This is a genomic window from Ralstonia psammae, assembly GCF_958405935.1.
Taxonomy (GTDB): domain Bacteria; phylum Pseudomonadota; class Gammaproteobacteria; order Burkholderiales; family Burkholderiaceae; genus Ralstonia; species Ralstonia psammae.
On the sequence record NZ_CATZBU010000010.1, the window covers coordinates 56,346 to 114,016 of the forward strand.

General features: G+C 65.2%; 46 protein-coding genes (1 of these 46 only partly in view). 27 read left to right on the top strand and 19 right to left on the bottom strand.

Annotated elements, in window-relative coordinates:
• From sctN to sctC, 5 genes are all read left to right on the top strand, one after another.
• Positions 1–1,249 carry the 3' portion of a type III secretion system ATPase SctN gene (sctN, locus tag R2N16_RS18440; RefSeq protein ID WP_102065738.1) on the top strand. 71 nt of this gene lie to the left of the window's left edge, so only the last 1,249 of its 1,320 coding nucleotides appear in the window; its start codon lies beyond the left edge, outside the window; the stop codon is at positions 1,247–1,249.
• The gene (locus tag R2N16_RS18445) at positions 1,246–1,743 is read left to right on the top strand and encodes a flagellar FliJ family protein (protein WP_316667288.1); all 498 of its coding nucleotides are present in this window, start codon (positions 1,246–1,248) and stop codon (positions 1,741–1,743) included. Before sctN ends, R2N16_RS18445 begins: the two co-directional genes overlap by 4 nt.
• A gap of 19 nt (positions 1,744–1,762) precedes the next feature.
• A complete protein-coding gene (gene sctT, locus R2N16_RS18450) occupies positions 1,763–2,635 on the top strand; it encodes a type III secretion system export apparatus subunit SctT (protein ID WP_316667290.1) in 873 nt (290 codons plus the stop codon).
• A gap of 131 nt (positions 2,636–2,766) precedes the next feature.
• Complete coding sequence (gene hrpB / locus R2N16_RS18455; RefSeq protein ID WP_316667292.1) at positions 2,767–4,203, top strand: transcriptional regulator HrpB; 1,437 nt, start codon at positions 2,767–2,769, stop codon at positions 4,201–4,203.
• Positions 4,204–4,268: 65 nt separating this feature from the next.
• The gene (gene sctC / locus R2N16_RS18460; protein WP_180815221.1) at positions 4,269–6,038 is read left to right on the top strand and encodes a type III secretion system outer membrane ring subunit SctC; all 1,770 of its coding nucleotides are present in this window, start codon (positions 4,269–4,271) and stop codon (positions 6,036–6,038) included.
• 89 nt (positions 6,039–6,127) lie between these two features.
• Here sctC and R2N16_RS18465 read toward each other — a convergent pair whose 3' ends face one another.
• The 3 genes from R2N16_RS18465 to R2N16_RS18475 all read right to left on the bottom strand — a co-directional run bounded on the left by R2N16_RS18465 (position 6,128) and on the right by R2N16_RS18475 (position 10,871).
• Positions 6,128–8,212 carry a leucine-rich repeat domain-containing protein gene (locus tag R2N16_RS18465; RefSeq protein WP_316667295.1) on the bottom strand — a complete coding sequence of 695 codons (2,085 nt, stop codon included), beginning with the start codon at positions 8,210–8,212 and terminating at the stop codon, positions 6,128–6,130.
• 127 nt (positions 8,213–8,339) lie between these two features.
• Complete coding sequence (locus tag R2N16_RS18470; protein ID WP_316667297.1) at positions 8,340–9,518, bottom strand: hypothetical protein; 1,179 nt, start codon at positions 9,516–9,518, stop codon at positions 8,340–8,342.
• Between the two features lie 75 nt (positions 9,519–9,593).
• On the bottom strand, positions 9,594–10,871 hold the full coding sequence (locus R2N16_RS18475) for a hypothetical protein (RefSeq protein ID WP_316667299.1): 1,278 nt from the start codon (positions 10,869–10,871) through the stop codon (positions 9,594–9,596).
• 477 nt (positions 10,872–11,348) lie between these two features.
• On the opposite strand from R2N16_RS18475, the gene R2N16_RS18480 reads away from it, so the two are divergent.
• Positions 11,349–11,750: a hypothetical protein gene (locus R2N16_RS18480; RefSeq protein ID WP_102065745.1), complete on the top strand. Its 402-nt coding sequence runs from the start codon at positions 11,349–11,351 to the stop codon at positions 11,748–11,750.
• A 16-nt stretch (positions 11,751–11,766) separates the two neighbouring features.
• Here R2N16_RS18480 and R2N16_RS18485 read toward each other — a convergent pair whose 3' ends face one another.
• From R2N16_RS18485 to R2N16_RS18495, 3 genes are all read right to left on the bottom strand, one after another.
• Entirely contained in the window at positions 11,767–14,103 is a 2,337-nt protein-coding gene (locus tag R2N16_RS18485) for a TonB-dependent siderophore receptor (protein ID WP_316667301.1), read from the bottom strand.
• 150 nt (positions 14,104–14,253) lie between these two features.
• Complete coding sequence (locus R2N16_RS18490; RefSeq protein WP_316667303.1) at positions 14,254–15,840, bottom strand: glycoside hydrolase family 28 protein; 1,587 nt, start codon at positions 15,838–15,840, stop codon at positions 14,254–14,256.
• A 16-nt stretch (positions 15,841–15,856) separates the two neighbouring features.
• Positions 15,857–18,025, bottom strand: coding sequence for a LamG-like jellyroll fold domain-containing protein (locus R2N16_RS18495; protein ID WP_316667472.1), 2,169 nt, complete (start codon positions 18,023–18,025; stop codon positions 15,857–15,859).
• A 401-nt stretch (positions 18,026–18,426) separates the two neighbouring features.
• Between R2N16_RS18495 and R2N16_RS18500 the strand changes: the two genes are divergently transcribed.
• Positions 18,427–19,329: a type III effector protein gene (locus R2N16_RS18500; protein ID WP_316667305.1), complete on the top strand. Its 903-nt coding sequence runs from the start codon at positions 18,427–18,429 to the stop codon at positions 19,327–19,329.
• A gap of 19 nt (positions 19,330–19,348) precedes the next feature.
• Here R2N16_RS18500 and R2N16_RS18505 read toward each other — a convergent pair whose 3' ends face one another.
• The gene (locus tag R2N16_RS18505) at positions 19,349–19,642 is read right to left on the bottom strand and encodes a hypothetical protein (RefSeq protein WP_257878135.1); all 294 of its coding nucleotides are present in this window, start codon (positions 19,640–19,642) and stop codon (positions 19,349–19,351) included.
• A gap of 257 nt (positions 19,643–19,899) precedes the next feature.
• Positions 19,900–20,025 (bottom strand): hypothetical protein, encoded by a 126-nt coding sequence (locus tag R2N16_RS18510; protein WP_316667308.1) that lies wholly within the window; start codon positions 20,023–20,025, stop codon positions 19,900–19,902.
• A 410-nt stretch (positions 20,026–20,435) separates the two neighbouring features.
• On the opposite strand from R2N16_RS18510, the gene R2N16_RS18515 reads away from it, so the two are divergent.
• Both R2N16_RS18515 and R2N16_RS18520 read left to right on the top strand, forming a co-directional pair.
• Complete coding sequence (locus R2N16_RS18515) at positions 20,436–22,067, top strand: methyl-accepting chemotaxis protein (RefSeq protein ID WP_316667310.1); 1,632 nt, start codon at positions 20,436–20,438, stop codon at positions 22,065–22,067.
• Between the two features lie 249 nt (positions 22,068–22,316).
• Positions 22,317–24,911, top strand: coding sequence for a 2-oxoglutarate dehydrogenase E1 component (locus R2N16_RS18520; protein ID WP_428984146.1), 2,595 nt, complete (start codon positions 22,317–22,319; stop codon positions 24,909–24,911).
• Positions 24,912–25,003: 92 nt separating this feature from the next.
• Here the strand turns inward: R2N16_RS18520 and R2N16_RS18525 are convergent, their stop codons facing one another.
• The 6 genes from R2N16_RS18525 to R2N16_RS18550 form a co-directional block, all read right to left on the bottom strand.
• Positions 25,004–26,308 (bottom strand): MFS family transporter, encoded by a 1,305-nt coding sequence (locus tag R2N16_RS18525; protein WP_316667311.1) that lies wholly within the window; start codon positions 26,306–26,308, stop codon positions 25,004–25,006.
• A 161-nt stretch (positions 26,309–26,469) separates the two neighbouring features.
• On the bottom strand, positions 26,470–26,772 hold the full coding sequence (locus R2N16_RS18530; protein ID WP_232038729.1) for an addiction module antidote protein: 303 nt from the start codon (positions 26,770–26,772) through the stop codon (positions 26,470–26,472).
• A 2-nt stretch (positions 26,773–26,774) separates the two neighbouring features.
• Complete coding sequence (locus R2N16_RS18535) at positions 26,775–27,074, bottom strand: type II toxin-antitoxin system RelE/ParE family toxin (RefSeq protein WP_316667314.1); 300 nt, start codon at positions 27,072–27,074, stop codon at positions 26,775–26,777.
• A gap of 79 nt (positions 27,075–27,153) precedes the next feature.
• Positions 27,154–28,380: an MFS transporter gene (locus R2N16_RS18540; protein ID WP_316667317.1), complete on the bottom strand. Its 1,227-nt coding sequence runs from the start codon at positions 28,378–28,380 to the stop codon at positions 27,154–27,156.
• Between the two features lie 100 nt (positions 28,381–28,480).
• On the bottom strand, positions 28,481–29,317 hold the full coding sequence (locus R2N16_RS18545) for a GntR family transcriptional regulator (RefSeq protein ID WP_316667318.1): 837 nt from the start codon (positions 29,315–29,317) through the stop codon (positions 28,481–28,483).
• Positions 29,318–29,488: 171 nt separating this feature from the next.
• Positions 29,489–30,031 (bottom strand): winged helix-turn-helix transcriptional regulator, encoded by a 543-nt coding sequence (locus R2N16_RS18550; protein WP_316667320.1) that lies wholly within the window; start codon positions 30,029–30,031, stop codon positions 29,489–29,491.
• Between the two features lie 134 nt (positions 30,032–30,165).
• Between R2N16_RS18550 and R2N16_RS18555 the strand changes: the two genes are divergently transcribed.
• From R2N16_RS18555 to modA, 4 genes are all read left to right on the top strand, one after another.
• A complete protein-coding gene (locus R2N16_RS18555; protein ID WP_316667322.1) occupies positions 30,166–30,744 on the top strand; it encodes a GNAT family N-acetyltransferase in 579 nt (192 codons plus the stop codon).
• Positions 30,745–30,999: 255 nt separating this feature from the next.
• Entirely contained in the window at positions 31,000–31,434 is a 435-nt protein-coding gene (locus R2N16_RS18560; protein WP_316667477.1) for a VOC family protein, read from the top strand.
• Positions 31,435–31,486: 52 nt separating this feature from the next.
• Positions 31,487–32,365 carry a LysR family transcriptional regulator gene (locus tag R2N16_RS18565; protein WP_316667324.1) on the top strand — a complete coding sequence of 293 codons (879 nt, stop codon included), beginning with the start codon at positions 31,487–31,489 and terminating at the stop codon, positions 32,363–32,365.
• A 113-nt stretch (positions 32,366–32,478) separates the two neighbouring features.
• Positions 32,479–33,252, top strand: a complete 774-nt coding sequence (gene modA, locus R2N16_RS18570; protein ID WP_316667325.1) for a molybdate ABC transporter substrate-binding protein — start codon at positions 32,479–32,481, stop codon at positions 33,250–33,252.
• Here the strand turns inward: modA and R2N16_RS18575 are convergent, their stop codons facing one another.
• A complete protein-coding gene (locus R2N16_RS18575) occupies positions 33,253–34,551 on the bottom strand; it encodes an MFS transporter (RefSeq protein ID WP_316667327.1) in 1,299 nt (432 codons plus the stop codon). It lies immediately after the preceding gene.
• A 172-nt stretch (positions 34,552–34,723) separates the two neighbouring features.
• Between R2N16_RS18575 and R2N16_RS18580 the strand changes: the two genes are divergently transcribed.
• The 14 genes from R2N16_RS18580 to R2N16_RS18645 all read left to right on the top strand — a co-directional run bounded on the left by R2N16_RS18580 (position 34,724) and on the right by R2N16_RS18645 (position 51,193).
• Entirely contained in the window at positions 34,724–35,383 is a 660-nt protein-coding gene (locus tag R2N16_RS18580) for a TetR/AcrR family transcriptional regulator (protein WP_316667329.1), read from the top strand.
• Positions 35,384–35,476: 93 nt separating this feature from the next.
• A complete protein-coding gene (locus R2N16_RS18585; protein ID WP_316667331.1) occupies positions 35,477–36,439 on the top strand; it encodes an AAA family ATPase in 963 nt (320 codons plus the stop codon).
• A gap of 12 nt (positions 36,440–36,451) precedes the next feature.
• The gene (locus R2N16_RS18590; protein WP_316667333.1) at positions 36,452–37,528 is read left to right on the top strand and encodes a DUF58 domain-containing protein; all 1,077 of its coding nucleotides are present in this window, start codon (positions 36,452–36,454) and stop codon (positions 37,526–37,528) included.
• On the top strand, positions 37,525–39,561 hold the full coding sequence (locus R2N16_RS18595; protein ID WP_316667335.1) for a transglutaminase TgpA family protein: 2,037 nt from the start codon (positions 37,525–37,527) through the stop codon (positions 39,559–39,561). The genes R2N16_RS18590 and R2N16_RS18595 overlap by 4 nt, the downstream gene beginning before the upstream one ends.
• 211 nt (positions 39,562–39,772) lie before the next feature.
• Positions 39,773–41,188: an ATP-binding protein gene (locus R2N16_RS18600; protein WP_316667337.1), complete on the top strand. Its 1,416-nt coding sequence runs from the start codon at positions 39,773–39,775 to the stop codon at positions 41,186–41,188.
• Positions 41,189–41,223: 35 nt separating this feature from the next.
• On the top strand, positions 41,224–41,592 hold the full coding sequence (locus tag R2N16_RS18605; RefSeq protein ID WP_316667339.1) for a response regulator: 369 nt from the start codon (positions 41,224–41,226) through the stop codon (positions 41,590–41,592).
• A complete protein-coding gene (locus R2N16_RS18610; protein ID WP_316667342.1) occupies positions 41,585–42,196 on the top strand; it encodes a chemotaxis protein CheC in 612 nt (203 codons plus the stop codon). Before R2N16_RS18605 ends, R2N16_RS18610 begins: the two co-directional genes overlap by 8 nt.
• A gap of 44 nt (positions 42,197–42,240) precedes the next feature.
• Positions 42,241–43,689 (top strand): response regulator c-di-GMP phosphodiesterase, NosR family, encoded by a 1,449-nt coding sequence (gene nosR, locus R2N16_RS18615; protein WP_316667344.1) that lies wholly within the window; start codon positions 42,241–42,243, stop codon positions 43,687–43,689.
• A 53-nt stretch (positions 43,690–43,742) separates the two neighbouring features.
• A complete protein-coding gene (locus R2N16_RS18620; RefSeq protein WP_316667346.1) occupies positions 43,743–44,870 on the top strand; it encodes a substrate-binding domain-containing protein in 1,128 nt (375 codons plus the stop codon).
• A gap of 30 nt (positions 44,871–44,900) precedes the next feature.
• On the top strand, positions 44,901–46,637 hold the full coding sequence (locus R2N16_RS18625; RefSeq protein WP_316667348.1) for an ATP-binding protein: 1,737 nt from the start codon (positions 44,901–44,903) through the stop codon (positions 46,635–46,637).
• Positions 46,638–47,024: 387 nt separating this feature from the next.
• Positions 47,025–47,669, top strand: coding sequence for a carbonic anhydrase (locus tag R2N16_RS18630; protein ID WP_316667350.1), 645 nt, complete (start codon positions 47,025–47,027; stop codon positions 47,667–47,669).
• A gap of 126 nt (positions 47,670–47,795) precedes the next feature.
• Positions 47,796–49,358 carry a SulP family inorganic anion transporter gene (locus R2N16_RS18635; RefSeq protein WP_316667352.1) on the top strand — a complete coding sequence of 521 codons (1,563 nt, stop codon included), beginning with the start codon at positions 47,796–47,798 and terminating at the stop codon, positions 49,356–49,358.
• A 304-nt stretch (positions 49,359–49,662) separates the two neighbouring features.
• Positions 49,663–50,748 carry a collagen-like triple helix repeat-containing protein gene (locus R2N16_RS18640; RefSeq protein ID WP_316667354.1) on the top strand — a complete coding sequence of 362 codons (1,086 nt, stop codon included), beginning with the start codon at positions 49,663–49,665 and terminating at the stop codon, positions 50,746–50,748.
• Positions 50,749–50,884: 136 nt separating this feature from the next.
• Entirely contained in the window at positions 50,885–51,193 is a 309-nt protein-coding gene (locus R2N16_RS18645) for a putative quinol monooxygenase (RefSeq protein ID WP_316667355.1), read from the top strand.
• 81 nt (positions 51,194–51,274) lie between these two features.
• Here the strand turns inward: R2N16_RS18645 and prpF are convergent, their stop codons facing one another.
• The 4 genes from prpF to prpB form a co-directional block, all read right to left on the bottom strand.
• Entirely contained in the window at positions 51,275–52,459 is a 1,185-nt protein-coding gene (gene prpF / locus R2N16_RS18650; protein WP_316667357.1) for a 2-methylaconitate cis-trans isomerase PrpF, read from the bottom strand.
• 106 nt (positions 52,460–52,565) lie between these two features.
• Complete coding sequence (gene acnD, locus R2N16_RS18655; RefSeq protein WP_316667359.1) at positions 52,566–55,163, bottom strand: Fe/S-dependent 2-methylisocitrate dehydratase AcnD; 2,598 nt, start codon at positions 55,161–55,163, stop codon at positions 52,566–52,568.
• Between the two features lie 317 nt (positions 55,164–55,480).
• Positions 55,481–56,650 (bottom strand): bifunctional 2-methylcitrate synthase/citrate synthase, encoded by a 1,170-nt coding sequence (gene prpC / locus R2N16_RS18660; protein WP_316667361.1) that lies wholly within the window; start codon positions 56,648–56,650, stop codon positions 55,481–55,483.
• A 41-nt stretch (positions 56,651–56,691) separates the two neighbouring features.
• Entirely contained in the window at positions 56,692–57,588 is an 897-nt protein-coding gene (gene prpB / locus R2N16_RS18665) for a methylisocitrate lyase (protein WP_316667363.1), read from the bottom strand.
• Positions 57,589–57,671 lie beyond the last annotated feature (83 nt).

Here is a 57,671-nt window from a genome sequence, read left to right on the forward strand (position 1 = left end):
CAAGGTGGTGGAAGTCACCGGCACCTTGCTGCGCGTGGGCGGCGTGGACGTCAAGCTGGGGGAACTCTGCACGTTGACCACGCCCGATGGCACCGAACTGCAGCAGGGCGAGGTCGTCGGCTTTAGCGAACACTTTGCGCTGCTGGCACCGTTTGGCGGCGTGGTGGGCTTGTCGCGCTCAACCCGCGTGGTGCCGAGCGGGCGGACGCTTTCCGTGGGCATCGGCCCCGGTTTGCTCGGGCGCGTGCTGGACGGGCTGGGCCGGCCGGCTGATGGTGGGCCGCCGCTGGATGTGTATGGCTACGTGCCGGTGTTTGCACAGGCGCCCGATCCGATGTCGCGTCGTCTGGTGGAACAGCCGCTGGCCACCGGCGTGCGCGTGATCGACGGCTTGGCAACGCTGGCCGAAGGGCAACGCATGGGCATCTTCGCACCGGCTGGCGTGGGCAAGAGCACCCTGCTCGGCATGCTGGCACGCGGCACCGAATGCGACGTCAACGTGATCGTACTGATCGGCGAGCGGGGGCGCGAGGTGCGCGAGTTCATTGAGCAGATCCTGGGCGAGGAGGGCATGCGCCGCTCGGTGCTGGTGTGCGCCACGTCGGACCGTTCCTCGGTGGAGCGCGCCAAGGCGGCACACGTTGGCACTGCCATTGCAGAATATTTCCGAGACCAGGGCCTGCGTGTGTTGTTGATGATGGATTCGCTCACACGCTTCGCGCGCGCACAGCGTGAGATCGGCTTGGCTGCGGGCGAGCCGCCCACGCGACGCGGCTTCCCGCCATCGGTGTTTGCCGAGCTGCCGCGCCTGCTGGAGCGTGCGGGCATGAGCGCCGACGGCTCCATCACGGCGCTCTACACCGTGCTGGCCGAAGATGAATCCGGCAACGACCCCGTGGCCGAAGAAGTGCGCGGCATTCTGGACGGCCACCTGATCCTGTCGCGCGACATTGCTGCGCGCAACCGCTATCCGGCCATCGACATCCTCAACAGCCTGAGCCGCGTGATGACGCAGGTTGCCCCCCAGGACCATTGCGCCGCCGCCGGACGCATGCGCCAGTTGCTCGCCAAGTACAACGAGGTGGAGACGCTGCTGCAAATGGGCGAGTACAAGGAAGGCAGCGACGCCGTGGCCGACACGGCCGTGCAATGGAACGGCTGGATGGAGGACTTCCTGCGCCAGCGCACCGATGAGTGGTGCAGCCCTGACGAGACAGCACGACTGCTGGGCGAGGTGGCCCAGGCATGACGCGCAAGCGCTCGCACGTGTGGCACACGTTGATCGAAGCCAAGACGCGCCAGCGCCGTCGCGTGGAAGCGGAGATCACCCTCGCGCAGCAAGCCGTTGCCGATGCGCAGAACGCCGCCGAAGAAAGCCAGGATGCCTGCGAGCGCGCGCACGACCGGTTGCGCGGCCATATCCGGCGCATGGACGCGTTGATCTCCGCCCCCGTGTTGTTGGCTGATGCCTACCTGCGCTACGACGCATTTCGTGGCGAGCTGGACGATGCGGTTGTGCAGACCGAACAGGCCGTGGCCGCCGCACACGCCGCCGTAGCCGAACGCGAGGCGGAGCTGCAGGCGCGCCGGCAAGCCCTTGCGCGCCTGGATGCCATGCTGGACCAATGCCGCAAGACTGCACAGCGCATTGACCAGCAAGACGCCACCGAGCGCGAACTCGCCACCGAGGAAGAGGCTGTGGAGGCCATCCTCGCGCGGCCACGCCCGCAAGCGGCGCCCTGAAGATCATCGAGACACCTGCATGGAATCCATCGATACCGTCTTGCACGCGTGGTTCGCCGTTGATGAAAGCGCGGAAGTTATCCTGGCGCTGCTCGCGCTGTCGTGCGTGCGCATCATGACGGTCTTCGCCATCCTGCCGGCCACGAGCGACCAGATGCTGCCCGGCATGGTGCGCAACGGCGTGGTGTACACGCTCGCCATCATCGTTGCGGTGGCGCAGCCGCCCAGCGTGGCAGATCAGTTGAGCGCGGCCAGGTGGTTTCTGCTGGCGGGCAAGGAGATCTTCCTCGGTGCTTGCCTAGGCTATGCCGCATCCACGGTGTTCTGGGTGGCGCAGACGGCGGGCACCATCATCGACAACATGGCGGGGTTCAACAACGTGCAGATGAGCAACCCACTGCGCGGTGACCAAAATACCCCCATCAGCAATACGCTCCTTAATCTTGCTGTCACATTGTTCTATGCAGCGGGCGGCATGCTGTTTCTGCTGGGCGTGCTGTTTGAGTCGTTCCACTGGTGGCCGTTGGGCGCGACGTTGCCCGACATGAGCGCCGTGGCGCAGAGTTTTCTGCTGCAGCAGACCGATTCCATCTTCTCTACGGCGGTCAAGCTGGCCGCGCCGGTGATGATGACGTTGTTCCTCATCGATGCCGGCATCGGGCTGCTTTCGCGCGCGGCCGACAAGCTGGAGCCGGCGTCGCTCGGCCAGCCGATCAAGGGCGTGGTGGCGATTCTCATGGTGACGGCGCTGGTAGTGGCCATGTCCAGCCAGGTGCGTGACACGCTCACCTATAGCCAGTTGCTGCAGAGGGTCAAGAGCGGTCTGGTGGACAAGCCGGCGGACGACACGGTGGGCGACGGCAGGTCGTCAAAAACGAAACCAGTGCGGTGAGGATTGTTCAGCGCGTGACGAAACTTTGTTGAGATTGTTGGTGCCGTGATTTCTTACGATGTCCTTAGAAGATTCACCACCGAGTTGCCGGCACCACGCCGGGCGCAATGACCTCACACGGGAGCATCGTCATGCTGGGAAACATCTACTTTGCCTTGGCCTCTGGGCTTGCCGCGCGCGAACGTCTGCCCGACTACGCGAAGGCTGTCTTCGCGGAGGATTTCGACCGCGCGTATCAACTGGTGGATGACCACGGTGGCTTGCAGGGTAAGGATGCAAGCGACTACGCCGGCGTGCTGGCCATGGCCGATGCCTCCATGCTGCTGGAGTGCGATGAGGATGCCGAAGAAGCCTTCCGCACCGCCCAAAGGTTGATCCGCCATTCGGATGATCAACTGCGCGTGGTGTCGTGCCGCAACACGGGCTGGCAATCGTTGCTGCGCGATCGCTATTCCGCTGCGGCAGGCTGCTTCTCGCGCATGGCTGAAGATGAAGGCGCCACGTGGCCGCAGCGCATTGAAGGCATGATGGGCCTGGCGCTGGTGCACCATCAGCTCGGCCAGCAGGATGCGGCGGACGAGGCCTTGCAATCCGCTCGCGCCATCGCAACCGAGCGCAACGACACCGGCTGGCTCGCCACGCTCGATCTGATCGTCTATGAGTTTGCGGTGCAATCCGGCATTCGCTGCTCCAACCGCTTGCTGGAACACGCGTTCTGGCAATCGGCCGAAGTGGGGGCTGCACTGCTGCACCATCATGGCGGCCGTGATGGCTGGGCTGGCAATGGCAAGCACGACGCGACCATTCCCGCCATGATCCAACGCCGCGCCGAGTATCTGGGCCTGCTGCGCCGCATGGCCGACGGCGATCGCACCAGCGTGGATCCGCTCATGGCCATCGTGAGCCAATCGCGCCGCATGGGCAGCCGCCTGTTGATGCAGACGAAGGTGGAAGTCGTGCTGGCCGCGCTGAGTGGTGAACAGCACGACGTGGCGGGCAAGGTGTTCGACCAGATCTGCAACCGCGACACCGCGTTCGGTGGGCGCCGCTGGAACTTCGACTACCTGTATTGCCGCGCCAAGATGGCCGCGCAGCGCGGCGATGCGGCCGGCGCGCTGAAGTACTACACCGCCTACATGCAAGACGCGCTGCGCTGCCTGCGTACCGAATCGCCCGGCGTGCGCCGCGTCAGCCAGGCCACGCCGGCTGCCTCGCGCGCGTCTGACGACGTAAGCGCACGGCTGTCTGCCAAGTACCGCCGCGCCTACCACTACATCCTCGACAACATCGAGCGCAGCGACCTGACCACGCGCGAGGTGGCCGCGCATATCAACGTGACCGAGCGTGCGCTGCAGCTCGCCTTCAAGAGCGCGGTGGGCATGTCGCCCAGTTCGGTCATCCGCCGCTTGCGCCTGGAAGGCATTCGTTCCGACCTGCTGGACGAAGGCCGCGGGCCTTCGAACATCATCGACACGGCATCGCGCTGGGGCATCCGTAGCCGCTCGGCGCTGGTCAAGGGCTACCGCAAGCAGTTCAACGAAGCACCCTCTGAAACCGTCTGGCGCTGAGCCGCACAAGGGCCGCGCGCATGTGCGCGCGCGGCCCGTCTTCTTCATCCTCTCGGAGTGCAATCATGCATCTGACTCGAACAACGAGCCGGAAGAGCGGCGCGCGCGCGGCGTTCGTGCGCTTGATGGGTGTGGTGGTCACGGCGCTGTCGTTGGCGGGCAGCGCCGCTGCTGCGGCCATCCCATGGCAGTCGCAACGGTTTGAATACGTGGCCGACCGCAAGGACGTGAAAGATGTGCTGCGTGATCTGGGCGCCAGCCAGCACGTCATGACGTGGGTCTCGCCCCAGGTGGAAGGCAGCGTGACGGGCAATTTCAATGAAGCCCCGCAAAAGTTCCTGGACCGCATGGCCGCCACATTCGGCTTTGCGTGGTACTACGACGGCGCGGTGCTGCGCGTGACGGGGGCCAATGAAGCACAGAGCGCCACCATTGCGCTGCAACGCGCGTCCACCGCGCAGGTCAAGCGCGCGCTCACGCGTCTGGGCGTGACGGACCCGCGCTTCCCGGTGCTGTATGACGACGAGACGGGCAGCGTGGTGGTGTCTGGTCCGCCGCGCTTGGTTGAGCTGGTGCAGGACATCGCCCGTTTGATTGACCGCGGCCGCGAAGACGCCAACCGTACCGTGGTCCGCACGTTCCCATTGCGCTATGCATGGGCGACCGACCACACCATGGTGGTGGACGGGCAGAGCATCACCATTCGCGGCGTGGCGTCCATCCTCAACAGCATGTACGCCAACAACGCGCCCAGCACAGAAAACCAGACCGCGCCGCGCGGTGGTGATCGCCGGGTCGACAGCGTCGCCCCGGGCGAAGCCAACGCCGGCCGTGGCGGCACGCGCGCACTCTCGGGCCTGGGCGGCAAGCCGCCGCTGCCGCCGGGCGGTGTTGGCCAATATGCGGGTGGCAATGCTGCCGCGCCCCTTCCGGCGGGCGACGCACGCAGCCGCACCGATGCCTTCCAGGAAGACGGTGGCAGCGCCCCGATCATCCACGCAGACCCGCGCAGCAATTCGGTACTGGTGCGCGACCGCGCCGATCGCATGGCTGCACACCAGTCGTTGATCGAATCGCTCGATACACGCCCGGCCGTGCTGGAAATCAGTGCGAGCATCATCGAGATCAGCGAGACCGCGCTGGAAGACCTCGGCGTCGACTGGCGCCTGCATAACAGCCACGTCGATTTGCAGACGGGCTACGGCACCAATACGCAACTCGTCAACCCGGGCTCGCTCGACGCGGTGTCGACCACGGCCAACGCGGCGGCGGCCATTGCGGCCACACCCACCGGCGGGGTGCTCACTGCCGTCATCGGCGGGGCATCCCGGTACCTGATGGCGCGCATCAGCGCGCTGCAGCAGACCAACCAGGCGCATATCACCGCCAGCCCCAAGGTGGCGACGCTCGACAACACGGAGGCCGTGATGGACAGCAAGCAGAACTTCTACGTGCCGGTGGCGGGGTATCAATCGGCGGACTTGTACAGCATCTCGGCGGGGGTGTCGCTGCGCGTGCTGCCGATGGTGGTGACGGACGGCGGCACTTCGCGCATCCGCCTGAACATCCACATTGAAGACGGCCAGATCACCAACCAGCTGGTCGGCAACCTCCCGGTGGTCAACAAGAGCGAGATCAACACCCAGGCGCTGATCAACGAAGGGGAGAGCCTGCTGATTGCCGGCTACTCGGTGGACCAGCAGACCAAGGGTGTGGATGCGGTGCCAGGGCTGTCGAAGATTCCGCTGCTGGGCGCGCTGTTCCGGCATGACCAGACTTCGGGGCAGCGGTTTCAGCGGTTGTTTCTGTTGACCCCGCGAGTGGTGGCGCTGTAGCACGCATTGCCCATGCGCCAAAAGTAAAGCCTCCCGTTGGGAGGCTTTATTCGTTTTGCGCGCCGACGAGTGGGCTAGCGGGTTAGGGGTTAGCGGTGCTCGGAGGGGCCCGCCGTGTTCTCCCGCTGAAGTGCATTCCAATGCTGCTGGGCGATGGGCAGCAGCGCCACGGCCAGCCCCTCACTGCGCTCCTCGGGGGTGGCGCTTTGATCCGCCCGTACGAGTCGATGGAGGGCCTTTGTCTGAGGGTCTTGCGCAAGCCGCGTCGCCAACTGCGGCAAAAGACGCCTGAGGGCGCTCGAGCCTTTGGCGCCATCTGCGACCTTGCTGAGATCCAGCACGAGTTGACGGCCGGCCTCTGACGCCAGCAACGGCTTCAGTTCCGTCTGCAATGACGCAGGCAGGGCGTCGAGTGTGGCCTGGGCGTGTGTCGCGTTCCACAGATGCTGGACGAGGGGCGTGAGCTGTGCGGCCACTTCGTGCGATGGGTTGGCGGATGGGAAGCGTCGTGCCTGATCGCGCAGGTTCTTGATCTGCGGGTGGCTTGCGATGCCGTGCGCCAACGCGGGAAGCCTCTGCTGCAGCCGGCTGTTGCCGCGCACGCCAAATGCGCTTTCGCCAATGGCGATCACCAGTTGGCGCCCCGCGCTGGAGGCCACCAGGTCGGCCAGTTCATGCTGCAACGTGCGCGGCAACGCGCGTGCGGCAGTGCGCAATCGCTTTGATACCTCAGGATCGGGCTCCATGTTGAACGCCTCGGCCAATGCCTGCCGCATGGCGGCGGATTCGTTGGCTTGCGGGGCCAGGGGGTTGCGCACGGCCTGGTTTCGAATCTCCGGTAGCCTTTCATGGGCATCCTTCAGCCGGAACGCAACCGACACCAATTGCGCGTCGTTCATGCCGCTGCCCGAGCCGAAGACGGCGTTTTCCATTTCATCGTTCTTGCGCTCGATGTCGGCGTGCAGCAGTTGAAGCCGGGGGTCGTGCTTCATGGCCCATTCGCCACGCGCCTTGCCGATGTCGTTGCTCAGGTGTTCGGGAAAGTGAACCTTGCGGCCCGGTATCGGGGTGATGAGCGATTTCGGCAGGCCCTGCATGGTGAGGCCCGTGCACCCGCGCAAATCGATGGTGATGTCGCGCAAGTTGCCGATGGAAGCCGGCACGGTACGTAGCTGCGGGCAGTGAGAGAGATCGAGTTTCTTCAGGCGGCGCAGTTTGCCGATGGAATCGGGTATCGAGGTCAGGCCAGGGTTGTTGTCCAGCTTCAGCTCAGTGAGTTTGGTCAGATTGCCGATGCTGGCAGGCACATCGCGCAGGTAGGTATGCGCCAAGGACAGGGTCTTGAGCTTCTGAGCATTGCCAATGTCGCGCGGCACCCATGTGAGGGGCGAGCGCTCTATTGCGAGGTGCTCCAGGCTTACCAGACCGTGCATGGACGGCAACTCGCGCACGCCGCTTCCGACGATCTCGAGGTGCTTCATCTGCCTCAACTGTCCCAGCGTATCGGGCAGCGTGTGCAAGCTCGCATTGTTGCGCAGCTTGAGGGTCTCGAGCATGCCGAGATTGCCCAGGTCATGCGGTAACTCGCGAAGGTCGCAATCCGACAGGTGGAGTGCCTTGAGGTGCGCGATTTCGGAAACGATGTCCGGCAGACGTAGCACGGGCGTCGTCATCAACCTGATCTCGTTGGCGAACTCCTGACGGCCTCGTGCCACGTCTTCGATGTGGTCTCGCGCGGTGTTGAGCTGACGCGCTGCGCTGAAGCCAGGGGGCGGGTTTGCCGGTCGGTAGTCTGCAATTTGCGCCAGCATTTGCGTGTGCCATTGTTCCAGCGCCTGACGGACACCGGACCCGGCAATGCGCACATGCAGCGCGGCGGCACCCTGCAACGGGCTATCGGGCGCCGCGGCCAGCCCATGGAGCGGACTGTTCGGTGCCGTGCGTGCTGTACCGGGGCGCGTGCTGGCAGCGATGTTGGGGCGAGCCGCGGGGGCTTCACCGGCATGGGCGGACGCGCGGCGCAGGCCGAAGAGCCCCGCAAGGCCGCGGCGGCGCGGTTGTTGCGCGGGCGCCTGCCGTGCCGGTGTGGCATAGGCGGGAACGCCGCCACGCGGTGGCGTGGCATCGGGTGCGGGGGCATGCGAGGCCCGCCGGAACGGATTGATCGAGGGCATGGAGATCGAGGCAGATGGCTGCGCGGACGATGGTGTCGCGCGGCTGTTGTTTGACAAGGCGCCAGGCGCCAAAGCATTCGCCCCGCGCAAACATCGCGCGGGGCCGGGTGAAGCAGAAGCAGACCGCTTATGCGGCCTTGCGGTTCGAGGGCGTGCCGGTAGTCCCGCTGCTCGACCCAGGGCCCTGCTGGGCTGTGATCGGCGCCTTGGACGTCACGTCGTCCTCGTCCTCATCGTCGTCGTCGTCGTTGCTCGACTTGAGGGAGTTCATCATGCGTTGATGTACCGACTGCTGCTGGGCGAGCTGCAGTTGCAGGATTGCGTCCTGCATGTCGGGATTGGCCGTGTTGGGCTGCGTGGCGTTGTTGCCGTTGCCGGTCTTGCCGTTGCCCTGGCTGGAGTCGACTTCGGCCTCGTGCTTCTTCTTGCCTTTGCGGCCAGTGCCCTCGTTTTCCGGCGCGACGGTGTAGTGCTGCGTGCCGGTGTACGGGGCTTCAGGTTGCGCGGCGTGCCGGCCCTTGCGCGAGGCGTGGAAGTCCGCCGCTGCGCCGGCGCCCGCGGCTGCGGCACCGAGCAGCATGGCGCCGTTGCCGTTGCTCACCTTGTCGAGCTGGTTCTGCACCTGCACGCTCACCTCGGCCTTGGCGCCTTCCTTGGCGGCAAACTTGACGGCGTCCTTAATGCCGCTGCGGCCGCCCGTGAGCGCGCCTTCCACCATGGAGTCGACCACCGTGCCGCCCAGGTGCGTTTTCTGTAGCGTGGCCACGGCCGCGCTGGCGGCAAGGCCCTCGGGCGTGAGGTCCGACGCCACCTGCAGCGCGTTGGCACCGGCCGATGCCAGGTTGCTGAATGCCGCACCCAAGTGCCCATGCGCGGCGGCTTTGGCTGCTGCAATGCTGCCGTCCGTCACACCGTTGACGCTGTCGCCGATGCTCTTGACGGTGCGGTCTTCGATGTCGTTCACAAAGCCGCGCGCTTTGTCCACCTTGTTCAGCGCCTTGTCCAGACCCTTGCTCAGGTGCGCGTCCTTCAACGACTGTTCGGCCAGGTCGAACCCGGCCGTGTTGAGATCGCGCAGGCCCTTGAACGTGGCTTCACCCACCCCCACGGCATCGTGCAGCGCTTTCTGGATGCGCAGGTGGATCAGGTCGTTGGTCATCGCCAGGGTTTGCTTGGCGACAGCCTCCACGTCGTGGACGAGCGTTTTGCCCACACTCTCGGCCGCGTGGGCGATGCCTTTGCCGACTTTGGCAATGTCGTGCCCGATATGCTGAAAGGCGTGCTTGATTTTGCTAAAGATACTCATGATGAGTCCCCTTGCTTGAGAAAACAGAAATGGACGACCGGGGCCGTCCGGATGAGTGGCTCGGCAGGTCCGGCGTCAGGTGCCCTGCACCTGGTTCTGCTGCTGGCCGCTGCCGCCGGCCTTTTGAGCCTGCAGTTGCTGCAACACCTGGATCATGTCCTTGAGGATGGTCTCCAGCTCGGCCATGGGGTTGTTGGCGTTGTTGGCGGTGCTGTCCGTGCCGTCAGCGCTTGAGGTGTTCGGCGTACCGGATGCACCCGATGCGCCGTTAGGTCCACCCGCAGCCGGTGTACCGCCGCCACCGCCACCGCCCGCGCCTTGAGCACCACCGGCACCACCGGCACCACCGCCGCCAGCACCGCCAGCACCGCCACCGCCTTGCGTCTGGTCACCGCCCGCCATCTGCAGTTGTTGCTGCTGGGCGAGCAGTTGCACCAGTTCGTCCAGGATCTTCAGCAGTTTCTCGATCGTCGAGTCATTGCCGTTCTGGCCGCTGCCGTCGACGCCGTTGGCGCTGTCGGTGCTGTTAGTGCCATCGGTGCCGTCGGTGCTATTCGAACCGTCAGTGCCGCCTGTGCCATCCGTGCCATCGGTGGAGTTCGAGCCATCTGCGCTGTTCGAACCGTCGGCAGAATTGGAGCCATCTGCGCTGGTCGTGCCCGAGCCATCCCCGCCGACCGAGCCGGAGCCACCGCCGCCCGCCGCGCCGGAGCCGTCGCCGCCGACTGCGCCGGAGCCGCCGCCGGCACCGCCAGCGCCGCTCCCTGCGCCACCTGCACCGCCAGCGCCACCACCCTGCAGTTGCTGCAGCATCAGTTGCAGCACGTCGTCGAGCATCTGCAGCATGTCGTTCAGGCTGTTGCCCTGGCCGCCGCCTGCACCACCCGCACCACCGGCACCGCCGACGCCCTTGCCGCTTTCGCCGGTGTCGAACTTGTGCTGCAGCTGGTCGCTCAGCTGCATGTACTTCAGCAGCTTCTCCAGCAATTGCATGAGCGCTTGCAGCGGGTCTTGGCTGTTGGAGTCGCCGTTGTCATCGCCCACTTGCTGGCCCTTGTTGGCGCCTTGTGTGCCTTGCGAGTTCTGCGTGCCTTGCGACCCCTGGTTGCCGGACGGACCTTGCGTTGAGGCGGGGCCACCGCCACCGCCAGCGGGAGTGCCACCACCGCCAGCCCCCCCGTTGCCGCTGCCTTGCGCAGTGGCATTGCGCAGCATCGCCTCAAGCACCTTCAGGATGTCTTGCACGAGCTGTTGCAGCGGGTTTTCCGCTTGGTTCGACTTCTGGCCGGGCTGGTCGAGCTGGAACTGGTTCGAGATATTGATTGAAGCGTTGTCTTGGACCTTCATGTTCATGAGTCACCTCAAGAGGGCAGGCGTGATGCCCGACACCGTCCCAGGCCGCTGGCTGTGGCGATGTCGATGCAAGGAGGAGGGACGCGCCACCGTGCCCGCGTTCCGCAGAATCGCCGGCATGGCAACCACTTCCGATTCCCATTCGGGTCGCTGGACCAGGATGGCCCGAAGCGTCCTGCCCGTGCCGGGCCGCGCAGCCCCGGGCAGCCGCGTGCCGACAGACCACTCGCAAGGCGAAATGGCACGTCGGGCGACTTTGGTGGAACGTTAGTGAATGCCGCCTGTCATGCGACCCGGAAGGGCCGAAGCCCTGATCGCCGAGGCGAAGTCGAAGACATGCGGAATGCAGGCTTGGCGCGGGCTGAATGTGGGTGAATGTGTAAGCTTCGCGTGTGCGACCACGCCTTCGTATGCGTGCGTTGAGCGCTGCAATGGTCTATCTAGCATGCAAGCGTTCTTCATCGATTGGTGCCCGCCATGCCATTGCCAAAGATCAGCGGACCGAGCGTCCAAACACACATCAGCCCCACCAACGCGCCGGGTACGCCGCCGGTGACGACGCCGCAGCCTCAGGGGCCGCAGCGCACGGCACGCACCTCGCAGGGGGAGCTGGGCGCGTTGTCCGCGCGCGGCAAGAAGCGCACGCGCGAATCGACTGGCGATAACGTGGCCGCGCAACCGTCCGCGAGGCGCCCGCGCACCGAGTTGCCCGGCGGACACGTACAAGCGGATGCTGACTCGCGCATGGAACGCATCATGCAGATGCAGGCAGACACCATGATCCGCAGCGCAGAGATGCAGAACTCGCTCAACCGCGCCAACACGCTGGCCAAGCTGATGGAAGAAGGCAGCAAGGCCGCCAAGGATCTGATCAACTAGCGTGGGCCGCGTCGGCTCAGAAGTTGTGCGTCACGCGCAGTGCCAGCGTGCGGCCTGGCAGGATGGGGATGAAGTTGCTGGTGAGCGTGTTGCCGTAAGCGCGGATATTGAAGAGGTTGCGCGCGAACACGTCGATGCGCCATCGCTTCTGATGCCAGAACAGGCTGCTGTCCACGCGCACGGCGCCCGGCAGGCGGAATGGCGTTTCGCCATAGGCGTCGATACCGCTCTGCGCGTTGACGCCAATGCCCGCGCCAACGCCCGCGAGTGCGCCGCCTTGCACGGTGTAGGTCGTCCACAGTGACCCGCCGCGCGTGGGCGCCCTTGGCAGGAAGCCGCCCGGCAGTGTGCCTGAGACACGAGACAGCGCCAGCCACAACGCAGTCTCCCAGCCGGGGGCCAGCGTGCCTTGCACAGACAGTTCCATCCCTTCGCTGGTCTGGTTGGTGATCTGCGTGTAGTAGCCGGGGTGCGAAACGTCGGCCAGGCTGACGTTGTTTGCGTTGATGCGATAAAGCGCGGCCTGCGCGGTCAACGTGTGCGCGGTGTTTTCCCAGCGCAGACCGGTTTCCAACTGGCGGCTGCGTTCGGGTTGCATGGCACTGCCGTTGTAGAAGTAGCCCGTGTTGATCTGGAACCCGCGCGAGTAGTCGGCAAACCACGCTGTGTGCGGTGTCAGCTTATAGAGCACGCCTGCGGCCGGCGTCCATGCCAGCCCTTGAAGTTGCGCGTGGGGCAGCTTGGCGACGTAGTCGTTCGCGCGAATGGAGGCCGAGACCTCCCAACGCTCGCCAATGGCAATGCGGTCACGCAGCCGGAAGATCGATTGCCGTACCGTTTGCGATAGCCGTATGCCAGGTATGAAGACCGCCGCCGGCAGCGGCACCGGCGCAAACGGGTCTTGCGTTGCCTGCGAGTAGCCACCGGGCGTAAGCAGATCCTGCCGCTCGTGAAGTTCGTCCCAGCCCAGTGTGAATGTGTGCCGCAGCGGGCCTTGTGACAAGGCGCCCGTGAACTCATTGGAGAGCGCCCAGAGGTGGCTGTCCGTGCGATAGCCCAGGCCCCACATGGTGTTCGGCACGGTGTTGCCCGGCGCTGGCCCAAGGTGCCATTGGACGGACTCTTCCGACACGGATTCATAGCTGGCGCGAGAATGCACGGCCCAATCGTCGGACAGGTTGTGCGAGAGCGTGTAGTACACCCGGGTGCCGTTGCCTTGCACGCGGTCGTCCGCATTGCCGAGCGGGGTTTGCGCAGGAATGCGCGCGGGGGCGCCGTTCAAGGCAAACGTGGCCGGTTGGATCGGCTGACGGCTGGACAGCGTTTCTGCCCCCACGGTGATGTCCGTGGCGCTGTTGCTCCAGCCGAGCGCAGCGTGGCCGTAGCTGACGCGGTGGCCTGCATAGCCGCCGTCGCTGTTGGCTGTGGTGTCGTTGAGCGCCACCACGCGATACGACAGCCCGTTCGGCCCGATGGCCCCCGCCAGATCAGCCACGACCTTGCGTTCTGCGTGCGAGCCCACTTCCACGGTGACGCTGCGTTGGGTCGTCTTGGTGGGCGCTTTCAGGTTGGCATTGATCGCGCCGCCCGCCATGGTGACACCCGCCACATCGGCATTCGGCCCCTTGATGACGTTGATGTCTTCCACCGCCTCCATTGGGCGCAGTGAAGCGAGCTTGTCGGGCAGGCCGTCCACCGAGATCGTGTCGGTCATGAAGCCGCGGATGGCATACAGCGGCGGCGCGGTCGGATCGGTCAGCACCGAGGTGACGCCGGTCTGTGCCAGGGCCGCTGCCAGCGACGGTGGACGCAGGCTGGTCAGCAGGCCGTTGGTGATGGTGTTGACGGCATTCGGCATGCTCGTCATCGGCATTTCCACGCGGGTGATTGCGCTGGTGGAAAACACTGCAAAGCCCTGGTCTGCGTTGGCATGCACTTCTGTCTGCGGTAGCGTGCCGATGTTGCGCGGCTGGGCATCGGTGCGCGTGCTGCCGGTGGTGTCGGAGGCGACGACGGTGAGCGTGCCGTCGGGCAGGATGGCCAGCGCGAGCCCGCTGTCCTGCAATGCGGCCCGCGCGGCCTGCGCTGCGGTCATGGTGCCCTTGATGGGGCCGGCTACGCGCTCTTTCACCAGATTGGACGCGAAGGACAGCGGGTGCCCGCTCAGCCGCGTGATCTCCATCAGCACGTGTTCCAGCGGCGCACGTTCGATCCGAAACTGGTGTGGCGCATCTTCGGGCAGCGCGAGGGCACCCTGCATGACCGATAGGGCGGTCAGCAGGGCCGCGAGATGACGCAGGCGGCAGGGCGAGCGGCGGAAAGTGCTGGAAATGGGGCGGACCACGGATGTCATGGATCAAGGCATAAGCATCGGGTTGGCGCATTTCAGGCAACGGCCCGGAACGCAATACGCCGGCGAGCTTGGCATCTTAGTCCATGGTTCCTGGCGGCTACCTTTCGGCCGGGGCTGGATGGAGTGGCCCCGGCGTTACTCTCTGCTCTGTCAGATCGGCGAGCTGGGCGCCACCGACTTCAGCGGCACGAACGCATTGCTGCAGTCCACTGGCGCCGCTGTGCCCGGCGCACCCTTCACCGTGACGTCATTGGACGACGAGGTGACGATGTTGCCCGCAAAGCTGACCGGGCCCGTGCCGCCATATGTGAAGTGCACGTCAGCGGGGGAGGCGGGGCCACCATCGTGCGCGCCCTCGAACGCAGGCTGCGCGCCGTCAAAGACCACGTTGTCCAGCGTGATCGTCAGCGGGTGCTTCTGCTTGTTGGCCTCGTAGCCGAGGAAGGTCATGGTGCGTGCCTTGAGCTTGGCGGTGCCTGTGTCGTGGAAGTTCTTCACCACGATGTTGGTGAAGTTGGGATACAGCTTGCCTTTGCTGCTGCTGTAGAACGGGTCGAACACCAGCGGTGCCTTGACGTTGCGCATGCAGATGTTGTTGTAGACGATGTTGTCGACGTGGCCGCCGCGCGAGGCGTCGGATTTGATACGCAGTCCGCCGCCGCCCGAGCTGTCGTTGCCGTCCATGACGAGGTCTGTCACCAGCATGTTGCTCACACCCGCGTTGGTCTCGCTGCCGATCGACAGGCCGTGCCCATAGTAGAAGTGGTTGTGCGCGAAGGTCAGGTTCTTGACGGCGCCGCTGCTGGCTTTGACGGCTACGTGGTCGTCCCCGGTGCTGATGTACGAGTACGCCAGCAGCACGTTGGTGGACTGGCCGGGGTCGAAGCCGTCGGTGTTCTTGACGGTCTCGGGCGTGAAGCACGTGGCGGGCGTGACTTGGTCTGGCGTGGTGCCGGCGGCGCACTTGTAGCCGGGCACGGAATACGCCAGGCTCGGCGTCACGATTTTGATGCCCCAGGCGATGACGCCAGCCGTGCCCGTTGTCACGATATGAAAGTTGGGCGAGTTCTGCACCGTCACGCGGTACAGCGTGAAATTGCTCCCATTGAAGAGTTGCACGAGGCGCGGGTTCTGCTGGTTCAGGCCCTTGGTCTTGTTCAGATAGGCGATGTCCCACCACGTGAGGCGGTTGGCGTTGGGCCCGCTGGTGACGAGGCTGCCGCCGCGCCCGTCGATGGTGCCGTCACCCACGATGCCGCTGCCCACCGTGTCGCGCGCGGTGATGAGCGGGTTGCACGATTTGTCGTTGGCTGTGGTGGCCGTGCCGCAGGTGCCCACGCCGTTGTCGTAATCGGCCGGGTTGCGCGAGGCGAAGAGCGTGACGCCCTTGTCGATCCACAACGTGACGCCCGATTTGATCTTGAGCGGGCCGGAGAGGAAGCCGGTTTCACCGGCCGCGCCTGCTACGAGCTTGACGGCTTGTCCGGCGGGGCAAGCATCAATGGCGGCCTGGATACGCTTGGTGTCGGGCTGCGAGTTGGACGGATTGCCATCCACCGCATCCACCGAGCCATTGACGGGCGTGATGGCGGCGGCAAGCGGCGTGCCGCACACGGTGGCGGGCAGGGCCGGTTCGCTGACGGTGCCCCATTGCGTGGAAACGGGGGTATCGGCAGCCTGGGCTGCGGTCGTGCTGGCAAGCGTTGCCAATGCAGCCAGGAAGGGGGTGAGCTTCATTGCCGAGGGTCTCCGGTCAGCTGTTCATCAAGGACACGATTTGCGCAGCGCTTAACGCGCCACGGTGGATGCGGAAATCGTCGATCCGCCCATTGAATGTGGGATCGGCGCTGTATTGCGATCTGCCCAGCCAGTTTTGCGTGGTGCTGCCCAGGCGGAACGGCGCCAGGAACATGGCGGTGTTGGTGTTGACGGCCGCGCCGTTCACATACAGCGTTGCGCTTGCGCCGGACAGCGTGACGGCCACGTGCACCCATTGCTTGGACGGCAGGGCGGCAGGGGCGTCGATCATCTGGTCACCATGGCCGTTGACGGTGATGGCAAAGCGCATGACGCCCGCGTTGTTGTTCGGGGTGAGCATCAGGTAGCGGCCGGTGCCGGCGCCAAGGTCGAAAATGCGCGCCCAGGTTTGTGAGCCGTTCCAGAACACCCAGGCTGAAATGGTGAAGTCCGACACATCGGTCAATAGATCGTTAGGCAGCGCAACGTAGGCGCCCGAGCCGTTGAGCGAGACCGCGTTGCCGCTGTGCCCCGTGCCCCACGCTGCCGCATCGTTGAGCGTGCCAGCGTGGCCGTTGCCTGAACTGTCGGCGGCTGTGGTGCCCGTGCCTTCGTCAAAGGCCAGTTGCGTGTGCAGCTGCATCGCGGTGATGACCTTCACTTCATTGGATGCTGCCGATTCACCGGACGGCATTTGCGCGGTGATGACGTAGAAGTACGTGCCGGCCGCGGGTGGCGTATCGGTGCAGGTCAGCAGATCGGTAATGCCGCTCTGGACGATGCTGTACGGGCCACCGGCAATGGTGGCGCGCTTGACGTTGTAGCTGGTGGCGCCGCTACAGCCCCACCATGACAGCACGGCGCTACCGGCACTGGCATAGCCCGTGACACCAGTGGGCGCGCTGGCCGGCGTGCCCGCATCCAGCGTGCAGGTGAGGGTGCCGTAGCCGAGCTGATCATAGCCGCCGCTGTTGGGGCCGTAGTTGCCGCCACCGCCTTCGGGCGCGATCTGATTGGCAAACTGCTGGCTGTAAGGCGCGGCCAGGCCCTTGCGATTGATGTAGTGATTGGCGACCAGCGCCCAGCACGGGCGGATGGTGCCTTGGCCGCCTGTTGCGAACACGCTCTGCGTCACGTCCACGTTCTGGTAGGTGACGTAGGGCACGGTGTAGAACGTGGTGCCCGATTGGATCAGGTTAGCCTTGGCCACGTATTCCGCACCGGCCAGGAAGCGGTTGTTGTCGTAGCCGTACAGGTCGACGCCCTGGTTCCATGCCATCTCGCAGATGGCGCCGCCCAGTGCGATGCCCAGCGTGTTGTGGCCCTGGTCGCGGCCGGTTTCTTGCCACTGGCCGAGATAGCCGGGGTGCACGTAGTACACGGCCTGCTCGATGCAGCCGTTGCCCGCGCCAAGCTTGAAATACGTGATGGCCTCGTTGAAGAGATCGGCGTCGTCGCACAGCACGCCAATGGCCAGCACCGAGGCGACGTTGCACAAGTCCCAATTGGCCCAGTAATGCGTGATCTCGGTGCCGTTGTGACGGTTCAGGAAATCGTGGTTGATGGGGTAGAAGACGTTGCGCATGAGCGCCTGGAACGCAGCGAGGCCGCTGGCGCTCCAGCCGCTGTAGCTGCGCATGATCTCGCCGGCGTTGGCGAACTCGTAGCCGTAGATGCCGGCAGCCAAGTCCGCGTTGCTGTCGCCGCCGATCACGGTGAGCGTGGACGACCACGCGTCCAGGTACTGCACCGCCTTGTCAGCGTAGGCGGTATCGCCCGAGACCTTCCAGCGCAGGGCGCACGCATAGGCGGCTGCCACGTCGTTGTAGAGGATGCTGTAGTTCTCGGCATGCACGCCGTCATTGCCGCGGTAGATGGCGGTCTGCGGGTTGGGGTTGCGCGTCAGGCTGGTGTGATTGTTGGCGGTGAGCACATTCCAGCCGTCGACCCACGGCGAGGCGTTGGCCGCTACCTTGGTGCGCATGCGCGCGAAGTCGGCTTCGGTGTGCAGCAGGCCCGGGTGCGTGAAGCTCTGCACCGTTGGGCTGGGGGCCGGCGCAGGGCTGGCCACGGGCGACGAAGCGGCCGGCGTACCCGACACCGAACCGTCAGTCGACTGCGTGCTACCCCCCGTTGTTGTGCCACCGCTGCCTGCGCCACAGCCCGCCAGAAGCACCCCACCCATCCCCAGTACGAAATGCCGCCGGGACACATCGGCAATGACGCCATGCAGGCGCGTGTCTGTCGAATGCGCAGGGGCTCGCCCGCCCCGGTCGACCCGTTTGTCTTCTTGTTTCATCTCACCCGCCCGTCGTTATCGTTGTCATCAGACGCGGAGCAAGGTGCATGAACCGTGCCATATCCCCCACTGACGAGGGATGACGTGTTTTGCGGCATGCCATGACACGGTGCGTCGATGCCTTCAACGAAATGGCAGATTTGATGAGCTTTCTTGAGAAAGCCGCGGAGCGTGTCGTGTCGTACTTCGGCCGGTGCAGCCCGGCTTCGCCTGCATGCGGCGCGGGCGGTGGCGCAGCCGCTATGGTGGTTGCCACCCGGCACAGCTCGCCTTACTCACATTGCTCCATGTCTTGCTCCGTATCACCTTCCGCAGACGCGCTGGTTGAGCGCATTGATCGGTACATCCGTCAGGCTGCCGAGGCGGCTGAACTCTCGGCCCGGCACGAGGCCTTGTACGCGGTGGTGCAGGCGCTCAACGCCGAGATTCTGGAACTCGCGGCCAACCAGCCGGACGACGAGGTCGTCATGCGCTGCGTACGCAGGCTGCACGAGCAGGTCGCCGCGTTCAAGCGCACGCATGCGATTGCGCGATTGCAGTACTCGCCCGAGGTGGATACGCGCTATCCGTTTCGGGATGAAGCCAGCCTGCCCATCATCATCCATACGTTGTCCGACACCGGCCACCCGGCCGGCAGCCCGCGCAGCTACCCCGCCAGTGCGGTCTGGCCTTACCTGCAAGCCGGTGCTGCACCCGAGGCGCGGGGCGCGCTGTACAGCAGCACGCTCCTCTGCAGGCTGATGCGACCCGACGATCTGCGTGACGCACGCGAACATGCCCTCGTGGGCGAGCGCGGTGTGTTTGCCGCGCGGGATATTGCTGCGGGTGAATGCGTGGGCGTGTACGGCGGCCGGCTGATGACCCCCGCCACGTACTACACCTGCATCGAAGACGCGTTCGTGCTGTCCACCACCGCGGACGGCATCGAATCGTGGGTCGACGGCGAGAACATCCTCGCGATGGCCAACACCGTGTTCGCCTACGCGGGCGACCAGCCGGATCGGCAATCCGAGACCGGCTACAACATGGAAGGTGCCGTGTTCCGGGCCGTTTCATGCGGCGGGCAGCGCTTTTCCATCCGCGCATTCTTCACCACCGAACCCGTGGCGGCCGGCACCGAGCTTCGTTGGAATTACCGCTACCCTTCGGCGTTGATCCAGCAGCGGTTTGGTGTCCACGCCGCCGCGTGAGTGTGACGGCGCAACCGGCTTACAGCAGCATCTGCGAGCGCTGCTTCAACGCGGCAATCAACAGGTTGACCTCGTTCAGCAGCGCTTCCTCGTACGCACCTGGCACGGGCTCGTCGCTCGTCATCGACATGGCGTTGTTGACCTCGCGCCGGAAGGTTCGCTCGATGGCGGCGCATTCGCCGGCCGGTACGTGCGGAAAGACGGCGGCAATGAAGCGGCTCATGACAACGACGCGCGCGCCCAGTTTTGAGACATGGGCCAGGTTGGCGTTGATCGAGACGTTCAACGCCTCGAGCTCGTTTGGATCGATCATCAAGGGTTCAAATGGTCGGCAACATGTGGCGTCCGCGCAGCAAGGCAGACCGCTGACGTCGATTGTATGGACCACCGTCGAGCGAGAAGCTCAACAATTCTCGTTGCGCTACGCATCCTGATGGATGCGCACGAAGCCATGGAACACCTTGGGGCTGGCAAGGCTCTCGGCCATTGATGGACACAACAGCACAGCGTTGATCGACTGAGTGGGGTCGAAGCCAAGACGTCATGAAGCCGATGGGTGTTCCGACGCGCTCATGTCACGCTGCAGGCCGTGGCCGCAGTCCGTTCGGCCAGCGTGGCATCTCGGGCGGCAGAGACAGTAGCAGCGGCGTATGACTGCACGATGGTCAACGCGTTTTCCATCTGCATACGAGACATAAAATAATTTCAGATCGGAAGTTTTCGCGCGGCCAAGATTCAAAAAGCTCAACTTTGGTGCGCGTTCGTTCTCTTCATTTTGATCAGATGTGCCGCCCACACCAGGGTTGGCGCCATGCAGGCTCCGATCAGGCACTTGCATGCCCCGTCGCATGCACGGATTCGAGGCGCGTTGTTGTATTGGCATCGCATTCAAGATTCCTTTGGCGGTGCCGTCATTTCCGATCGAAGCAGCCTGGGCAATCTTGCAGCGCGACGGTTTTGAAGATCGGTCAACGACAGCCGCACATGTCTTCGAGATGCTCCTGCTTCAACGCATGCACCTGAGTGCATCGCCAGATGGTCAAGGCGATGGCGCTGCCCAGGTCATGACGTCTCTCTCTGAAGCCGCTGAAACAGGAATGAAGCAAATGAGAATCTCGGATATGAAGATCGGGGTGCGCCTTGGTGCAGCGTTCGCGCTTGTCGTGGCGCTGCTGATCGGGACTGCCACGGTCGGCATCCAACGGCTGGACGACAACAACACCAAGATGGGCCGGATCGTCAGCGAACGCTATTCGCTGATCGCACTGAGCAACCAGATCAAGAACAACGGCTACAAGGCCAACGGCATCCTCAGCAATCTGCTGCTGGCCACGTCAGCCGAGCAGAAAGCGAAGTACATGAGCGACTACGCGGCCATCCGCCAGGCCAACGGCCAGGCGTATGGGCGGCTGGAGAAGATGCTGACGACCGACGCGGGCAAGGCGCTCTTCAAGGAACAGTTCGACGCGCGCTCCGCTTACGGTGCCAGCGTGCGCAAGTTCTTCGAGCTGGTCGATGCCAACAAGCCGGAAGACGCACGCGTTCTGTACCAGGGTGACATGAGCCGGCTGCAAGACCAGTACTACGTGCTGGTCGACAAGATGGTGGACCACCAGGCCAGCGAGATGGAGCACGACGTGGGCGAAGCGGCCGCACAAGGCGCGAACGCGAAGATCCAGATGATCGTGCTGGCCGTGCTGGCAACCCTGCTTGCCATTGCCACGGGCGGTTTCATCACCCGCACGATCACCGGCCCGATCCACCGTGCCGTGCATCTGGCCGAGGCCGTGGCGCAGGGCGATCTGACACATCGTCTGGAGGTCGGCACGCAAGACGAGATTGGCCGCCTGCTGGCTGCGCTCAAGCACATGACCGAGAACCTGCACGGCATCGTCGGCCGTGTGCGTGGCGGAACGGACACCATCACCCGCGCATCGCGTGAGGTGGCCAGCGGCAACATCGATCTCTCCAGCCGGACCGAACAGCAGGCCAGCTCGCTGGAAGAAACGGCGGCGGCCATGGAACAGCTCACGTCCACCGTCAAGCAGAACGCAGACAACGCGCAGGAAGCCAGCCGCCTGGCATCCAACGCATCGCTGGTGGCCACCAAGGGCGGCGATGCCGTTGACGAGGCGATCGAAACCATGAGCACCATCAACGCGTCGTCACGCAAGATCGTCGACATCATCGGCGTGATCGACAGCATCGCGTTCCAGACGAACATCCTGGCACTCAACGCCGCAGTGGAAGCCGCCCGCGCCGGTGAGCAGGGCCGCGGCTTTGCCGTGGTGGCGGGCGAGGTGCGCAGCCTTGCACAGCGCAGCGCCGCAGCGGCCAAGGAGATCAAGGCGCTCATCGAAGATTCGGTCAGCCACGTCGGCTCCGGCACCGCCAAGGTGGAAGAGGCCGGCCAGATCATCCGCGATGTGGTGGCCGGTATCCAGAACGTGACGAACATCGTTTCCGAGATCAGCGCATCGAGCCGTGAGCAGAGTGAAGGCATCGAGCAGATCAACGAGGCCATCACGCAGATGGACAAGGCCACGCAGGAAAACGCCTCGCTGGTGGAAGAGAGCGCGACATCGGCGCAGGCGCTGCAGGGCCAGGCCGATCAGCTGGCCGATATGGTCAGCGCCTTCAAGTTGCATGGCGACGCGCCGGACCATGCGCATGGCACGCAGGGCGAGACGGCCACCCTGGCACACGCGGGCTGGGCGCGCGCACAAACGCTTTCGTAATTTGTCGTTGTCGTTACCGCAGTGATGTTGCAGTCAGCAGTCCAACGGAGGAGGCACGGGCCGTCGCCTGGCGGCTCGTAACAGAAGGAATCGACGTAGCGCCTGCTTTGGCGCTTCGAACGGTCCCGCCATTTGCCGAACACGCGTCTGCTGCGCAACCGCTGTGCTGGTCGGAGGATTGCGCGCGCGGGTGCGCCGGAGTGCCGATGGTGGGATCAACCCACGGTGTCTCTTATCTCCTGAACAACCATGTCTTCGCACGCTCCTCAAATGGCCGACCCGGGTTTGGCCGCAACGTTTGACCCGTCGACCGCGCTGATCGGCACTGCCTTGGCGGCGCCCCCATCCACCCCTGTCACGCAGTTCATCGAAGCCTATCGTGAGCATGGGCATCGTCGCGCGCGCCTGGACCCGCTCGCTCGCGTGCCCCTGCCCGAGGTGCCCGAGCTTCGCCTGCGGTTTCACGGCCTCGACCCTGCGCAGAAGCGCGAGCCGGCAAGCACGGTCCTGCCCACGGCGACGACGATGCAGGAACTCGAATGGCAGCTCAAGCGCGTGTACTGCGGGACGATCGGTCTCGATTGCAGCAGCGTGCGCAAGCGTCAGCGCCGCGCGTGGCTCTACGCCCGCATGGAGGCTGAACTGCTGGCGCCGCCGCTCGCCCCCGACCAGAAGCGCTGGCTGCTGCGCAGGCTGGTGGCGGCGGAGATGTGGGAGCGCCTTGCCGCCGGCACGTTTGCACATGCCAAGCGTTTCTCTCTGGAGGGCTGCGAGAGCCTGGTGCCGTTGCTCGATACGCTTGTCGAGGAAGGGGCCGGCCACGGCGTGCGGCAGGTGTTTCTCGGCTTGCCGCATCGTGGGCGCTTGAACACGCTCGTCAACGTGATGGGCTTTGACGCACGGGGCATGCTGGATCGGCTCGATCCGGATTCAGACGTCGCATTCGCCCAGCGGGATCTGCCATATCACCTCGGCGGCCTCGCGGGTCGGGCAGTTGCGGGCGATGAGATCACGCTGGTGCTGGCACCCAACCCATCGCACCTGCAGAGCGTGTACCCGATCGTCTGCGGCATGGCGCGCGCGCATTTGGACGAGCACCCCGGCACGCCGTGCCTGCCGGTGATGGTGCATGGCGATGCGGCATTCGCCGGGCAAGGTGTTGTCATGGAGACACTGAACCTGACCCGCCGCAACAGCTACACGGCGGGCGGGGTCGTGCACGTGATCGTCAATAACCAGATCGGCTTTACGACACCCAACGTGATGGACGTGCGTGCCAACGACTACTGCACCGACGTGACGCGCATGGTTGATGCCCCGGTGCTCCACGTCAACGCGGACGACCCCGAAGCCGTCTTGCGTGCCGCACGCATTGCCATCGCATACCGCATGGAGCACGGCGCCGATATCGTCATCGATCTGATCGGCTATCGCCGCCTGGGGCATTCGGAGCACGACACGCCTGCCGTGACGCAGCCCGCGCTGCACGCGGCCATTGCCGCGCACCCGACGGTCACGGAGCAGTATCACGTTGCCAGTGCGGAATCGACGCGTCTGGCGGAGTTGCGTGAAGCGGCCGTGCGTGATTTGCAGCGTGCCCCCGGCATGGCGCCGCGTGCGTCCGACGTTGCGTTGCCGAGCGCTGCGCGTCGCCAGCTTCAGCCGTTGTCATCGCAGCGCGTACAGGCGTTGACGCAGACGCTCACCACACCGCCCGACGGCGTGCTCCTGCACGATGTTGTGCGCGGCCTGTGCGAGCGCTGGCGTACCGCGGTATCGAGCGACGAGCATGCGGTGGACTGGTGCCTGGCTGAAAACCTCGCCCATGCCACGCTGCTCGAAGACGGGCACAGCATCCGGCTGTCCGGCATGGATGTCGGGCGCGGCACGTTCATGCACCGGCACGCGGTGTGGCATTCGCAGGCGATGGTGTCTGACGAGGGCGACCGGTACGTTCCGCTGCAGCACGTGGCGCCGTGCCAGGGCGCGTTCGATGTCGTCAACTCCCCGTTGTCGGAAGAAGCCGCGCTGGGCTTCGAGTACGGCTACAGCGTACAGACCCGCACGCGGCTGACGTTGTGGGAGGCGCAGTTTGGCGATTTCGCTAACGGCGCGCAGGTCTTGATCGACCAGTACATCGCTTCGGGTGAATACAAGTGGGGTTGCCAATCGGCGTTGGCCATGTTGCTGCCGCACGGCCACGAGGGGGTCGGGCCGGAACATTCCAACGGATTCCTGGGGCGTTTCCTGCAGCTTTGCGCGGAGGGCAACTTGCGCGTGGTCGTGCCGTCGACGTCGGGCCAGTGGTTCCATCTGCTACGCGAGCAAGCCACGCTGGCAACGCCCAAGCCGTTGATTGTCATGTCGCCCAAGTCGGAACTCTATGGCAACGGGCGTTCGCATTCGCGCGTGCGGGACGTGATCGACGGGCGCTTCATGCCGGTGCTGGCCGACGCCGGGGTGGCCGATCGGCAAACCATTACGCGCGTGGTGCTGTGCAGCGGCAAGTTCTTCTACGAACTGCTCGCGCTGCGCGAGCGCGATGCCCGCGCGGATGTGGCGTTGGTTCGCGTTGAGCAGCTCTACCCGTTTCCGCAGGAGGCACTCGTGGCCGCACTGACGGCGTTCCCGAACCTGAATGAAATCGTCTGGGCGCAGGAAGAAGATGCCAACCAGGGCGCATGGCGCTTCGTGCGCGACGCGCTGGAGATGTGCCTACCAGAGGGGTGCCGACTGGCCAGCGTGTGCCGCAGCGCTACGCCGTCGGGCGCGCATGCATCGGTGCGTGCCCATCAAGCGGAGCAGCGGCGTTTGGTTGCGGCCGCGTTCGGCACGCTGCGTTAGCCGGAGGGCGATGCAGAAAGCCCCTACTGCGAGCGCCGTTTGAGAAATCGGTGGTCGCGGTAGGGGCTTGTCGTTGAAACGCCAGGCCGCAATTACGGCTCGTGGCGCAGATACCCTTCCTTGCTCGGATCAGGCATGAAGTACGTCACGATGAAAGACACCGCGCACAGCGCCGTCACATACCAATAGAACGTCGATTCAGTGCCGGCCTGCTTGAACCACAGCGCCACGTATTCCGCCGAGCCACCGAACACCGCGTTGGCAATCGCATACGACAGGCCTACGCCCATCGCACGCACTTCCGGCGGGAACATCTCGGCCTTGATCAGCCCGCTGATCGACGTATAGAAGCTGACGATCGCGAGCGCCACCGTGATGAGGCCGAAGGCCGCGAAGGGGCTGGACACCGTGGCCAGCGCATTCATGAGCGGCACCGTACCCAGCACCGAGAGGGCTCCGAACAGCAGCATCGAATTGCGGCGGCCGATACGGTCGGACAGTGCACCAAACACCGGCTGCAGCAGCATGTAGACGAACAGCACGACCGTCATCACGTTGGAGGCGGTCTTGGTCTCCATGTGTGCCGTGTTGACGAGGTACTTCTGCATGTACGTCGTGAACGTGTAGAAGATCAGCGAGCCGCCGGCGGTAAAGCCGATCACGCGCAGGAACGCGCCCTTGTGCTGCCACGCGCCGCGGATCGTGCCTGCGTGCTCTGCCTTGCGCGCCGAGGCGGTCTGCGTTTCGTGCAGCGATTTACGCAGGTACAGCGCAATCAGCGCCGTCAGTGCGCCCACCACGAACGGAATGCGCCAGCCCCAGGCTTTCAGCTCGGCCGTCGTCAGCAGTTGCTGCAGGATCACCAGCACGAGCACCGCGCACAGCTGGCCGCCGATCAGCGTCACATATTGGAACGAGGCAAAGAAGCCGCGCCGCCCCTGCAGTGCCACCTCGCTCATGTAGGTCGCGCTGGTGCCGTATTCCCCGCCCACCGACAGACCCTGGAACAGCCGCGCCACGAGCAACAGGAACGGGGCGAGTGCGCCGATTTGCGCGTAGGTCGGCAGCACCGCGATCAGCAGCGAGCCGCCGCACATCATCAGCACCGAGATCATCATCGCGGTGCGCCGGCCGCGCTTGTCGGCAATGCGGCCGAACAGCCAGCCGCCAATCGGCCGCATGAGGAAGCCAGCCGCAAACACACCCGCTGTGTTCAGCAGTTGCGTCGTGCGGTCTCCGCTCGGGAAGAACGCCGGCGCAAAGTACAGCGAGCTGAACGCGTAGATGTAAAAGTCGAACCATTCCACGAGGTTGCCCGACGACGCGCCGACGATGGCAAAGATGCGGCGACGTGTGTCGTGCGGGTCAACCGCGTGCGGGGTGGCAGTGCTATCCATGAGGGCGTCTCGGTGTGGTTGTTCTGTGGGCAGCCTAAGCTGACCCTCAGAATTGTAGCGACATGTCGCAAGTTGTCGCGCCCCGGAATTGCCCCGATGGATGAGATGGTGTGTTGCCGGAGGCCTGCGGAGGTTACGCAGAAACGGGTACGCCCGGCCTCTTACACCGCGACCGCATGCAGGCGAATACCCAACGCCCGCATGACTTTGAGCACAGTGGCAAAGCTCGGGTTGCCTTCTTCGGACAAGGCCTTGTACAGCCCTTCGCGCGTCATGCCGGTGTCACGTGCGAGCTGCGTCATGCCGCGCGCTCGGGCCACCACGCCCAGCGCGTGGGTGATGAATGCGGGGTCGTCGGCCGCTTCCTCCAGGCACGCGTCCAGATATGCGGCCATGTCGGCCTCGGTCTTGAGATGCTCGGCGGAGTCCCACGGGCGGGTTTTGACGGGTTTGTCGTTAGGCATGGTCACTCCACGTCGAGATGGCGCGACAACTCAATCGCGCGTCGGATGTCGGCTTCCTGTGTCGACTTGTCACCGCCACATAACAGGATGATCAGTACTGCGCTACGCTGGGCGAAATACACCCGGTAGCCGGGGCCGTGATTGATGCGTAGTTCACTGACACCAGCTCGGACAGGCTTCACATCACCTGGATGACCCAGTTGCAAGCGGTCGATGCGCACCTGGATACGGCGCTGCGCAGTCTTGTCACGCAGCTTCGAAAACCAGGTGTCGAAAGCGGTGGTGGTGCGGATCGTCAGCATGCGGGGATGCTAAGGATCGCACTTCGACCTGTAAACTATAGTTCACAAATGGTCACAACCGCAATGCCGAGCGGGCTTGTCAACGGGCCCCCTGCCGCACGTTGAACACTGCACGCAACCCCAGCGCCACCAGCGCCGCCGCCGTGCAGAACGCCATCAGTCCAGTCCAGCGCGCGCTCGTCCACGCCAGGTTCGCGCCATACGCGCCCACCGACATGCCGATGAATAGCGCCGTCATGAACACCGCGTTGATGCGGCTGCGCGCTTCGGGCGCCAATGCGTAAATGATGGTCTGGTGCGACACCAGCGCGGCCTGCACGCCCACGTCAAAGATCAGCGTGCCGATCACGATGGCGATCAGCGATTGCGGGAACAGCGTCATCGCGGCAAACGTTACTGCCATGAGCAACGCGCCGCCTGCTGCGATGTGGCCTGGCGCAACGCGGCCCGACAACCGTCCGGCAATGCTCGCGCCCAGCGCGCCTGCTGCGCCGGCCAGGCCCAGCAGACCCGCTTGCCCCGTCGACAGCCCGAGCGAACTCGTCAGATGCAGTGCCACGGTGGACCAGAAGCCCGAGAACGCAATGCCGATGAACGCCTGCGTGATGGCCGACGCGCGCAGCCGCGGGTGCTGCGCGAACAGCGTGCCCAGGGAGCGCAGCAGCGTGAGGTAAGGCTGACGCATGGTCGCGGGGGACGGCGCCACACCAAAGTGGGCAGCGCGCACGGCAATTGCCAGCCCGACAATCGCCACCGCTGACACGCCGAATGCCGCGCGCCAGCCGAAGTGGTCCGCCACGATGCCGCTGAACACACGCGAGCCGACGATGCCGATCAACAGCCCCGTCATGACCGTGCCGATGTTGCGATTGCGGTTGTCGTCGGTGCTGATGGCGGCGGCGCTGGGCACGAAGTCCTGCGCGATGGTGGCCGACAGCCCGACAGCGAAGCCCGCCGCTGCCAGCAGTGGCAGGTTGGGTGCAAGGCAACTGGCGATGAGCGCCAGCGTGAGCAGCACGGCCTTCCACAGGATGACGAGACGGCGATCGTAGCGGTCGCCCAGCGGGCCGAAGAAAAAGATGCCGCTGGCATACCCTGCCGCCGTGAGCGTCGGCAACACGCCCAGCGCGTGCGGCGCGATGGCAAGGTCGCGGCCGATGAGGCCCAGTAGCGGGTGGTTCAGGTAAATGCACGCCACGCTGATGCCCGCACCGGCCGTAAGCAGGCGGATCAACCCTTGGGTGTCAGGTGCGGCAGGTGTTGTGGTGGCAGCGGCAGGCGTGGGGGACGCAGGCGAGGTCGACATGGAAACCTCATGAAGGAAATTGCTGCATCGCAGCGAAGCGGCGATGCTAACAATTTTCTTTTGGGCCTGCTGACGGCCAATAACCTTGCTGGTGGTGGTGTCAGGCGCGGTGGCTGGCCGGGTTGGGGACTGAGGCGGGCGCCTCGTCCACGTCTTCGCTGTGGCCGCCCTGTACGTCGTGGCCGGCGTTGTCGATCCACAGGCGAGCGCGGTCTTCGCCCACGCGCGACAGTTCCATGCGGTATTCGTAGCGGTCGGGTCGGTAGAGGCCCTGCAGCAGTTGCACCGGGCGCCCGCTCATCTCGCGCACGATGCGCTGGACAGAAAGCAGCGGCGCGCCCACGGCCACGTCCAGATATTGCGCCGTCGCCACATCGGCCAAACGTGCAGAAACCACCTGCGACGCACGATCGATCCGCACGCCCGAGCCCTCGATCAGCCGCAGCAGCGACTGGTTCGCCAGGCGGTCAAGCGTGAGCTTGCTCGTCACGTCCAGCGGCAGCCACGTCGTGATGAGCGCCATGGGTGTGTCTTCCAGGTGGCGCACGCGCACGAGTTTCTTGATCGGCGTGCCAGGCGCGATTTCCAGGCATTTGGCTTCGTCGGGCGGGGCCAGCACGTCTTCAAATTCGACGACGACGGCGGAGGTGCGCTCGCCCACGTCGATGATGTTCTGCAGCAGCGTCTGGGCGCCGCCGCCCATCGTGACCGGGTCATCGGGCTTGACCACAAAGGTGCCCATGCCGCGATGGCGGCGTACCAGACCTTCCTTGACGAGGTAGTCGAACACGCGCCGCATCGTGACGCGCGAGGCCCCGAACTGGCGGGCCAACTCGATTTCGCCGGGCATCGGGCCGTCACTGAACCGGCCCTCAAGAATCTGTTGGCGCAGGACGACGTAGATCTGGTGGTAGAGCGGTACCACGGCATCGGGCATGGCAGTCGTGGTTCCGGGCGTGAGCAGCGAGGTCGAGGGCGAAATCAGGAGGGGCGGCCGTCGGGCGATGGCACAAAGGCGCGGGATGCGTCGGAAAGCCGGGTCGAACGCGGCCGTTTGCCCATTCATCCGCGACGATAGGGGGTTTTGCCGGGCCTGTAAAGTTGTGTGTTACCCGTTGGCCGGCGGCGTCTCAGTGGCCGTGGCGGCAGGATTTTCGCCCTGTCCGTAGCGCGGATTGCGCTCGCGCATCGAGTTCTTGGGCGCAACCGGTTCGCCCAGCGCATTGACCAGCGCCACGTGGATCGGCGTGCCGCTTTCGCGGTCGCGCAACAGGATCGGGCCTTCGCCGTCGGGCGTGAGGTAGCGGTCGCCCCACTGCATCAGCGCGACGATGGCGGGCAGCAGATCGACGCCCGCCCGTGTGAGCCGGTAGGCGTCGCGCACGCGGTCGCCCGGTTCCTGATACGGCACGCGGCGCAGGATGCCGTACGTCACCAGCGCCTTGAGCCGCGACGACAGGATCGCCGACGAGCACCCCGTGCGGCGCAAAAACTCGTCAAACCGCGTCACGCCCGAAAACGCCTCCCGCAGCACGAGCAGCGTCCATTTTTCGCCGACGATCGACACGGCGGCTGCAATCGAGCAGGGCTCTTCCATCGACGTCACAAGCTCGGACGCCGCTGGGACGGGGAGGGGTTCCGGAATTCTCATGGTAAAAGCATAGTCAATTCTGACTTTACTTGCAAAAGTCAGGGTTTCTGCTAATCTAGCTTCAAATTAGAAAGTCAGGCGGTGATCCCGTGCTGGCGGTCAATAACAACGATCCATCGCGTGAGGAGATCCCCATGCTTTACACCATCCACCGTTACCCCGCCGAATGGATCGACCGCTGGACCATGCATGACGGCTCCATCGCCACCGTGCGCCCGATTCTGCCGCAAGACGCTCCGCTTGAGGCCGCTCTGGTTGAGGGGTTGTCGTCGGAGTCGCGCTATGCGCGCTTCCTGGTGGGCGGTGGCCGGTTGACCGACGAGATGCTCGCCGCCTACACGCAAATCGATTATGTGAACCACATGGCGCTGGTCGTGAGCGTGGCGCGCCCCGACGGCACCGGCGAAGACCTGATCGCCGATGGCCGCTTCGTCGTTGAAGACGGCGTGGCCGAGTTCGCCATGCTTGTGGCCGATGCGTGGCAGGGCAAGGGCGTCGGCCGGCGCCTGTTTGCCACGCTGGTGCGCGCAGCGCGGGTATCCGGCGCGCGCGAAGTCTTCGGCGAGGTGCTGTCCATCAACCGCCGCATGATCAGCTTGGCGCGCGATGCGGGCTTCCACGTTGCCAATGTGCCGGGCGATGCCACCGTCTGCACCGTGCGCCTGCCGCTGGCTGATGTTGAAGCGGCCATGACGCCGTTCGTTTTCGCCTGAACTGTCCCAGCTTCGCGCGCCTGCGCTCACGCAGGTGCGCCTACCGTGTGTCTCTTTCGCCGCCGTTGAGCGGCGTCTTTTTTGGTCTCATCAATCGATATTGATGGTGCTCAGTTCCAAAAAACATCGCTTTTGTGGATGAATGGATCCACATAGACTTTCCCACGTGGCCTGGTGCGTGGGTGGCCCCCCCACCGCGTGCCGGTGCCGCCTGATTCCAACCCTTCCTAGTCGGTGCCCCACACCATGAGCGACATGAACGACGTCAGGCCTGTGCTTGCCCCATTTCACCTTGCCTTTCCCGTGCACGACATTGCCGCGGCGCGCGCTTTCTACGGCGACATCCTCGGCTGCCCGGAAGGGCGCAGCTCGCCGGATTGGGTCGATTTCAATTTCTACGGCCATCAGATCGTTGCGCACCTCGCGCCGGACGAAATCGGCCACCGCAAGACCAGCACCGTCGATGGCGACAACGTGCCCGTGCGCCACTTCGGCGTGGTGCTCTCCATGGCCGAGTGGGAAGCGGCAGCGGACAAGCTGCGCGCCGCCGGCATCGACTTCATCATCGAGCCGCGCATCCGCTTCAAGGGCGAAGTGGGCGAGCAGGCCACGATGTTCTTCCTCGATCCGTCGGGCAATGCGATGGAGATGAAGGCGTTTGCCAACATGGCGTCGCTGTTTGCCAAGTAAGACGGCGCTGCGCGCGCGTATCCTTGCGCTTCTGCTCTGATCCGCGCGCCTCATGCTTCGAGAACTCCAGACCTTCATCGCCGTCGCCCGGCACGGCACCTTTGCCGGTGCGGGCGAGCGCATCGGCCTGACGCAGTCGGCCGTGAGCGCGCAGATCCAGCGGCTGGAAGCGTCGCTCGGCTTCCAATTGTTTGACCGCACGGGCCGCTCGGCCACGCTCAACGCCGCCGGGCGCGATGCGCTGGCGCTGGCCGAACACATCGTCACGCTGTACACCCGTCTGGGCGACCAGGCCGGCGGCAACGAGCAGCGCGGCCTTGTGCGCATCGGCGCGATCGCTTCGGTGCAGACGTCGTTCCTGGTGGACGCGCTGGTGCAGTTCCGCGCCGAATTCCCGCATTGCCGCGCACGCATCCTGCCGGGTGTCTCGCTTGACCTGCTCGGCCTGGTGGATGCCGGCGAGATCGACCTGGCCGTGCTGATCCGCCCGCCGTTTGCGGTACCGGCCGACCTGGAATGGCGCACGCTGGTGGCCGAGCCCTTCGTGCTGCTGGTGCCTGCCAGCCTGCCCGGCGACGACTGGCGCGCGCTGCTCACGCATCAACCGTTCATCCGCTATGACCGCCGCTCGTTCGGCGGCCGCCGTGTCGACCAGTTCCTGCGCGACCAGCACGTCCCCACGCACGACGTGATCGAACTCGACGAGCTGCAAGGCATGACGCAACTCGTGGCACGCGGGCAGGGCGTCGCGCTCGCCCCGCAGACCGCCGCGCAACACACCTGGCCGCCCGGTACACGTGCCATCAGCCTGGGCGACGACACCTTCTACCGAGAGATCGGCCTGATCGAGCGCCCACGCCATAGCCGCCAGCCCATTGCCGGGCGGCTTGCCGATTGCATTGACGAAGCCGCGCGAGCCGATCGCACCTGAAGGCCACATGGCGAGAGCCTGATATCCGGCATTCAGGTTGTGCGTTGACCAAGCGTTATATCGACTCGTATATTACGGGCGATCTCTTTGCCATCTCTCCCTCTGGGTTTCTCATGCAACGCTTTTCGCTTCGCACGCATGTGCGCACCATGGGTCTGGTCGCTGTGCTTTCATTGGGTTTGGCTGCGCCTGTGTATGCGGCGGACTTGGTGGTTTCGGCGGCCGCCAGCCTAACCAATGCTTTCAAGGCGATCGCGCAGCAGTACGAAGCGCTGCATCCGGACACCAAGGTTGTACTCAACTTCGGCGCGTCAGACGTGCTGATGCAGCAGATCGTGCGCGGCGCGCCGGCTGACGTGTTTGCCTCCGCCGATCAGGAGGCGATGGACAAGGCCGTGGCAGAGAAGGTCATCAAGGCGGAATCGCGTCATGACTTTGTCGCCAACCAGCTTGTCCTGATCGTGCCCGCCACCGGCACGGTGCCCGTGCATGCGCTGGCCGATCTCACTCGGCCCGAAGTGAAGCGTGTGGCGATCGGCAATCCGGCGTCGGTGCCGGTGGGCCGCTATGCCAAGCGTGCACTCGAAGTGGCCAAGTTGTGGGGGCCGGTGGAGGCCAAGGCGGTGCTGGCGCAGAACGTGCGCCAGGCGCTGGACTATGTGTCGCGCGGCGAGGTCGAGGCCGGCCTGGTGTTTTCTACCGATGCCGCCATCGCCGCTGACAAGGTGAAGGTGGCGAGCGCCGTGCCGCTGAATGTGCCGCTCACCTACCCGATCGCCGTGACGTCGGGCACGAAGCAGCCGCAGCCAGCGGCCGACTTCGTGGCGTATGTGCTGTCGCCGGCTGGCCAGGCAGTGCTGGCCAGGTACGGTTTCCTGAAACCTTGATTACGCGGTAGCCGGCTGCCCCGCACGCTCGGCATCCTGCTTGGGCGTGCGGTGAATGCGCAGCACCAGGAAAGCGCCCGCCACGCACAGCCCGCCCGAGATCATCGACGCGAGCGTGTAGTTGCCCAGCGAGGCGCGCATCATGCCCGCGCCCAGCGTGGCGAAGGCCGCGCCCAACTGATGCCCCGCGACGATCCAGCCGAACACGATGGGTGCGGCGGCCTTGCCGAACACATCGTTGGTCAGGCGCACGGTGGGCGGCACGGTGGCAATCCAATCCAGGCCGTAGAAGATCGCGAACACCGGCAGTCCGAAGAACTCGAATCCGAACGCATACGGCAGGTAGATCAGCGACAGCCCGCGCAGGCCGTAGTACCAGAACAGCAGCACGCGGCTGTTGTAGCGGTCGGACAGCCAGCCCGACAGCGTGGTCCCGACCAGATCGAAGATCCCCATGGCAGCGAGCAGGCTCGCACCCTTCACTTCAGAGAACCCGTGGTCTGCGCACATGGCGATGAAGTGCGTGCCGATGTAGCCGTTGGTGCTTGCGCCGCAGATGAAGAAGCTGGCAAACAGCAGCCAGAAATCGCGCTTGCGTGCTGCCTGCACGAGCGTCTGCACGGCCAGGGTGATCGGGTTGGCGCGCGGGCCCTGATCGACTTCCGGCGCATCGGCGGGTTCGCCATAGGTGCGCAGGCCGACGCTCTTGGGCGATTCGGGCAGCAGCAGCCATACGATCGGCAACAACAGCGCGAGCGCGCCGGCCACGATCAGCACCACCGGGCGCCAGCCATAGTGCTCGACCACCGCCGCCATCATCGGCAAGAACACGAGCTGCCCCGTGGCCGAGCTGGCCGTCAGGATGCCCATGGCCAGCCCACGATGCGATGTGAACCAGCGGTTGACTACCGTCGCACCCAGCGTGATAGCTGCCACGCCCGTGCCGCCGCCCACCATCACGCCCCACAGCAGCACCATCTGCCACGGCTCGTGCATCAGCGCCGAGAGTGCCGTGCCTGAAACCAGCACCGCCAGCGCACCGAGCACCGTCGGGCGGATGCCGAAATACTGCATCGACGCCGCCGCAAACGGCCCCGTCAGCCCATACAGGGCAATACCGATCGAGATGGCCAGCGAGATCGTGCTGCGGCTCCAGCCGAATTCGTGCTCGAGCGGCAGCATCATCACACTGGGTGTGGCGCGCGTACCGGCCGCGCACAAGAGGATCAGGAACACCACAGCCAGCGCAAGCCAGCTGTAGTGCAGACGTGGGGCGATGAGGCGGGCAAGTCGCTGCATGGGATGTCCGATTCTTTCGATTCTTGTTTGGGGCGACAATATCGCATTCGTTACCGGTCGGTAACAACGTGGTTGCGATAGTAGGTACCGATCGGTAACATGTCAAGCAGCACTCGAATGACACCGGCATGGCTGGGGATTTGTCTCCCGCCGTGCCTGCAGGAGCACCACCATGGCCACCCTCAACCGTCGCGGACCGCGCGCGCTTTCCACCGTTGATCAACCCAAGCCGACGCCACGCCGCGTCAGCGGTGAGGACGCGCACGCCAGCCTGCTCGAAGCGGCTCGCCAACTGTTTTACTACGAAGGCGTGCGGGCCGTGGGCGTCGAGGCCGTGGTCGAGAAGGCCGGCGTCAACAAGATGAGCCTGTACCGCCAGTTCAAATCGAAGGACGATCTCGTCATCGCTTACCTGGAGCGCAGCGACGAGAGCTTCTGGGGCTACTTCAACGCGAGCATGGCCAAGCACCCGGACGATGCGCGCGCGCAACTGCTGCAGTTCTTCATGGATGTCTCCGAACGCGCTTCACGCCCGGGCTACCGGGGCTGCCCGTTCGTGAATGTCGCGGCGGAGTTTCCGGACCTGACGCATCCGGCGCGCCAGTTCGTCCAGCGCAACAAGGCGCTGTTGCTCGCCCGCCTGCGTGACCGCGCGCAAGCCGCGGGCGCGACGGACCCCGATGCGCTGGCGGACGACCTCGCCTTCCTGATCGAAGGGGCCTATACCGCCAGCCAGACCTTCGGTACCGATGCGCCGCGCCTCATCAAGAGCCTGCCGCGCACGGCACGCGTGTTGCTCGATGCGGCTATCCCCGCGCGCAAACCGGACTGATGTTGTAGCGCGCTCACGCAGACAAGACATGGGCGCACGGGTGTCGTGCGATGCCGCTACACTCGCTGGCATTGTTGCCTCGGCTGCACCTCGATGACGCCCAACCAAGTCCCGCTCGCTCCCGTTCGTACGACACCGGCCACGCCGCTCACATTGCCGGCTGCGTTGTCGCAGGCGCAACGCGCGCTCGATCGCATCGTGCTCGGCAAGCCGCTGCAGATCCGCCTGGCGCTGGCGTGTTTGCTCGCGCGCGGGCACCTGCTGCTCGAAGACCTGCCGGGCGTGGGTAAGACCACGCTGGCGCATGCGCTGGCCCGCACGCTCGGGCTGCAATACCAGCGCGTGCAGTTCACGAGCGATTTGCTGCCGACCGACCTGATCGGCGTGTCGATCTACGTGAAAGAGAAGGGCGCATTCGAATTCCACCCGGGCCCGCTGTTCGCGCAGGTGGTGCTGGCGGACGAAATCAACCGCGCCACGCCCAAGGCGCAAAGCGCGCTGCTCGAAGCGATGGCCGAAGGGCAGGTCACGCATGATGGGGCCACATATCCTTTGCCCGAGCCGTTCTTCGTGATTGCCACGCAGAACCCGCTGAACCAGATCGGCACGCATCCGTTGCCGGAATCGCAGCTGGATCGCTTCACCATGCGGCTGTCGCTGGGCTATCCCGATCAAAGTTCGGAGCGCGCGCTGTACCTGGGCGGCGGTGCACCTCAGAACATCGAGCCCATATTGACGGCTGCGCAAGTCGTTGCGTTGCAGACGGCCGCCGATGCCGTGCATGTGGCGCCGGCACTGGTCGACTACGTGCTCGCGCTGGTGAACGCCACACGCACCGATGCGCAGGTCCAGATGGGGCTGTCGCCGCGTGCCGGGCTGGCGTTACTGGCGGCGGCGCGCGCCTGGGCGCTCATCGATGGCCGCGATGCCGTGCTGCCCGAAGATGTGCAAGCCGTATTCAAGGCCGTGGCGGCACATCGGCTGCTGCCGACGGGCGGTACGTTGTCGGCTACCGCGCTGGCGCAGCGGCTGCTCGATACGGTTGCCATCCCTTAAGCACGCAGCGCCATGGCGCGTTTCACTTCTCTGCTGCTCGTGCCGCTGCGTGTGCTGGGCGCGGGCCTGGCGACGCTGCCCGGCGTCCGCTTTGCGCGTGCGCGCGTGCAACGCTTTCTGCAACGGCCGCGCAAGCCGCGCGAGGGCCGCATCCGCCTGGATCGCAATCACGTCTACATTCTGCCCACCGCGGCCGGTGCGGGTTTTGCGCTGCTGTTGATGGTGATGCTGCTCACCTCGCTCAACTACAACGTGAGCCTGGGTTTTCTGCTGACCTTCGTGCTGGCCGGCGTGGCGGCGTCCGCCATGTGGCAGACGCATCGCAACCTTGTTGATCTGGAAGTGCGCGGTGCAGTGGGCGACGCGGTGTTTGCCGGGCATGCGTTGAATGTGGGTGTGGCGCTGGCCAACGTCACACCGTGGGCGCGCGTGGGTGTGGAGGTGAGCGCGACGCAAGCCGCCGCGGTGGAAACATCGCTCGACGCGCAGGACGCCATCGTGGCCGCGTTGTCTTTCGCCGATCAGCCGCGCGGGTGGTTCAAGCTGCCGCGCCTGACGGTGTCGACGCGTTTTCCGCTCGGCTTGTTTCGCGCGTGGAGCTATGCCGATGCGCCGCTGACATTGCTCGTCTATCCCGCGCCGGAACCCTCTGCGCCGCCGCTGCCCGCCAGCTTTGCGCCCGATCCCGGCGAGGAAGACGACACGCGCGCCGCCCGCACCCATGTCGAAGAAGCCGCAGACCAACTGCGCACCTACCGCCCCGGCGACGCACTGCGCAGCATTGCGTGGAAGCACAGCGCGCGGCTCGACACGTGGATGAGCCGCACCGGCCAGCAAGTGCGCCACGCGCAATGCGTGCTGGCCTGGGAAGCGCTGCCGCCGTCGATGAACGTGGAGCAACGCCTGTCGCGCCTGTGCGCCTGGGTGCTGGCCGCCGAGCACGCACCCGCCGGCGATGAGCCCGAATACACGCTGAGCCTGCCCGGCGCTGTCATTGGGCCGGCGCGAGGTGCTGCACATCGGGATGCATGTCTGCGTGCGTTGGCTCTGTGGGGCAAGCCTGCGATGCCGGAAGACGAAGCCACATGACGACTGCCACCCTCGGCACCGAAGCCGCCGCCTTCGGCGCCGCCCGCGCGCTTACCCATCGCGAACACGGCTGGCTGATTGCGCAGCTTGCTGTCGTGCTCGTGCCGCTGCTGCGCGCGCTGCCGCTGGTGACCTGCGCCGTATTTGGCGTGCTGCTGCTCTGGCGCACGCTCTTGTGGGTGCGGCGCGCGCCGTTGCCGGGCAAGTGGGTGCTGGGGCTGACTGGCGTGGCGACGCTGATCGTTACGCTGGCGCTCGCCATGCGCACCGGCGGGAATATCGGGCGGGATTTGTCGGTGGCGCTGCTCGGCGCGTTTCTCGTGCTCAAGCTGATGGAATCCCACACGGTGCGCAACGGCGTGCTCGTTACGCAGCTGTGCTGTTTCGTGTTGCTCTCGCAGGTGCTGTTCGACCAGCCGCCCTGGCTGGCCGCCACCATGCTGGCGACCGTGGCGCTGCTGTTGCGCAACTGGCTGTTGCTCCTGCATCCGCAGGCGCGCACGCGCGTGTCGCCTGCGCGGGTGCTGGCGCGGTTGGTCCTCATGGGTTTGCCGTGTGCGGCAGTGCTGTTCCTGCTGTTCCCGCGGCTGGATCATCCGCTGTGGCGCCTGCCGCAAGCTGCCGACACCGCCGTCAGCGGCCTGTCTGACCGCATGGCGCCCGGCTCCGTCGGCCAGCTGATCCTCTCGGATGATCTTGCCTTCCGCGTCGATTTTGCTGGCGCGCCACCACCGCTCGACACGCTCTACTGGCGCGGCATGGTGCTGTGGCGTTTCGATGGTCAGACGTGGACGGCTGCGTCGATGCGGCAGCGTCCCGCGCCGCAAAGCGTACCCAATTCTGCGGACGATATCGGCGATGCGCCCGGCGTGTTCGACTACAACATCACGCTGGAACCGACGCGTCAGCGCTGGCTGTTTGCGCTGGATCGCGGCCAGTCGATCGAGGCGCGCGACGGCACCGGCCGCAGCGTTGACGGCGAATTCATCAGCACGCAGCCGCTGGACCAGCGCGTGCGGTATCACGCGCGCTCGCGGCTGCCTGGGCGCAATCGCGCGGACGATGCGAGCCCGCTCGACCCGCGCACGCAGCAAATGGCGCTGGCGTTGCCGCCGGGCAATCCGCAATCGCGTGCGTTGGCCGCGCACTGGGCGGAGTTGCCGCCCGCCGAGCGCGTATCGGCCGCACTCAAACTGTTTGGCCGCGCACCGTTTGCTTACACGCTTGAGCCGGAGCCGCTGCAGGATCAGCAGATCGATGATTTCCTCTTCCGCACGCACCGTGGCTTCTGCGAGCACTACGCGGGCAGCTTCGTCTTTTTGATGCGCGCGGCGGGCGTGCCGGCGCGTGTGGTGGTGGGCTACCTCGGCGGCGAGGTGAATGCCGTGAGCGGCGACATCATCGTGCGCCAGTCCGATGCGCATGCCTGGGCTGAGGTGTGGCTCGATGGACGCGGCTGGGTGCGTGTGGACCCGACCGCCGCCGTTGCGCCGCAGCGTGTGGAGCGTGGTCTGGCCGCCGCCGTGCCCGCCAGCGAATTCCGCTCGCGCCGCGCAGAAGAACCCAACTGGCTGCGCAGCGTGCGCTGGGGGCTGGACGGCCTCATCAGCGGCTGGAACCGCTGGGTGCTCGGCTACGACCGCAACCGGCAGGCGCAGCTCTTCGCTTGGCTGGGGCTGGATGCCGCCGACCCGCGCGCGGTGCTGTGGGGCGTGTCGGGCATCTTTCTGCTCGCGGCGCTGCCGTTGTTGTGGCAGCAGCGCAAGCCGAAACCCGACCCGGTGCAGGTGCAGTGGCAACGCCTGTGTGACCGCCTGGCGCGGCATGGTTGCCCGCGCAGTCCGACCGAAGGGCCCATGGCCTATGCCGAACGTGCCGCGGCGCAATTCCCGCAAGCCGCGCAGGCGTTGCGAGAAGCCGCAGCCGGCTACGTTGCGCTGCGCTACGGCCGTGACGACGGCGATGCCCAAGCGCGCGCCCAGCGTTTTGCGCAATGGCGCAAGGCGCTCGTCCAGGTGCCGCTGCGAGGTTGAGAGTCTTTTTTCGTTAGTGCGCGACGCATCATTTTCCTGATAATCCGACGGGATTAAGTCTTGCTGGCAGCACTTTCAGCACACCCTATTTTTAAGTAAATGGGGTTTCTACTTATCTGCCTGGGCAAAACTCGGTCGATATGCATGGGAAGGCGCCACGGATGCAAAGTGGTCCTAAGCAAACGCCGTATTTGCCCCACTGCAGCCCAGCATGGCAGACATTACCCAATCCCAATTATCCGAGGCCATCGCGCAACTGGTGAGTTGCGGCGTGTTCTCGGTGGACCGCGAGATGCGCATCCTCTCGTGGAACCGCTTTATGCAATACCACAGCGGCCGCGCGAGCGACGAGGTGATCGGGCACGACATGTTTGCGCTGTTTCCGGAGTTGCCGGAAAAATGGCTGCGCAAGAAAATCGAGAGCGTATTTGTGCTGGGCGTGTCGGCATATACGACCTGGGAGCACCGGCCGTATCTGTTCCGTTTTCGTCATACGCGGCCCATTACCGACACGATTGAATGGATGCAGCAGAACTGCAGCTTTATTCCAATCGAAGATGCCAATGGCGTGGTGATTGCCGTGGGCATTACGCTGATCGACGCCACCGATGTTTGCCTGGCGTACGGCGAGCTTCAAAAGCGCGAAAAGACCGTCACCGACGCATTGCAGGAACTCACGGTGCGTAATGCGCAACTGTCCACGCTGAATGAAGAACTCGCCCAGGCGCATCAGCAGTTGCTGCAGTCGGAAAAGCTGGCTGCCATCGGGCAACTGGCCGCCGGTATTGCGCACGAAATCAACAACCCCGTGGGGTTCGTGCTCTCGAACCTGAACAGCCTGCAACGCTACATGGGCACGCTGCTCGACTACGCGCGCGGCATGGAACAGTTGATCACGCAGGCAGCGCCGTCGCTGGACGCGCAGCTTGCGGCGCTCGCTCAGGCGGCTGATATCGACTACCTGGCCGAAGACGCGCCCGCGCTGGTGACCGAATCGCGCGAGGGCCTGGCACGTGTGCGCGACATCGTGGTGGACCTGCGCGATTTCTCTCGCGTGGACAGCACCCACCAGTGGGAGCAGGTCGACATCCACCGGTGCATTGAATCCACCCTGAACATCGTCCACAACGAAATCAAATATCAGGCCGACCTGGTGCGCCAATACAGCACGCTGCCCCCGGTGATGTGCATTCCATCGCAGATCAACCAGGTGGTGCTGAACCTGGTGGTGAATGCGGCGCAGGCGTATGCCTGCAAGGGCGAAGCCGACGGCGAATGCACCGGGCGCGGAACCATCACCGTGCGCACCGGCTGCGATGCGCCAGATGCGGCCGCGATCTGGCTGGAGGTGGCCGATGCCGGCTGCGGCATCCCGCCAGAGAACCTCAAGCGCATCTTCGATCCATTCTTCACCACCAAGCCCGTCGGCAAGGGCACGGGCCTTGGCCTTTCGCTCACCTACGGCATCGTCAAGGCGCATGGCGGCCGTATCGACGTATCGAGCACGCTGGGCAAGGGCACGACGTTTCGCGTGACGTTGCCGCTGTGCGGGCAAGCCGCTGCACCTGCCGCGCGCGCAGAAACCGAACCACAGAAGCCAGCCGACATCGCGCTGGCCGCAACGTAGTTTCAACGCTTCACGCGGTAAAGAGGGGACACACCATGGCGCTACCCGTGCTCGTTGCCGACGATTCATCGTTGGCGCGCAAGCTTCTGATCAATGCCCTGCCCGAGGACTGGGATGTGGAGGTAACGCAGGCCTCCAACGGTGTACAGGCGCTGGAGCTGTTCCGCGCCGGCAAGGGCACGGTGGTCTTCCTGGACTTGACCATGCCCGACATGGACGGCTTCCAGGTACTCGAACAGATCCGCCACGCTGGCGACGATGCCTTTGTAATCGTGGTGTCGGCCGACATCCAGTCGGGCGCGGTCGAGCGCGTCAAGGACCTGGGCGCGATCGGCTTCATCTCGAAGCCCGTGTCGGCCGAACGCATTGTTCCGATCTTGCGGGGGTATGGGCTCTATGAATGACCTGACCTTGAACGAGGAGCAACGCGACGCGCTGCAGGAAATCGCCAACATCGGCATGGGCAAGGCGGGTGCCGCGCTGGCTGAACTGCTGGGCGCATTCGTCACGCTCTCGGTACCGGGCATCAAGCTGGTCAACGCAGCGCAACTGCGGGCCGACCTGTTGGCCGGTGGCGTGGCCGGCGATACGCCACCGCCGGTGCGCCAAGCCTTTCAGTCGGACATTTCGGGCGAGGCCATCGTGCTGTTCGGCAAGGACGGCCGCGAAGAACTGGAAGAACTGATGGGCTACGACGACGTGAACCACAAGGTCGAAAGCGAAGCCCTGTCCGACATCGCCAACCTGTTGGTGGGTGCGTGTGTGCGCAGCGTGTTCGAGCAGCTTGGGCGCAACCTGTCGTTCTCGCGGCCGAGCTTTGTGCCGGCGTCGGCGTTGCAGCACGCGCTGTCCGATGAGCAACTCGGCCGCTGGGATGTGGCGCTGCTGCTGGAGGTGCGTTTCACGCTGGAGCGCGGCGGCTTTGTCGCCAAGCTGGTCATGCTGCTGCCCGAAACCGCCATCCGCAAGATGAAGAGCGCACTGGAACAGTTTCTACAGGCGCTTTGAGAACACACCACTGGCCCGCCATCCAACCTTGAGAGAACCGCGCCATGCTTGCCTACGAAGACGACACGACGCAAACCGCCCCGCCTGACGCGGAGGCGGCCCTGCAACCCGCGAGCGCGCTTGCCGGCACGGCCACCACGGCAACGACGCCGCTGATCCTCCTGGTGGACGATGAGCCGGGCGTGCTCGCCTCGCTGCGTCGCCTGCTGCGGCCCACGGGCTATCGCGTCATCACCGCCGAGGGTGGTGCGGCGGCCCTGGACATGCTGGGGGTGTATCCGGTCGACCTGATCATCTCCGACATGCGCATGCCCGGCATGAGCGGCGCGGAGTTTCTGGCGCGGGCCCGTGAGCAGCATCCAGACGTCATGCGCATTCTGTTGACCGGCTATTCCGAGATCGATTCCGCCGTGAAGGCCATCAACGAGGGCGGCGTCTATCGCTACCTCAACAAGCCGTGGGACGACCAGGATCTGCTGCTGACCGTGCGCCATGCGATCGAGCAGCGCACGCTGGCCCGCGAGGCCAAACGCCTGACCGAACTGACCCAGCAGCAGAACGAAACGCTGCAACGCATGAACGCGGGGCTGGAGACGCAGGTGCAGTCGCGCACGGAGGAAATCCGCCAGACCGTGATGTTTCTGGAAGGCGCGCAGCGCGACCTGAAGATCAACTTCACCAACATGGTCCAGGTGTGCGCCAGCATGATCGAGATGCGCTGCGGCGCCATGGCGCGCCAATCGCTGCGCGTGGCGGACCTGGCGCGACGCATTGCCATCGAATGCGGGCTGACGGGGCTGCAGGTGCAGGACATTTTCCACGCGGGCCTGCTGCACGGCATCGGCAAGCTTTCGCTGCCCGATGCGCTGCTGAGCACGTCGCTCGACCGGCTCTCGGCCGAGCAGGTGCAGCAGTTCTATCAGCATCCACTGCGCGCGCAGATGGTGCTGACACCCGTGCGCCAGCTTGAACACGTGGCGCTGATCATCCGGCACCAGTACGAGCGGTTCAACGGCCGCGGCACGCCGGACCGGCTCACAGGGACCAGCATCCCCATCGGGGCACGCGTGCTGGCCGTGGCGCGCGATTTTGAAGGCCTGCTGGCGGGCGAGATCGTCAAGGAGCGCGTCACGGCCGACCAGGCGATGGAGATGATCAAGGCGCAATCCGGCCTGCGCTACGACCCTGACGTGATCGTGCGCTTTGTGGCCGTGCTCAAGCAGCAGGGTGAGGTGATGGCCGTGCGCCAGGTCTCCTCGGCCGAACTGCGCGAAGGCATGCGCCTGGCCGACGATTTGCTCACGCGGCGCGGGGTGCTGCTCATCACCCGAGACAGCACGGTGAGTGCGCATCAGGTGCTGCAGATCCGGCGTTTTGAGGCGCATGAAGATGTGCCGTTCGCCATCCTGGTCTACGCGCAAGCGCCGGAGGTGGCAGAAGCGCCTGCCGCGCCGGACACACCCGACGCCGCAGAGGCGCCGAAACTGGCGTGATGCGAGGCGTGTTGCACGGCGTGTTGCGCTGCCGTGGCCCTTGGGGAGGTGAGATGAAATGGGGACGTGGCCGGCGTGTGCTGGCCTGCATGATTTGCGTGCTCGGCACGCGCGGGGCCATGGCGGGTACAAAGCCAGCCAGGTCGATCGAGGCCGTGCCCGACCGGGCACACATGCAGCAGATCGTCGCGCGCGCCAGCGAGCACGGCGCACGCTGGGACGGCCCGGAGACCGGCCCGCGCGCGCAGGCCGGCATCACCCTCGCCATCGTCAGCGAGGACTTGCGCAACGGCGGCATTCTGGGCGTTGCCAAGGGCATCAAGGAGGCCGCCGGCGTCATGGGCTGGACGGTGCGCGTGTATGACGCGCGCGGCACGCCCGAGGGCCGCCGGCGGGCAGTGGCATCGGCACTCGCGCTGCAACCGGGTGGCGTAGTGCTGGTGGGCGGCGACGCACGCGAAATGCAGGCCGGGCTGGCGCCCTTTGCGCAACAGGGTATTCCCATCGTGGGCTGGCATGTGGCCGCCACGGCAGGGCCCATTGCAGGCAGCGCCGTTGCCGTGAATGTCTCAACCGATCCGTTGGCCGTTGCGCGGCTCACTGCCATGGCGGCGGTGGTGGAATCCGCCGGCCACGCCAACGTGGTCATCTTTACCGACTCCAATTTCCAGATTGCGCAAGCCAAGGCGGCTGCCATGGCCGAGGTGATTCGCGCCTGCAGCGGCTGCCGCCTGCTGGCGGTGGAAGACGTGCCTATCTCGGGCAGCGCGCAGGCCATGCCGGCCGTCATGCATCGGCTGCTGGAGCAGCATGGCCGGGCGTGGACGCACGCGCTGGCCATCAACGACATCTACTTCGACTACGCGGCGGCCGAGTTGACGCGTGCCGGCCGGCCCGACGGCATCCGCATGCTGTCTGCCGGTGATGGCAGTGCGGCGGCGTTCCTGCGCATCCAGGCAGGAGCGTTCCAGACCAGCACCGTGGCCGAGCCGCTGAACCTGCAAGGCTGGCAATTGGTGGACGAGCTGAACCGCCTGCTGGCGCATCAGCCCGTGAGCGGCTATGTGTCGCCCGTGCACTTGGTTACCGCCAGGAACATCGCGTTCGACGGCGGACCGCTCGGGCAATACGACCCGGACAGCGGCTATCGGGCCGTGTACCGGCGGATCTGGGGCCGCTGAGTGTTCGGGCCGGCTGCCAGCCTCCAGCTCATGCGCGCTCGCGTGCCGCTGCGCGGGCTGTGGCCGCGTTCGTTGGGGCGGCAGTTCTTGCTGGCGGTGGTCGTGCTGACGCTGCTGATCTCGGCCGGTGGCATCACGGCGGTCGTGGCGCTGCGCACCTCGGCCGATGCGACCCGGGCGCTGGCCAACGAGCAGCTCACGCAGTTGCGGCAGGCGCAGGCGCTTGTGCAGCACACGCTGCTGATCGAGCGCGAATCGGCGCAGTTGCAAAAGACCGCGTCCGTGGAAGCGCTGCGCCGTCACTATGCGGAGATCCTGCGCAACCTGGAGGCGTTCGAGCAGTTGTCCGAACGCCTGGCGGCCGCCGATGACGATATTGAAGTGCTCGACCTGCATCAGTCGAGCCAGTTGTTCCGCAATGCCGTCAACATCGTCGCGCAGTGGTGGGAAAGCGAATTGCAGCGCGGCGCGGCGGGCGGCCCAAACACCATCAACGCGGCCGCCAGCGCCTCCGCCATGCAGGCCGCGGCGGAGCGCACTGCGGCGGGGCGGCGTTCGGTGGATGCGCTCTACCTGCAGGCCGGTGCCATGGTGGCCTCCGCGCAGCAGGTGTCTGCGCGGCACACGCACGCGTTTCAGCAATCCATGCAGGCGCTGGCCGCGGTGTCGGAGCGCAACGAGCATTGGGTGACGGCGCTGCTGGCCGGTAGCGTGGCGTTTGCCTGCCTGGCTGCGTATGGGCTGCTGGGGCGCCACGTGCTGCAGCGCCTGCTGCAGGTGAGCCGCAGCTTGCGCCATGGCCATTCAGACGGGGCGCCCGGCGCCGTGCCAGTGGCGGGCGACGACGAGATCGGCCAGATGGCCCGTGCGGTCGAACAGTTCCAGCAGGATCGATGGCAGCTCGCCCTGGCACACGAGGCACTCCAGGCCGAGCGCGCGCGTCAGGAGCAATTGCTGCACGAACTGGCGCAGGCGCAGGGGCAGTTGCTGCAATCGGAGAAGATGGCATCGATCGGCCAGTTGGCTGCGGGCGTGGCGCACGAAATCAACAACCCCGTCTCGTTCGTGAACGCCAACCTGGGTAGCCTGCAGCGCTACGTGGCCGGGCTGCTGGATATGGTATCGGCCTACGAGCAGCACGAGGCGGAGTTGGCGCCCGCCACGCGCGCCGCACTGGCGCAGGCCAAACAGGCGGCCGACCTCAACTACGTGCGTGAAGACATGCCGGCCCTGCTGTCGGAATCCCTGGACGGGCTGCAGCGCGTGAAGAGCATCGTGCAGGGCCTCAAGGAGTTCTCGCATGTGGACGAGGCGCAAGTGCAGCGCGCCAACCTGGAGACGTATCTGGAGACCACCGTCAAGATCGTCTGGAACGAGTTGAAGTACAAGGTGGAGCTGGTGCGGGAGTTCGGCGGTATTCCCGAGGTCGATTGCATGCCCGCGCAGTTGAGCCAGGTGTTCATGAACCTGCTTGTCAACGCCGGCCAGGCCATCAACGAACATGGGCGCATTACGCTGCGCACCGGCCACGACGCGCGCAGCGTGTGGGTGGAAGTGGAAGACACGGGCGGCGGCATCCGCCCTGAGCACCTGAGCCGGATCTTCGACCCGTTCTTCACCACCAAGCCGGTGGGGCAGGGCACGGGGCTCGGCCTGTCGATCTCGTACGGCATCGTACGCAAGCATGGTGGCCAGATCGAAGCGCGCAGCGAGCTGGGCAGCGGCACGTGCTTTCGCGTGACGTTGCCATTGCCCACCGAAGTCTGAGCGGGCGCGCAAGCTGTTGATCCGCTTAAAACACGTGCCCCAATGCGGGGCGTGGCCGAGGTTGGTTTTTCAGGGTGTTACCGCGCGGTAATGAAATATTTTCCGATTCAGGGTTTAAATATTTCGGATGAATAACATCGGGTGTGCAATAACTGCACGCAGTTTCCCGATCTTGATAATCACTGCGGCGGATTTACGCAGGCCCATGCGTATTGATGGTGCATATCCCGAAGAAATCCACGGCATTGGGGGATTGGCGCAGCGGGAACCTTTCTCATACGATGGATTTCGTAGCCTTTCCGCTGCACTGCAACGTTGCCGTAGGAGCCAGCCCAATCTGGCTTTGCGGCCTGCAACGGCCAAGCTGATCCCGAAGGAGTGATCCCAATGCATCGACCAAAACGCATGCTTGTCGAGAATGTCGCGTGGGCGCATGAAACCGCCGCGCGTGACCCCGGATTCTTTTCACGGCTGGCACAAGGCCAGCAACCCCAAGTGTTATGGATTGGGTGCGCGGATAGCCGTGTACCCGCTGAAACCATTACCCATTCCAACCCGGGCGATTTATTCGTCCATCGCAATATCGCCAATCTTGTTTGCCCGGCAGACGACAACACGATGAGCGTGCTGGAATATGCGGTGCGCGTGCTCAAGGTCGCGCACGTGATCGTGTGCGGGCATGACGGCTGTGGGGGCGTACGTGCATCGCTGCTGCCGCCGCCCGACGGATTGCCGCACGTGGCACGCCGCATCGCGCCGCTGTGCACACTGGCCGGCCGCCACCGTACCGAACTCGATGCCGTGCCCGATCTGGATGCGCGCGTCAACCGCCTGGCCGAACTCAACGTGCTCGAACAGGTGCGCTGCCTGCGCGAGAGCCCCATCGTGCGCGATGCAGAACGACCGCCACGCGTACACGGCTGGATCTTTGGCCTGGCCGATGGGCATATCCGCGTGCTCGCCTCGGGCGACCCCGATGCGGAACACGCAACCCGCGGCGACATCCTGATGCCCGCCGAGGCCATCGCTTAACCCAATCGGCGGCGGCTTTTGCGGCTGCCGCCGTTTCCCGGCGTTTTCTCTCCTCACGCATGCCGGCGGTGCCCCCGCCCGCAGGCAGGCGTTCGCGCGTGCGCAGTTCATACAACTCCAACAATCATGCAGACACCAACCTCACCGGCATTCTTCCCGCGCGACATGCTCGCCGGGGTCATCGTGTTCTTTGTCGCCCTGCCGCTGTGCCTGGGCATTGCCAATGCGTCGGGCGTCGACCCGCTTGCGGGGCTGCTCTCCGGCATGATCGGCGGCCTGGTGGTGGCGTTGCTCAGCGGCTCGCAACTGAGCGTGAGCGGCCCGGCTGCCGGCCTTGTCGTGATCGTCGTGGATGGCATTGCCAAGCTGGGCGGGTTCTCGGCGTTTCTGGTGGCCGTGGCCCTGGCGGGTGCGCTGCAGTTCGTGTTCGGCATGCTGCGCGCCGGGCGCTTTGCGGCGTACGTGCCGTCGTCGGTCATCAAGGGCATGCTGGCCGCCATCGGGCTGCTGCTGATCATCAAGCAGGTGCCGCTGGCGCTTGGGATGGCAAGCGGGGATGCCGCTGCCGGCGCCGGCACGCTGGCCACGCCGTTCGGCGCGTTTTCGGTCACGGCGCTGCTGGTGACGCTGCTCTCCGCCGCCGTGCTCATCGGCTGGGATACGCCCATGCTGCGGCGTTTCACGCTGGTGCGCGCGTTGCCTTCGCCGCTGGTGGTGGTGGCCCTCGGTATTGGCGTGACCGTGCTGCTCGACATGGTGGCCCCCGGGTTGGCGGCACCGGCCGAGCACCGTGTCAACCTGCCTTCGCTGGCGTCGTTCGGGGCGCTGCTGGATGCGCTGGAGTCACCCGCGCTGGGCGCGCTTGGCAATCCGGATGTCTGGCGCGTGGCGATAGCCCTGGCCATTGTCGCCAGCCTGGAAACGCTGCTGAGTCTGGAAGCCGTCGAGCAGCTCGATCCGAAGAAGCGCCCCGCGCCGCCGGACCGTGAACTCAAGGCACAAGGCATCGGCAACATGGTGGCGGGCGCACTGGGCGGGCTGCCGATCACCTCGGTCATCGTGCGCAGCTCGGCCAATGTGCACGCCGGGGCGCAAAGCCGCTGGTCGGCCGTCGTGCATGGCGTGCTGCTGCTGGCGAGCGTGTTTGCGCTCACCGCCATCGTCAATCTGATTCCGCTGGCGTGCCTGGCCACCATCCTGATCTTCACCGGCTACAAGCTGGCCAAGCCGTCGCTGTTCGTGGCGGTAGCGCGGCAGGGTTGGGACCGCTTTGCGCCCTTCATCGCAACCATCGTCGGCGTGCTGCTGACGGATTTGCTGATCGGCATCGTGATCGGCATAGCGCTGAGCATCGCGCTGGCGATTCGCGCCAACCTGCGCCGCACGATTGTCATGGCGCGCCATCACGATCACTTCCTGCTGTCGTTCCGCAAGGATGTGTCGTTCATGGGCAAGGTGCCGCTCAAGCGCTATCTGGCGAAGGTGCCGGATCACGCAACGCTCATCGTCGACGCTGCCCGCGCGGATTACATCGACCCTGACGTGCGCGAGATGGTCGAGCACTTCATTGAGGCGGCGCCGGCGCGCGGCATCGTTGTCGAGCGCCATCACTTTGATGCGACCGTGCCGCTGCGTGCTCCGGGGCTTCGCATGCCGCGCCTGCCCTTTCTACGTACGGCGCCCAGATAACGTGGAATCGGAGGTTTAACCCATTTTGGGTAATTTAGAGCACTGATTCCAAACATAATCCGCCGGCCTTGCCGATTGGCGAAGGTTTGCGCCACGGTAGGGCTTCGTCTGGCGGCTGCGTACCGACCTGCGATGGCGTCATGACGGGGCATTCCGGCGTTTGACAATGTTTGCAATTGCCATCGACTCGGTTAATAGACTGAATTTGAACGCGCTATCCAGTTAATCGGGTGGCGCGCCGATAAAGGATCGAATCAGGCGAAGGTGCGCGTGATAAAGCGCATTTTTAAAACGGGAGGCAGACATGAAGACATTACAACGCGGGGCCCTGGTTTCAGCGGCGTTGGCCGGCCTGCTTGTGCTGGGCGGGTGCGCCAGCTCCGGCTCGGGCGACATGAGCGGTACCTCCGGCAGCGATGGCAGCTCCGCCAACACCGGCGGTGGCTCTGGCTCCAACGGCTCGGGCGGCACCACGACCACCGCGTCCACCACGCCCACCGGCGACATCGCCTACAAAAGCGGCGGGGTGGTGACGGCCACGGGGGACGCCATCAGCAGCCTGGGGTCGACTGTCGGCGGCAGCAATCTGCCGGGCGCGTCGGCGCTGGGCAACGTGGTCGACAACCTGGGCAATACGGTGTCCGTGCTCGGCACAGGCGTGCAGTCGGGCCTGGGCAGTATCGGTACCAGTTCGAACCCGATCGGCACCACGGTATCGAGCACCGGCAACGTGGTGACGCAGGTGGGGAACACCGTGGACGCCACCGGTGGCCTGGTGAGCAGTCTCGGCACCGGACCGCTGCAACCGCTGTCGCCGGTCACGTCCCCGGTTGGCGGTGCGGTTTCGCAGGTCGGGCAGGCGGTGGCCGGCGCGGGCGGCACGCTCGGCACGGCCTTGTCGACCGGGCCGGTGGAACAGGTCACGCAGCAGCTCAGCTCGGCCGTGGTGCCGCTCACCTCGCAGGTGACCACCGCCACGCAGACGCTGGGTAACACAACGGGCCTGGGTGCTCCGGCGACCAATCTGCTGCAGACCGTGGGCGGCGGCGTGGCGAGTGTGGGCACGTCGCTTACGGCGACGAATGCGCCGGTCGTGTCCGGCCTGGGCGGCGTGGTGACCGCCACGGGTAACACGGTGGCCGCGTTGGGTGGCGTGACCTCCACGCCGGGCGGCGCCACCTCGGCGAACCCGCTGGCGCCGATTACGGGCGCGCTGGGCGGCGTTCCGGGCGGCGGCACGTCCGCTGCGGGTGCGACGGCGCCGGTCGGTTCGCTCGTCACCACGGTCGGCACGTCGCTCACGTCCACCGGGGCCGCGACACCGCTGGCGCCCGTCACGGGTGCCGTCGGCGGCGCACTGACCACCGTGGGCGGCGCGTTGCACCATTGAGCGCATGCAACCCGGTCGAGCCGTTCACGCCGCGTGCGGAACGGCTCGACCGTGTGTTCGTATGCTGCGGCCCGCAGCTTTGGGCATACAGTACGCCTGACCGCGCGCGTTCTTTGCGCGGTATCAGGAGACCGAAATGATCAAGCACGCATTGTTTGCCCGACTCATTGCCAAACCGGGCAAGGAACAGGCAGTGGCCGATTTTCTTTCGGCCGGCCTGCAAATGGCCAACCAAGAAGCCACCACCCCGATCTGGTTTGCGCTGCGCATTGCGCCCAACGTATTCGGCATCTTCGATGCCTTTGCCAGCGAGCAGGACCGCCAGGCGCATCTCGACGGCCCGATCGCCAAGGCGCTCATGGCCAACGCAGACGAACTGCTGGCCTCACCGCCCGAGATTGCGCCGATCGAGGTGCTGGGCATGAAGAACACCGGCGCAAGTTGACCACCGGAAAGCAAAAAAAACCGCCGCATCCAGAAATGAGCCGGATGCGGCGGTTTTGTCTTGCGTGTGCCGTCAGTGGGTTCAACCCGGCACGCGCACCCAGCCTTCCATCAGCACCCGTGCGCTGCGGCTCATGATGGCCTTGGTGACGGTCCATTCGCCATCGACCAGTTTGGCCTGCGCACCCACACGCAGCGTGCCGGACGGATGCCCGAAGCGCACCGCGTTGCGCTCGCCGCCACCGGCCGCGAGGTTGACCAGCGTGCCCGGAATAGCGGCGGCCGTGCCGATGGCGACGGCCGCCGTGCCCATCATCGCGTGGTGCAGCTTGCCCATCGACAGCGCGCGCACCAGCAGGTCCACATCGCCCGTGCCGACCTTCTTGCCGCTGGACGCAACGTAGTCCTTCGGTGACGCCACAAACGCCACCTTGGGCGTGTGCTGCCGTGTGGCGGCTTCTTCGATGCTCTTGATCAGGCCCATGCGCACGGCACCGTGCGCGCGGATGGTCTCGAACATCGCCAGCGCCTTGGCGTCGCCGTTGATGGCGTCTTGCAGCTCGGTGCCGGTGTAGCCGATGGCGTCTGCGTTGATGAAGATCGTCGGGATGCCCGCATTGATCATCGTCGCCTTGAGCGTGCCCACGCCGGGCACATCCAGGTCGTCGACCAGGTTGCCGGTGGGGAACATCGCGCCGCCACCATCACCATCTTCTTCGGCCGCCGGGTCGAGGAATTCGAGCTGCACTTCCGCGGCCGGAAACGTCACGCCGTCCAGCTCGAAGGCACCCGTCTCCTGCACCGCGCCGTTGGTGATAGGCACATGCGCAATGATGGTCTTGCCGATGTTGGCCTGCCAGATGCGCACGACGGCGGTGCCGTTGTGCGGTACCCGGTTGGCGTCGACCAGGCCGTTGCTGATGGCGAATGGGCCGACCGCCGCCGACAGGTTGCCGCAGTTGCCCGACCAGTCGACAAACGGCTTGTCGATGGAGACCTGGCCGAACAGGTAGTCCACGTCATGGTCCGAGCGCGTGCTTTTGCTGAGGATCACCGTCTTGCTGGTGCTTGAGGTGGCGCCGCCCATGCCGTCGATCTGCTTGCCGTACGGGTCGGGGCTGCCGATCACGCGCATGAGCAAGGCATCGCGCGCGGGGCCTGGCTGTTGGGCGGCCGTCGGCAAGTCTTGCAGGCGGAAGAACACGCCTTTGCTCGTGCCGCCACGCATGTAGGTGGCAGGGATCTTCACCTGTGCAGGGTGGCTCATGTTGCCGCCTCCTTCATTGTGTCGGTCATTTCGCGTGGGTGGTGTCGGCGGCCGCTTGCATTCGCGCACGTGCGCATCCCCGCTGCGCGGGGCCCCTGCTTACTGCTCATGCCGCCTCCTTGTTCGATTCCAGGAAGTCCTGCGCAAAGCGCTGCAGCACGCCGCCGGCTTCGTAGATCGACACTTCCTCATCGCTGTCCAGACGGCACGTGACGGGCACTTCCACCCGCTCACCGTTCTTGCGGTGGATGACGAGCGTCAGGTCCGCGCGCGGCTGGCGCGCACCGACCACGTCAAAGGTTTCGGTGCCGTCGATGCCCAGCGTGAGGCGCGTGGTGCCCGGCTTGAACTCCAGCGGCAGCACGCCCATGCCGATCAGGTTCGTACGGTGGATGCGCTCGAAGCCTTCGGCCACGATGGCTTCCACGCCGGCCAGGCGCACGCCCTTGGCGGCCCAGTCGCGCGAGCTGCCCTGGCCGTAGTCGGCACCGGCAATCACGATGAGCGGCTGCTTGCGGTCCATGTAGGTTTCGATGGCTTCCCACATGCGTGTGACCTTGCCTTCGGGCTCGATGCGTGCCAGCGACCCCTTCTTTACTGCGCCATCCACCACGGCCATCTCATTGATGAGCGTGGGGTTGGCAAACGTCGCGCGCTGTGCGGTCAGGTGGTCGCCGCGGTGCGTGGCATACGAGTTGAAGTCTTCTTCCGGCAGGCCCATCTTGGCGAGGTATTCACCGGCGGCGCTGCTTGCCAGGATGGCGTTGGACGGCGAGAGGTGATCGGTCGTGATGTTGTCGCCAAGCACCGCCAGCGGACGCAGACCCGTGAGCGTGCGCTCGCCGGCCAGCGCGCCTTCCCAGTACGGCGGGCGGCGGATGTAAGTGCTCTGCGGGCGCCAGTCGTACAGCGGGCTCACGTTGGCAACAGACGCGCTGCGCTGCTCGAACATCGGGATGTACACCTTGCGGAACTGCTCCGGCTTGACCGATGCGCGCACGATGGCGTCGATCTCTTCGTCGGTCGGCCACAGGTCTTTGAGCAGAATGGGCTTGCCGTTGGCATCGGTGCCGAAGCTGTCGCGCTCGATATCGAAACGCACGGTACCGGCAATCGCATAGGCCACCACTAGCGGCGGCGAGGCCAGGAACGCCTGCTTGGCATACGGGTGGATGCGGCCGTCGAAGTTGCGGTTGCCCGACAGCACGGCGGTGGCGTACAGGTCGCGGTCGATGATCTCCTGCTGGATCTTCGGGTCCAGCGCGCCGCTCATGCCGTTGCACGTGGTGCAGGCAAACGCGACGATGCCGAAGCCGAGCTTTTCCAGTTCGTGCTTCAGGCCCGCTTCTTCCAGATACAGCTCTACGGCCTTGGAGCCCGGCGCCAGCGAGCTTTTCACCCACGGCTTGCGGGTCAGCCCCAAGCGGTTGGCATTGCGCGCCAACAGTGCCGCGGCAATCACGTTGCGCGGGTTGCTGGTGTTGGTGCAGCTCGTGATGGCCGCGATGATGACGGCGCCATCCGGCATCAGGCCCGGCGTTTCTTCCCACTTGGCGGCGATGCCCTTGGCGGCCAGGTCTGCCGTTGCCACACGTGCGTGCGGGTTCGAGGGGCCGGCCATGTTGCGCACCACGCTCGACAGGTCGAAGCGCAGCACGCGTTCATATTCAGCGTTCTTGAGCGTGTCGGACCACAGGCCGGCGGTCTTGGCATACGTCTGGACCAGCTCGACCTGCTCGTCGCTGCGGCCGGTGAGGCGCAGGTAGTCGAGCGTGTTGTCGTCAATCGAGAACATCGCCGCGGTGGCGCCGTATTCGGGGGCCATGTTCGAGATGGTGGCGCGGTCGCCCAGCGTGAGCTTGGATGCACCTTCGCCATAAAACTCGAGGTACGCGCCCACCACCTTCTGCTTGCGCAGGAACTCGGTCAGCGCCAGCACGATGTCGGTGGCAGTGATGCCGGGCTGGCGCTGGCCCGTCAGCTCCACGCCCACGATGTCCGGCAGACGCATCCACGAGGCGCGACCGAGCATCACGTTCTCGGCTTCCAGGCCGCCCACGCCGACGGCGATCACGCCCAGCGCATCCACGTGCGGCGTGTGGCTGTCGGTGCCGACGCAGGTGTCGGGGTAGGCCACGCCGTCTTGCGCCTGGATCACGGGCGACATCTTCTCCAGGTTGATCTGGTGCATGATGCCGTTGCCCGCCGGGATCACATCGACGTTCTTGAACGCTTGTTTGGTCCAGTCGATGAAGTGGAAGCGGTCTTCGTTGCGTCGGTCTTCAATGGCGCGGTTCTTGGCGAAGGCGTCGGGGTCGAAGCCGCCGCATTCCACCGCCAGCGAGTGGTCGACGATCAACTGCACCGGCACCACCGGGTTGACCTTAGCGGGATCGCCGCCCTGGTCGGCAATGGCGTCGCGCAGGCCGGCCAGATCCACCAGCGCGGTCTGGCCCAGGATGTCATGGCACACCACGCGCGCCGGGAACCACGGGAAATCCAGATCGCGCTTGCGCTCGATCAGTTGCTTGAGCGAATCGGTGAGGGTGGCGGGGTCGCAGCGGCGGACCAGGTTTTCGGCGAGGACGCGGGAGGTGTAGGGGAGCTTGTCGTAGGCGCCCGGTTGGATGGCTTCGACGGCCTCACGTGCGTCGAAGTAATCGAGCTTTGTGCCGGGGAGCGGTTTGCGGTGTGCTGTGTTCATGGTGTGGGTGCATCCCTTGTTTCATCCCCTGTCGGGGGCGGGCGGTTGTGGTCCATCCCGGGTATCGTCCCCTGCCGGGGCCGACTCACTTTTCTTTGTCTTGCCAAAGAAAAGTAAGCAAAAGAAAGGCGCGCCCGGGATGGCGACTACCCTTTGAATTTCTGTCGCAGGGAGGGAAGGGAGGCAAACTCGCTGCGCTCAGACAAGCCTCCCTTCTTTTTCCTCCCTGCAACATAAATTCAAGGCGCCATCCAGGGCAGGAACGTCAACGGCCACACCGTCGGTGGGTTTGCGTTGAAGTTCCTTTTCCTGCTGTCTTACGGGCGCTTGCCGATCGGTACGAACTTCAGGTCTTCCGGGCCAGTGTAGTTCGCGCTCGGGCGGATGATCTTGTTGTCGATGCGCTGCTCGATGATGTGCGCGGCCCACCCCGAGGTGCGCGAGATCACGAACAGCGGCGTGAACATCGCGGTCGGCACGCCCATCATGTGGTACGACACGGCGCTGAACCAGTCCAGGTTCGGGAACATCTTCTTGATGTCCCACATCACGGTTTCCAGGCGCTCGGCAATGTCGAACATCTTGGTGTTACTCGCCTCCTTCGACAGCTTGCGCGCGACTTCCTTGATGACCTTGTTGCGCGGGTCGGACACGGTGTACACCGGGTGGCCGAAGCCGATCACGACTTCCTTGGCTTCCACGCGGCGACGGATGTCGGCTTCGGCCTCGTCCGGGCTGTCGTAGCGCTTCTGGATCTCGAACGCCACTTCATTGGCGCCGCCGTGCTTCGGGCCGCGCAGCGCGCCGATGGCGCCGGTGATGGCCGAGTAGATGTCCGAGCCCGTACCGGCAATCACGCGGCCAGTGAACGTCGAAGCATTGAACTCGTGCTCGGCGTACAGGTTGAGCGACACGTGCATGGCATCGACCCACGACTTCGGCGGCTCCACGCCGTGCAGCAGATGCAGGAAGTGGCCGCCGATGGAGTCGTCATCCGTTTCGACTTCGATGCGCTTGCCGTTGTGGCTGTAGTGGTACCAGTACAGCAGCATCGAGCCCAACGATGCCATCAGGCGGTCGGCGATGTCGCGGGCGCCGGGAGTGTTGTGGTCGTCTTTCTCGGGCAGCACGGTGCCCAGCACCGACACGCCGGTGCGCATCACGTCCATCGGGTGGGCGGAAGCGGGCACCCATTCCAGGGCGGCCTTCACGTTGGCGGGCAGGCCGCGCAGTGCCTTCAGCTTGGTCTTGTAGGCCGCCAGTTCGGCCTTGTTGGGCAGCTTGCCGTGCACCAGCAGGTGGGCCACTTCTTCAAACTCGCATGCGCCGGCCAGGTCGAGGATGTCGTAGCCGCGGTAGTGCAGGTCGTTGCCGGTGCGGCCAACGGTACACAGGGCGGTGTTGCCGGCCGTCACGCCCGACAGCGCAACCGATTTCTTGGGCTTGAAGGCGCCGGTATTCGGGGTGTTGTTGTCAGCTTCGCTCATGAATGGTCTCCTTGGATGCGTCAAATATGCAGGCGTGATCGTTATTTCTGTGCGGCAAACAGCGCGTCGAGCTTGTCTTCGTACGCGTGGTAACCGAGATATTGGTACAGATCGGCGCGCGACTGCATGGTTTCCACGGCCGCCTTCTGGGTGCCGTCACGCATCACGGTTTGATAGAAGTTGAGCGCCGCTGCGTTCATTGCACGATAGGCGCCGCAGCAGTACAGCGCGATATCCACGTTGGCGCTGCGCAGCTCGTCGGTGGTAAAGAGCGGCGTGCTGCCGAACTCGGTCAGGTTGGCCAGGATGGGCACCTTCACGGCGGCCTTGAAGCGGCGGTAGTCGTCCAGCGTCTTCATCGCTTCGGGAAAGATCATGTCTGCGCCCGCCTCTACATAGGCGACGGCGCGCTCGATGGCGGCGTCGATGCCTTCGGAGGCGGCGGCATCGGTGCGGGCCATGATGACGAAGCCGTCATCGGTGCGGGCATCCACGGCCGCCTTTACCCGGTCGACCATCTCGTCGGTGGAAACGACTTCCTTGCCCGGGCGATGGCCGCAGCGTTTCTGGCCAACCTGGTCTTCCAGGTGCACGGCGGCCACACCGGCCTTGATGAACGAGCGAATGGTACGCGCAATGTTGAAGGCGCCGCCCCAGCCGGTGTCGATATCGACCATCAGCGGAATCTGCACGGCATCGGTGATACGGCGGGCGTCGATCAGCACGTCTTCCATCGTGCTGATGCCCAGATCCGGAATGCCCAGCGAGTTGGCAGCCACGCCGCCGCCCGACAGGTACACGGCCTTGAAGCCGGTCTGCTCGGCCATCTTGGCAGCGTAGGCGGTGATGGCGCCCACCACTTGCAGCGGTTGGGATTCAGCCACGGCAGCACGGAACTTGGCGCCGGCGCTGGTGGGGTGTCGTGGGGTTGTGCTCATGTGTGGCTCCAGAAAGATCGGCCTAAGAGAGCAGGAAGCGGGCCACCCGCGCGGGCCGATGTAACCCGTTGATTTGTAAGGAT

Coding starts and splice junctions, on each gene's coding strand:
- R2N16_RS18645 (WP_316667355.1), top strand. CDS start 50,885: ATGATCAAGCACGCATTGTTTGCCCGACTCATTGCCAAACCGGGCAAG.
- prpF (WP_316667357.1), bottom strand. CDS start 52,459: ATGAGCCACCCTGCACAGGTGAAGATCCCTGCCACCTACATGCGTGGC.
- R2N16_RS18515 (WP_316667310.1), top strand. CDS start 20,436: ATGAGAATCTCGGATATGAAGATCGGGGTGCGCCTTGGTGCAGCGTTC.
- R2N16_RS18445 (WP_316667288.1), top strand. CDS start 1,246: ATGACGCGCAAGCGCTCGCACGTGTGGCACACGTTGATCGAAGCCAAG.
- R2N16_RS18500 (WP_316667305.1), top strand. CDS start 18,427: ATGTCTTGCTCCGTATCACCTTCCGCAGACGCGCTGGTTGAGCGCATT.
- R2N16_RS18625 (WP_316667348.1), top strand. CDS start 44,901: ATGCGCGCTCGCGTGCCGCTGCGCGGGCTGTGGCCGCGTTCGTTGGGG.
- R2N16_RS18475 (WP_316667299.1), bottom strand. CDS start 10,871: ATGAACATGAAGGTCCAAGACAACGCTTCAATCAATATCTCGAACCAG.
- R2N16_RS18580 (WP_316667329.1), top strand. CDS start 34,724: ATGGCCACCCTCAACCGTCGCGGACCGCGCGCGCTTTCCACCGTTGAT.
- R2N16_RS18530 (WP_232038729.1), bottom strand. CDS start 26,772: ATGCCTAACGACAAACCCGTCAAAACCCGCCCGTGGGACTCCGCCGAG.
- R2N16_RS18565 (WP_316667324.1), top strand. CDS start 31,487: ATGCTTCGAGAACTCCAGACCTTCATCGCCGTCGCCCGGCACGGCACC.
- prpB (WP_316667363.1), bottom strand. CDS start 57,588: ATGAGCACAACCCCACGACACCCCACCAGCGCCGGCGCCAAGTTCCGT.
- R2N16_RS18600 (WP_316667337.1), top strand. CDS start 39,773: ATGGCAGACATTACCCAATCCCAATTATCCGAGGCCATCGCGCAACTG.
- nosR (WP_316667344.1), top strand. CDS start 42,241: ATGCTTGCCTACGAAGACGACACGACGCAAACCGCCCCGCCTGACGCG.
- R2N16_RS18510 (WP_316667308.1), bottom strand. CDS start 20,025: ATGTCTCGTATGCAGATGGAAAACGCGTTGACCATCGTGCAGTCATAC.
- R2N16_RS18525 (WP_316667311.1), bottom strand. CDS start 26,308: ATGGATAGCACTGCCACCCCGCACGCGGTTGACCCGCACGACACACGT.
- R2N16_RS18545 (WP_316667318.1), bottom strand. CDS start 29,317: ATGCCCGATGCCGTGGTACCGCTCTACCACCAGATCTACGTCGTCCTG.
- R2N16_RS18535 (WP_316667314.1), bottom strand. CDS start 27,074: ATGCTGACGATCCGCACCACCACCGCTTTCGACACCTGGTTTTCGAAG.
- sctC (WP_180815221.1), top strand. CDS start 4,269: ATGCATCTGACTCGAACAACGAGCCGGAAGAGCGGCGCGCGCGCGGCG.
- R2N16_RS18590 (WP_316667333.1), top strand. CDS start 36,452: ATGGCGCGTTTCACTTCTCTGCTGCTCGTGCCGCTGCGTGTGCTGGGC.
- prpC (WP_316667361.1), bottom strand. CDS start 56,650: ATGAGCGAAGCTGACAACAACACCCCGAATACCGGCGCCTTCAAGCCC.
- R2N16_RS18540 (WP_316667317.1), bottom strand. CDS start 28,380: ATGTCGACCTCGCCTGCGTCCCCCACGCCTGCCGCTGCCACCACAACA.
- sctT (WP_316667290.1), top strand. CDS start 1,763: ATGGAATCCATCGATACCGTCTTGCACGCGTGGTTCGCCGTTGATGAA.
- modA (WP_316667325.1), top strand. CDS start 32,479: ATGCAACGCTTTTCGCTTCGCACGCATGTGCGCACCATGGGTCTGGTC.
- R2N16_RS18635 (WP_316667352.1), top strand. CDS start 47,796: ATGCAGACACCAACCTCACCGGCATTCTTCCCGCGCGACATGCTCGCC.
- R2N16_RS18490 (WP_316667303.1), bottom strand. CDS start 15,840: ATGAAGCTCACCCCCTTCCTGGCTGCATTGGCAACGCTTGCCAGCACG.
- R2N16_RS18470 (WP_316667297.1), bottom strand. CDS start 9,518: ATGAGTATCTTTAGCAAAATCAAGCACGCCTTTCAGCATATCGGGCAC.
- R2N16_RS18485 (WP_316667301.1), bottom strand. CDS start 14,103: ATGACATCCGTGGTCCGCCCCATTTCCAGCACTTTCCGCCGCTCGCCC.
- R2N16_RS18480 (WP_102065745.1), top strand. CDS start 11,349: ATGCCATTGCCAAAGATCAGCGGACCGAGCGTCCAAACACACATCAGC.
- R2N16_RS18550 (WP_316667320.1), bottom strand. CDS start 30,031: ATGAGAATTCCGGAACCCCTCCCCGTCCCAGCGGCGTCCGAGCTTGTG.
- R2N16_RS18630 (WP_316667350.1), top strand. CDS start 47,025: ATGCATCGACCAAAACGCATGCTTGTCGAGAATGTCGCGTGGGCGCAT.
- hrpB (WP_316667292.1), top strand. CDS start 2,767: ATGCTGGGAAACATCTACTTTGCCTTGGCCTCTGGGCTTGCCGCGCGC.
- R2N16_RS18610 (WP_316667342.1), top strand. CDS start 41,585: ATGAATGACCTGACCTTGAACGAGGAGCAACGCGACGCGCTGCAGGAA.
- R2N16_RS18560 (WP_316667477.1), top strand. CDS start 31,000: ATGAACGACGTCAGGCCTGTGCTTGCCCCATTTCACCTTGCCTTTCCC.
- R2N16_RS18555 (WP_316667322.1), top strand. CDS start 30,166: ATGCTTTACACCATCCACCGTTACCCCGCCGAATGGATCGACCGCTGG.
- acnD (WP_316667359.1), bottom strand. CDS start 55,163: ATGAACACAGCACACCGCAAACCGCTCCCCGGCACAAAGCTCGATTAC.
- R2N16_RS18620 (WP_316667346.1), top strand. CDS start 43,743: ATGAAATGGGGACGTGGCCGGCGTGTGCTGGCCTGCATGATTTGCGTG.
- R2N16_RS18495 (WP_316667472.1), bottom strand. CDS start 18,025: ATGGGTGGGGTGCTTCTGGCGGGCTGTGGCGCAGGCAGCGGTGGCACA.
- R2N16_RS18575 (WP_316667327.1), bottom strand. CDS start 34,551: ATGCAGCGACTTGCCCGCCTCATCGCCCCACGTCTGCACTACAGCTGG.
- R2N16_RS18595 (WP_316667335.1), top strand. CDS start 37,525: ATGACGACTGCCACCCTCGGCACCGAAGCCGCCGCCTTCGGCGCCGCC.
- R2N16_RS18520 (WP_428984146.1), top strand. CDS start 22,317: ATGTCTTCGCACGCTCCTCAAATGGCCGACCCGGGTTTGGCCGCAACG.
- R2N16_RS18640 (WP_316667354.1), top strand. CDS start 49,663: ATGAAGACATTACAACGCGGGGCCCTGGTTTCAGCGGCGTTGGCCGGC.
- R2N16_RS18605 (WP_316667339.1), top strand. CDS start 41,224: ATGGCGCTACCCGTGCTCGTTGCCGACGATTCATCGTTGGCGCGCAAG.
- R2N16_RS18465 (WP_316667295.1), bottom strand. CDS start 8,212: ATGCCCTCGATCAATCCGTTCCGGCGGGCCTCGCATGCCCCCGCACCC.
- R2N16_RS18585 (WP_316667331.1), top strand. CDS start 35,477: ATGACGCCCAACCAAGTCCCGCTCGCTCCCGTTCGTACGACACCGGCC.
- R2N16_RS18505 (WP_257878135.1), bottom strand. CDS start 19,642: ATGATCGATCCAAACGAGCTCGAGGCGTTGAACGTCTCGATCAACGCC.